Raw genomic sequence first — 57,671 nt, 5'->3', positions numbered from 1 at the left:
GCGGACAAGTGGGATGATCTTTCCAGTGAGGAGGGACAGAATTTCTGGTTGGAATACAAGCGTGTAAAAGAGGAAGTGTGGTGTTATTGATATGAGAAGTGTATTGTTTTTGTCGGACACAGTCAATCGAAGATTTCTGCAGATTTACAATGAGAGCGGCATGTTTCTGCCGAATTTGGACAGGCTGGTGCGAAGATCTGTTACGTTCTGCAACCACTTTACCGGATCGGCCCCCTGTATGCCCGCCCGGCGGGATATAATGACAGGGAGATTAAATTTTCTGGAGAGAAACTGGGGGCCTATAGAGGCGTTTGACCAGACCCTTCCGCAGATCCTCCGCGATAACGGCGTTTGCTCCCATATGGTGACAGATCATTATCATTATTTGGAAATAGGGGGAGAAAATTATTGCCAGATGTTTGATAGCTGGGAAATGGTACGGGGGCAGGAGTGGGATCCTGTTGTCTCAAGAATACAGAATAAAGAAATTCCGTGTCATTATGGGAAGATTGTTCCACAGTACTGGTATAACAGAGATCTGTTTAAGGACGATGAGAAAAAGTTCCCTAGTCCGACAACCATAGAGAAGGCGGCTTGTTGGCTGGAAGAAAATCACGATCAGGACGACTTCCTGTTATGGGTGGAGCCGTTTGATCCACACGAACCCTTTGAAGTACCAGAAGAGTACCTGAAAAAAGTGGGAGATACCTATGAGGGGAAACTGTATCTGTGGCCGGAATATAAAAAGGTGGAGGATGCGGAGCTAACGGAAGAGGCACTTCAGCATATCAGAAGGAGATATCTTGCCCTGCTCCTGATGACAGACGAGTGGCTTGGACACATCTTTGATGTAATGGATGCCCATGATATGTGGAAAGATACTCTGTTTATTTTTACTACAGATCATGGGTACATGCTGGGCGAACACGGATATATGGCGAAAAATTATATGCCTGCCTACAATGAAGTTTTTCACATCCCGCTTATTGTTCACCTTCCGGGAGATGAGGGGGCGGGAAAAAGGATAGATGCTATAACGCAGAATATAGATATACTTCCGACATTAATGGAATTTTATCAGATACCTGCCTGTGCATGCAGAAATAAGATCCATGGGAAATCATGGATGCCTCTGATCAGGGAAGAGGTGGACAAGCTGAGAGAATGTGCGCTCTACGGGTATTACGGAAAGCAGATAAACCTCACAGACGGCAGATATACATACTTTAAAGCGCCTAATGAAGAAAACAGACCATTGTATCTGTACACATCCGTTCCAACGGATATCAGAGCATATTTTGATGCTGACAGGCTGAATGATTTTTCGAGAATAGAGGCAGGGGCTTTTCTGAGCTGGACTGAGTATCCGGTTTACAGGATCCCGGCGGACATCATTAATGACAATAACGATGCTACTCTTAGGTTTATCTATCTCCAGGACTGGGAAAAGGAAAATCAGATTTATGATCTCCAGACAGATTACGAGCAAAAAAGTAACATATATGACGATGATCCAGAAATTACCAGAAGGCTGGACAAGATGATGGAGAGGGCGCTCAGAGAACATGATGCCCCGGAGGAGCAGCTGATCAGACTGAGGTTTCAATAGTATACTAAAGTGAGGAGGGGGGAGAATGCCAGGACTTTTCGTTTTGATCAAACCAGTTTCCGGACTTTGTGATCTGCAGTGTGACTATTGTTTCTACCGGGATGAAACAGAAAAAAGATCCTGCGCTTCATATGGCAAAATGAAGCTGGAGACACTGGAAAAGGTGATAGAAAAAGCGTTGGGATATGCGGAAGGAGTGTGTACCTTTGCCTTTCAGGGAGGAGAGCCGTTTCTTCGGGGGATAGATTTTTATAAACAGGTCCTTGAATTTCAGAAACGCTATAATAAAAACAATGTAAAGATTGAAAACGCCATACAAACCAATGGATGCAGCTTTGATACCGCCTGGGCCTGCTTTTTGGCTGAAAATAATTTCCTGGTTGGGATATCGCTGGATGGGATCAGGAGAACTAATGATAAATGCAGGAAAGATCAAAATGGAAACGGGAGCTTTGACCGGATCATGCAGGCATTATCGCTGTGTGACCGATGCGGGGTGGAATATAATCTTCTTACCGTGGTGAACCGGTATACGGCAGGACAGGTAAAAAAAATCTATCAGTTCTACAAAAAGCACTGCTTCGAATATCTACAGTTTATTCCCTGTCTGGATCCTCTGGGAGAGGTGCCTGGACAGCATGAGTATTCCTTGACGCCAGAGGCTTATGGAAATTTTCTGAATGAGCTGTTTGATCTGTGGTATTCTGATGTTAAAACAGGAGAGCAGCCTTACATCCGGCAGTTTGAAAACATCCTTGGGATGATGCTGGGGATTGCTCCTGAGGCATGTGACCAGAAAGGAATATGTGGGATGCAGTATGTGGTCGAAGCGGACGGGGCGGTGTATCCGTGTGACTTTTACGTGTTAGATGACTGGCGGCTGGGGAATCTTACAGAGAACAGCTTTGAAGAAATCGACCAAAAACGGAAAGAATCGGGCTTTATAGAAATGTCAAAGTGTTTTTCTGAAGTGTGCAGAGGCTGCGAGTTTTTTTGGATCTGTCGGGGGGGATGCAGACGGCATAGACAGTTAAATGATGCTGGAGAATTCCAAAATTATTTCTGTCAGGCTTACAGGGAATTCTTTAGAAGGACGTTGTCCAGATGGAAGCTTCTGGCGGAATACCTACAGGGAAATCATGTGAATGTGATCAAATAAAAGGTAAAGCTTCATCACCTCCAAAAACAGGAGAGCTGATGAAGCTCCTTTTTTATTTCTATTCCTTTTTCTTATACTTCTGAAATACCTTTTCAAACAGCACCAGCGTACAGTACACTACCACGGTCGGGCCGAAGAGGATAACCAGCAGCCGGGTGGCCAGGAACCGTAAGAACAGGAAAGCGGCGATGCCGTAGAACACAGCGGCGATCAGTGTCACCGGCGCATACATAAAGGCGAAGATAAATGAATTGAAAACGATTTCTGACAGCTTTCCGGAAAAATTGACCATCACAGGGTAGACCCACATGAGCACCAGGGCCATCGTCAGGAAGGCGATCCCTGCCATGATCATCAGTATGTTTTTGTAGGGCATGGAACCCAGCTCCAGCATGTAGCAGGCCATGCCAAAGGCGGTGCCAAGCACGGCGGAGCAGATCCAGATCACGGTACCCTTCTTCCAGTAAAGCCGGAGTCCTTCTTTGAAATTTCCTCCAATATGGATATCTCCTCTCATGAGACAGGCGGCGCAGTGGTGCTGAGCGGCTGTGGCGGCTCCGATCGTCACAAGGGGAATGCAGCACGCAAGCCAAAGCAGATTCAGCAGGGTGAGCCGGCTTAGAATTGTGGCAGTTCTCATGAAACCACCGTCATATTCAAAAAATTTCATTTTTTGTCCTCCTGCAGATGATAAATTAATCATACACTAAAAGAATGGCGGCCGCAAGATGAGAATTTTTTGTTAAATAAAAAATTAACAAAAAAATGAACAAAAAAATATTATTTTTATGCAAAAAGACAATAAAATTTTTGTGAATTTTTACAAATGTAACAATGCTTGACAAAAGTATAGGCTCGGATGTACAATGGATTTAAGAAATTTGCATAGAATATTCCGAAAGCTTCTGGCAGGTAAACAGAAGTCTGAATATTTTGTGCGGAGAGGGAAAGTTATTGAAAAAGGGAGGCAAGAAAGAATGAAGAAAAGACTTATCAGTGCTCTTCTGTGTACAGCTATGGTAGCGTCCATGCTGGCCGGATGCGGCGGAGAAACAGTCAGCAGCGGCGGCGGCGCGGACGAAGAGGAATACGAAGCTGGCAGTGCTGAGGATTTTGACTGGAAGAACTATGAGGGAACAACCATCAATGTTATGTTCAACGAGCATAACTATTCCAAGGCGGTAATCGAGAAGATCCCCGAGTTCGAAGAGCTGACAGGTATAACGGTTGAATACTCATCCACACCTGAGTCAAACTACTTCGACAAGCTGAACACATCACTGAGCAGCCGTTCCGGTACGCCCGATGTATACATGACCGGCGCTTATCAGGTTTGGGAGTACGCTCCTGCCGGATACATGGAGCCGCTGGATAACTACATCAACGACCCGGCCAAGACAGATCCGGATTACAACTTTGACGACTTTATCCCGGCCGTTGTTGACGGACTGAAATGGGATACGGTTCCCGGACATAAAGTAGGCGAGGGCTCACAGTGGGCACTTCCCATGGGCTGGGAGCTGAACTGTCTGGCTTACAACAAGAATGTATTTGCAGAGAAGGGACTTGAGGTTCCCACAACTACAGATGAGCTGCTTGAGACAGCAACCGCTCTGAATGAGTTTGCAGGCTCCGGCTCCTACGGTATTGCTGTACGCGGTACCCGTGAGTGGGCAACCATCCATCCCGGATATATGTCTCTGTTCTCAACATGGGGCGCTCAGGACTTTGCGATCGAGGACGGCAAGCTTGTATGTCAGCTCGATTCTGAGGAAGCCATTGCGATGACAGATTACTGGGTAAATCTGATCAAGGCAGCAGGTCCTCCGCAGTGGACAAACTACACATGGTATGAGGCCAGCGCTGACCTTGGAGCAGGAAAAGCATCTATGCTGTTTGACGCTACAAGTGCAGGCTACTTCCAGAACTTTGAGGGAGCTTCCCAGGAGTCCGGAAACATTGCATGGTCTACCATTCCGCTTCCGGAAGGAAAATCTGAGGAAGATATGAAGGCAAACATCTGGATCTGGTCACTGGCTATGAATGCAGACTCCAAGAATAAGGATGCTGCATGGTACTTCATCCAGTACTTTACAAGCCCTGATTACATGCTCTGGTCCGGAACAGAGGGAGCAAGCCCGGATACTCCGCGTACATCTGTAATGGAAAGCGACGAGTACAAGGCTATTGTTGGTTCTGCGGACAACTATCTGGAGTCCATTGCAGCTCTGACAGAAAATGCTTCTATCCAGTTTACACCGCAGCCCTACTTCTTCGAGTGTACAACTACATGGGCTGAGACACTTCAGGACCTTGTGACGAGCGATACCTACTCGTCCACTGAGGAGGCTATGAAGGCTCTGAAGGAGGAGCTGGACAGCATTGTATCTGATCTGGAGATATCAGAATAACTAAAAATCATACATTGCCCTGAACGGTACACATCACAGAATAATCTGTATGAGTCGATATATTCTTATTGAAAAGGGTTAGAGTCAAGGAGGGGTTACCTGACCCTCCTTGATTTTTTTGATAATAGATGTGTTTGTGAAGAGGCAGTGGCTGATCGTAATATATGAATGGAGGAACCAGGATGAAAGAGCAGAAAAAAAACAGCGCCGCGGTAAGTGAGCTGAATGTGCTCCCGTTTAAGACAAGGATGCTTCCGTATATGATCGTGGCGCCTGCGCTGATCATTACGATCGGTATCATGATACCGTTCATAATGGCTATATATTATTCATTGACAAACTATTCGTTCAGACTGCCTACATACAGCTTTGTCGGCCTGAAGAACTGGATTGAAATCCTGTCATCCACGGATTTCTGGAAGGCTGTGTGGGTTACTCTGAGGTACGCATTTTTCAGCACGGTGATCGAGATGGGACTTGGAATGGGCATTGCGATCCTGCTGAACAATCTGAACAACAAATTTTCCAAGATCATGCGTGTCGCGCTGATCTTCCCGCTTATGGTTGCGCCTGTTACAGCTACTATTGTGTGGCAGCTGATGCTGAACAACTCTGTGGGTATTCTGGAGAAATTCCTGAATATCTTCGGCGTGTATAATTTCCCGTGGGCGGCCAGCCCGTCGACGGCTATGCTGACAGCGGTCATGATCGATGTCTGGGTGAACACATCCTTCTGTATGCTGCTTGTGCTGGCTGGACTGCAGTCTCTTCCCAAGTCACCCTTTGAGTCTGCAAAGATTGATGGAGGAAGCGTGCTGTTCAACTTCTGGAACCTGACGCTTCCGATGCTGAAACCCAGCCTTTACATCGCTCTCCTGTTCCGCTTGATGGCGGCTCTGCAGGAATATGCGATCATCTTCGCTCTGACAAAGGGAGGCCCGGGCGACACCCTGATGAACCTGTCGCTGACCGCCTACCAGAACGGCTTCCAGTTCCAGAAATTCGGATATGCGCTTCCGTACATTCTGGTGCTGTGGGTATTTATCAACATTGTGGCAAAACAGATCGTAAAGAGACAGCGTGCGGCTCAGAAGCAGGCGGCAGGTCTGGAGGAATAGCGCGGTGTGCTCTAAACGGTAAATTTCAGATACAGAAAGGATGTTAAGCATGAATACAGCTTCAAAGAGACTTGGACGTATCGTCCAGAACGGACTGTTGATCATATATGCGATATTTGCTCTGTTCCCGCTGATCTGGATGCTGATCCTGTCCATTAAATCGGACGCTGAGATGTACACAACTACATTTATATTCAGCCCGACACTGGACAACTATAAGGCAGTACTGCTTGAGTCGGATTACCTGCAGTACATGCTGGACAGCCTGATCGTGGCGGGCGGCGCTGTTATCGTTTCAGTTGTAGCCGGTGTCCCGGCAGCCTATGCGCTGGCCAGATATAATTTTAAGAAGAAGGAAGACATTGCGTTCCAGATCCTCTCGTTCAAATTTGCACCTGAGATCCTGGTAGTGCTTCCGCTGTTCATGATCTATCAGATGCTGGGGATCTATGACAGCTATTTTGGACTGATCTGGGTATATCAGCTCATTTCCATGCCGCTGCTGATCTGGGTTGTGCGGGGATACTTTGAGGATATCTCTGTGGAAATCGAGTATGCGGCACAGGTGGACGGCTACAGCTGGTATCAGATCTTCTTTAAAAACCTTATTCCGCTCATCAAGCCGGGACTCGTGTCCGCGGCGCTGCTGGCCTTCATCTTCGCATGGAACTGCTTCACATTCCCGCTGATGCTGGGTGGAACAAATGTACAGCCGATCACTGTTGCTATTACAAAGTTCCTTGGAACAGACAGTGCCCATTACGGACAGCTTGCGGTTGCGGCAACGATTTCGGCTCTGCCGGCGATTATATTCGCCCTCTGTATACAGAAACATCTTGTACGCGGCCTGAGCTTCGGTGCAGTCAAGGGATAGGAGTGAGAATATGGCAAGAATACAATTGGAAAATGTTACGAAACGGTTTGGGAAAGTGACCGCCCTGGACGGGGTTTCACTGGATATTAAAGATAAAGAATTCTTTGTATTATTCGGGCCCGCCGGTGCAGGGAAGACGACGATCCTCAACTGTATTGCGGGGATCCAGCTTCCCGAGGAGGGTGTGGTAAAATTTGACGGTGAAGTTGTGAACCTGGTGGACGCGGCTCACAGGGATACGGCCATGGTCTTCGAGAACTACGCTCTGTATCCGCAGATGACGGTCTACGACAATATGGCGTCTCCATTGAGGAGCAAGCTCTACAAAAAGGACGAGGAGTTCATCAAGAAGAAAGTGCATGAGGTGGCGGAGATGATGAAGATGGAGAATCTTCTGGAGCGTCTCCCCAGCCAGCTGTCCAACGGACAGAAGCAGCGCGTGGCCATGGGCCGTGCCCTTGTGCGTTCTCCCAGGGTGTATCTGATGGATGAGCCTCTGGCCCATCTGGACGCAAAGCTTCGGAACTCCATGCGTACTGAGCTGAAATCCATACAGGCCAACTTTGGTACCACCAGTATCTATGTGACGCATGACTTTATGGAAGCGATGTCTCTTGGGGACAGGATCGCTATCGTTAATAAAGGAAAGATCGTGCAGATCGGCACGAGCGATGAGATTTACTACATGCCGTGCAACGAGTTTGTTGCTCAGCTTATGGGAGATCCCGAGATCAATATTGTGGGCGGCAGGCTGGAGAAGACAGGAGCCGGCTATGCGTTCTCGTTAAATGACGTGGAGGGAAGAACCTATCAGCTCCCGGAGGACAAGGATCTGTTTGCGGCTCTGGATGAGGCGGGGCTTACGGACGTGGAGCTTGGGATCAGACCGCAGAATGTGAAATATTCGTTCGATCCTGTTGAAGATTATACGAAATGTACTGTTTACAGCTATGAGAGTATCGGAAACAAATCTGTTATTGTCGCGGAGATCGGGGATCTGCAGCTGCGCATGATCGCGCCCAACGGACTGGCAGTAAAGATCGACCAGGATATCTACGTGAAGCTGGAGCTGGATCACGCCATCTTCTTTAACATGGAGACAAAGGAATATGTGAGCAGATACAATGAAGCGGCAGTGAAGGCTCTCGCGGCGGAACAGGAGGGATAAGTAAATGGCAGGATTAACCATAAAACATCTTTACAAGCGTTATGACAATAGCGGCAAGAAGAAAAAAGGCGCCAAACTGAATGATTACGCTGTACAGGATCTGAATCTTGAATGCGGGCAGGGAGAGTTTATCGCGCTGCTCGGACCTTCCGGATGCGGAAAGACGACTACTCTGCGCATGACTGCGGGGCTGGAGACGATCACAAAGGGTGAGATTTATATCGGTGATACACTGGTAAACGACCTGCACCCGAAGGACAGACATATCGGCCTGGCCTTTGAGGACTACGCTATGTATCCGCCTCTCACCGTGTATGACAATATTGCCTTTAATCTGAAGGCAAAAGGTGTTGACAAGGCGGAGATCGACAAGAGAGTGCGGGAGATCGCTCCTCTGATGCAGTGCGACGATCTGCTGGATAAGATGCCTGTGAAGCTCTCGGGTGGACAGAAGCAGCGTGTCAATATTGCCCGCGCTATTATCCGTCGCCCGGAGCTGCTCCTGATGGATGAGCCGCTGTCCCATCTGGACGGCAAGGCGCGCCAGGCTATGCGTACGGAGATCAAGCGCCTGATCAACGATATTAAATGTACAACTGTATATGTAACGCATGATCAGCTGGAGGCCATGTCTCTGGCGGATAAGATCGCCATCATCAATTTCGGCGTTCTGCAGCAGTTCGGCACTCCGGCGGAGGTGTACGATGATCCGGTCAATGAGTTCGTGGCTTCCTTTATCGGTGAGCCTCCCATGAATATTCTGGAGACAACGATCATTGGCGACGGGGATCACTTCCTCTTTACCTTTGAGGGCAGTGATCTTCAGATCAAGGTTCCGGAGCGCTACAACAATGTAGTCAGCAACGGGTTTAAGTGTAAGATGGGCGTTCGCCCAATGGATGTGCTTGTGGGCGGCCCTGACTCTCACGGCATGCCGGAGAAGGTGGATACCTTTGAGAACCTGGGAGATGAGAGAAGGATCGGTATCCGGGTAGGAAACACGCTTATGATGCTGATCACGGACGATGAGACAAGATATAAAGCGGGCGATATTATCAAGCTGGAGGTTCGGGGTGAGAAGACCCATCTGTTTGATATTGAGACAGGAAACCGTATCCGCGAGTAGGCGGTAAAGTATATAAAAATCAAGTAGGAGGGATAGAACTATGAGCAACTTACCAGAAAAAATGAAAGCGATCGTTGCGTACGCGCCTGGTGACTACCGGTTTGAGATGGTAGACACTCCCAGGGCCGGAGAGGGAGAGATGATCCTGAAGGTAGAAGCGTGCGGTATCTGCGCCGGCGATACAAAGGCGTTTGCAGGTGCGGCCAGCTTCTGGGGCTTTGACGGACAGCCCAAGTACATCAAGGAGCCCATGATCCCGGGCCATGAGTTTGTTGGAAAGGTAGTGGAGATCGGACCCAATGTGAAGGGTGGATGGAAGCTGGGCGACAGGATCTGTCCGGAGCAGATCGTTCCCTGCGGAGAGTGTATGTTCTGTAAGACAGGGCGCTACTGGATGTGCGAGAAGCATGACCTCTACGGCTTCCAGAACAATGTAAACGGCGGAATGGCTGAGTATGTCAGAGTCACCAAGGAGTCTGTGCCCTACTGTCACCTTGTTCCGGATGGCCTGCCTATTGAGCGAGCCGCTCTGATCGAGCCCTATGGGTGCTCCTTCCACTGTGTGCGCCGCGCGCAGGTTGCCAACACGGACGTTGTGGTACAGTCCGGTGTGGGCACACTGGGACTTGGCATGGTAGGTGCTCTGAAGCAGGCAAATCCGAAGCTCCTTGTAGTGCTGGATATGAATGATGCCCGCCTGGAGAAGGCAAAGGAATTCTGGGGCGACGGGGACAATATCCTGACCATGAACCCGGGCAAAGAGGATGTAGTGGCAAAGATCAAAGAGCTGACAGGCGGCTATGGCTGTGATATTTACATAGAGGCCAGCGGACATCCCTCCAGCGTTCAGCAGGGACTGGACTGCATCCGCAAGATGGGAAGATTTGTGGAGTTCTCTGTATTTGGCGCTCCGGTGACAGTTGACTGGAGTATCATCTCTGACAGAAAGGAGCTGGATCTTCTCGGTGTACATCTGAGCCCGTACTGCTTTGACACTGTGATCGACTGGATCGGAAACGGCAAGCTTCCGACAGACGGTGTTGTAACCCACAAATTCCCGCTTGAGAAGTGGGAGGAGGGCTTCCACATTGCGAAGACAGGTGAGAACGGCGCACTGAAGGTTGTTTTAGTGCCGGACATGGAGTAGGCCAGTAAGGAGGAGAAAAATATATGCAGCGTATAATGAATAACCCGGACAATATTGTTGACGAGATGCTGAAGGGTTTTCTGAAGGCACATTCTGATATTGTTGAAGCGACAGATAACGGCCGTGTTGTAAAGGCGAAGGATATACCTGAGGGAAAGGTAGGAGTTGTCACAGGAGGCGGCTCCGGACACAAGCCGGCCTTTATCGGATATGTGGGAAAAAATATGTGCGATGCAGCTGCAGTGGGGGAGATATGCTCCTCCCCCACCGCCGCAGCTTTTCTGGACGCCTGCAAGGTGGCGGACCAGGGCAAGGGAGTTGCGTGTCTGTACGGTAATTATTCAGGGGATAACATGAACGTGAAGATGGCGGTGAAGATGGCTAAAAAGGCCGGGATCACTGTCAAGACCGTGGTTGCCAATGACGATGTGGCATCAGCTCCCAAGGATCAGAGAGAGAAGCGCCGCGGCGTGGCCGGCGAGGTCCTGATGTGGAAGGTGGGCGGCGCCAAAGCGGCCCAGGGCGGAGACCTCGATGAGGTGATCGCGGCTGCCCAGAAGGCCATTGACAATACCAGGTCTGTGGGTATTGGCCTGACACCCTGCACGCTGCCGGCAGTGGGACATCCGAACTTTGAGATCAAGGATGGAACCATGGAGGTGGGGATCGGACATCACGGAGAGCCCGGGATCGAAGTATGCGAGCTTGAGACGGCTGACAAGATGGCTAAGAGAATGGTGGACATTGTAGTGCCGGATTATCCCTTTGTAGAGGGGGATGAAGTAGTAGTCCTCGTGTCCGGGCTGGGTGCTACGCCTGTCATGGAGCTTTATGTTCTCTATGATGAGATCGACAGGCTTCTTCAGGAGAAGGGCATTAAGACACACAAGGCATATGTGGGAAATTATTTCACATCTCTGGAAATGATGGGAGCAACGCTCACCATTATGAAGCTGGATGATGAGCTGAAGGAGCTGATCGATATGCCGGCATATTCTATGGGGCTGAAGCAGGTATAGGAGGCAGAAGTTATATGGGTACATTTAAAAATGAAGCAGGAAAACCGGTTCTGATGCGCATGGTGAAGGGAATACAGGACAACAAGGCGTATCTGGGAGAGGTGGACGGCCTGATCGGCGACGGCGACCACGGTATGAATATGAATAAAGGCTTTACTGTATTTGAGGACAGGTTTAAGGATGAGGATATATCCTTTACCGAGGGGCTGGATGAGCTTGGCATAATCCTTCTGAATGAGATTGGCGGGTCCATGGGGCCTATTTATGGCACGATATTCATGGATATGGCCGAAGCGGGAGAGGATCTGGACGAGATATCGGCGGCGGATTTTGCGGAAATGCTGGAAGCAGGCCTGAACGGCCTTTATGGCATTGTGGATGCCAGAGTGGGAGACAAGACTCTGGTGGATACGCTGTCGCCTGCAGTGGACGTCATGAAAAAGGCGGGAGAGACCGGACAGGACTTTAAGGAGGCCCTGGCGGAGATGAAAGCGGCCGCGGAGGCGGGCCGGGATTCCACGAAGGATATGGTGGCCAGGTACGGGCGCTCCAGCCGGCTTGGCGAGCGCTCCAGAGGCGTGCTCGATGCGGGGGCTACTTCCTGCTGTATCATTCTGACCGCCATGGCGGACGGGATCATGGAGCTGTTGTAAGGACAGGGAGGAGGAGACGGCGTATGTCCGTCTCCTTTTTTGTTTTCTGAGAATTTTGTGTGAAAAGTAATTGACAAAAAGGGATAAGATGCTATACTGAAATTACAAATGTAAATTTTTGTTACAATTGTAATTTGGAGGACACCTATGAGAGAAGATGTATATATAAAGATCGCGTACTGGTATCACACACTGGGGATGACGCAGGATGAGATTGCCAAGCGACTTTCCTTTACGCGTCAGAAGGTGAACCAGATCATCAATTCTCTTGTGGACCTGGGGATCGTCAATATAAGTATTCAGGGATACGAGAGAGATAACATAGAGCTGGAATGTCGGCTGGAAGACAGATTTGGCCTGAAGCAGGCTGTCATCGCCACGGATTACGGAGAGAGGGATACGGTTCTCTACAAGGTTGCAAACGTGGCTGCTCAGTATCTCAACGATACCATCCGCCAGGGAGATGTCATCGGCGTTTCCTGGGGGCGGACCCTGTCTGAGGTGGTCAATCAGATGGTGTACCACAAGAGGAGCGACTGCCGGGTGGTGCAGCTCATGGGCGCCCAGAACATTGAGCAGAAGGTGGAGAAGTCGGATGAGATTGCCCGGAACCTTGCCAACAAGCTGGACTGTCCAAGCAATATGCTGTATGCGCCGGTGGTGGTGGAGCATGAGATGACAAAGCAGATGCTGATGAAGGAGCGGAGCATACGGGCGTCCTTTGAGCTGATGCGGAAATGCAATGTGGCAGTCATCGGCGTAGGTGAGCTGACGGAGCGGTCCACCATGTGCACGAGAGGCCATATCACGAAGGAGGACATCGGGGTGCTCAGGGCAGCCGGATTTGTGGGAGATATCGCTATGAATCCTATAAGGGCGGACGGCTCCTGGGACAGCTGCCCGCTGACGGACCGGCTTCTCAACGCCAGCATGGAGGTCCTGAAGAATATAAACAACGTGATCCTGGTGGCCTGCGGGGATTCAAAGATAGATGCGATTCATGCAGCCATGCAGACAGGATGCATCGATATTTTGATCACGGATGAGACGACAGCCAGAAAGGTTCTATACAAAAATACAGAAGAATAAAAAGATTGGAGGGAGTCTGTATGGATTATATTCTGGGAATTGACGCCGGCACGTCCAATGTAAAGGCGGTTCTCTTTGACGAGGGCGGCAGAGAGGTCCGGGTGGCCAGCCGGGAGGCCGAGACGGTCAACAATGGCGGCAACTGGGAGGAGCAGGATATGCTTCTCGTCTGGGAGAAGGTAAAGGACTGTGTGAAGGAGCTGACAGCCTCCGGGGCGGCGGATGTCAGCCGGATCCGGGGGATCGGCGTGACTGGCCAGGGAGAGGGCTGCTGGCTTATCGATGAGGAAGGCCGCCCGGTACAGAACGCTATTTTATGGTGCGATGGCCGGGCTGTTTCGGAGGTGAGAAAGATCACCCGGGATCACCCCGAGGTGGGACAGCTCTATCACACGACCACAGGCACGCCGCCGCTCCTCGGCAATCAGATGGTGCTGCTGCGCTGGATGAAGACCAACCGGAAGGAGGTCCTGGACCGGGCCAGCAAGCTGCTGTTCTGCAAGGACTGGATCCGCTATAAGATGACCGGACTCATCGGCACGGAGATCACCGACAGTTTTACATCCCTGATGGATGCCCAGACAGGAAAGATCGCGGATGAGCTGATGAAGGCCATGGATATCTACGAGTACCGGAGCTATCTGCCGGACCCGGTGAGCTCTGACACGGTGGTGGGGACGATCACGAAGGAGTTCGCACAGGAGACGGGGCTGCCGGAGGGAATTCCCGTGATCGCAGGGGCGCTGGACACATCGGCCACGGCTGTGGGTCTTGGGGCGATCCACGAGAAGGACGCCTGCGTGATCCTGGGAACTACCTGCGCCAGCGAGATCGTCATGCGGAAGGAGGACTGCCGCTTCGGGGCAGAGAATTCCCGCTATGAAAAGCATCCCATCGAGGAACTGTACGTGGAGCTGCAGCCCACCCTGAACGGGACTCCCAACATTGACTGGATGCTGGAAAATATCGCGAAGACAAAGGATTTTGACGAGATCGACAGGATCGTGGACAGCGTGCCCGTGGGATGCGGAGGAGTGGTCTATCACCCCTACATCAGCGTGGCGGGAGAGAGGGCGCCCTTCTATCACCCCTACGCCAGAGCCAGCTTCTTTGGCATCAGTCAGGTGACTACGAGGAACCAGCTCATCCGGGCCGTGTACGAGGGCATCAGCCTCTCCATACGGGACTGCCTTCAGAACATAGACAAGGACGCCAATATCCACCTGGCAGGGGGCGGCGCCAAGAGCCCGGTCTGGGCTCAGATGATCGCGGACGTCATGGGGAAAAAGGTGATGATCCCGGAGGGCAAGGAGCTGGGAGCCAAGGGCGTGGCCATCATCGCGGGCGTGAAGCTTGGCATTTACAGCTCCTATGAGGAGGCGGTGAAAAAGGCCTGCACCTTCCGCAGGACATATGAGCCAAACCTGCAGAGGACAAAGAAGTACGATCTGCTATATGAGCTGTTCCGCCAGGTGCGGGTGCACAACCAGCAGATCTGGGATTACCGTCATCAGATGAACAAGAAAATTCAGGCCATCAGTGAGGAGGAATAAGAATGAAGATATTTTTTACTGCCGAGTACAATGAAGAGGAGCTGAAGCCCTTATACGAGATGGGCGAAGTGGTGAAGGACGGATGGGCGCTTGGACTTCCCAAAATGGAGGAGGACGAGCTGGCCGAGAAGACAAAGGACGCGGATATCATCATCACAAGCTACGACGATATCACGAGAAAGGTCATTGAGGGAGCGCCGAACCTGAAGCTGATCGCCTGCACCAGAGCCACGCCGGTGAATGTGGACATGGCGGCGGCAAAGGAGAGGGGGATCCCTGTTCTCTACACCCCGGGCAGGAACTCCGACTCCACCGCCGAGATGACCATCGGTCTCATGCTCTCCATCGCCAGGAAGATCCCCATGGCCTACAAGGCCCTCAAGGAGGGGAAATATACCGGGAACCCGGACGCCCACAAGGAGACGAAGGAAGGTCTGAAGGCGGATGTGATCTGGGATATGAAGATGGACGCCCCCTACATGGTGTTCAAGGGGACGCAGCTCAAGGGCAAGAGCCTGGGGATCCTTGGCTATGGAAGTATCGGGAAGCGTGTGGGGCGGATCGCCAGGGCCTTTGGGATGCAGCTCCTCATCTACGATCCCTACCAGGGCGAGGTGGACATCGAGGAGATCGGCATACGCAAGGTCAACACACTGGCGGAGCTGATGAGAGAGTCGGATTTTGTGACCTGCCACATGAAGGTGACACCGGAGACGACAGGAATCGTCAGCCGGGAGATGATCTCTCTTATGAAGCCCACTGCATACTTTATCAACGCGTCCAGAGGGGCGATCCTGGACGAGCAGGCGCTTATCGACGCACTGCGGGAGAAGAGGATCGCGGGAGCAGCCTTTGACGTGTATGCGAGCGAGCCTATTGCCAGCAATCATCCCTACGTAACGGAGCTGGACAATGTGGTGATCACGCCCCACATCGCCGGGGCCACGGACGATGTGCTTGTGAACCATACAAAACAGATCGTGGCGGATATCAGGAGATTTTTAAATGGAGAGCATCTGCTGTATCAGTACAGATATTAATGCAGATACCAATACAGATAAAAGCTGTCAAGCAGGAAAAGGAGGAAACAAGATGAACAGAGACAAAGTGAAGGTGGCACAGATCGAGGTATGTGAGACTGCAAAGAAGATGTCCAGCAGCGGGCTGGTGGCAGGCACATGGGGCAATATCTCCGCCCGCGTGGACGATGAGTACATGGTGATTACTCCCTCCGGCATGGACTACGACCGGCTCTTCCCGGAGGACATGGTCCTTGTCAACATGAAGACCTTCGAGTACGAGGGAAAGCTGAAGCCCTCTGTGGAGGTGCCGGTGCATGCGGCGGTCTATCTTGACAGGGAGACGGTAAACGGCATCGTACATACTCATTCCACCTATGCCCTGACTATGGCCACGGCCAGAAAGCCGATTCCCCCGATCTGTGATGACCAGGTGCAGATCCTGGGCGGGGATGTCCGCCTGGCGGACTACACCATGCCCGGTTCCAGGGAGATGGCCGCATCTGTTGTGGAGGCGCTGAAGGACAGAGGCGGAGCGCTGATCGCCAACCACGGCGCCATCACGGTGGGACGGACTTTGCCGGAGGCATTTACAGCGTCCCAGGTGCTTGAGAAGACGGCCCTGATCTATATCAATACCCAGAGCATCGGCGGGCCGGTGGAGATTTCCCGGGCTGACGTGGAATTTTTCCATGATTTCTTTATGACAAAATACGGACAGAAATAGGAGGCTGTGGAAGATGAAAACACTGATCACTGCCAGGTTTGACAGGAATTATACAGATCTGCTGGAGACGATCACGACAGATTACGAGTTCGCAGGGTACGGAGTGACAGGCGAAAAGATGTCTGTTCCCCAGATGAAGGAGAAGATCAAAGGGGTAGAGCTGCTGATCTCCGAGTTTGAGGACATTAACAGGGAGGTCATCGAGGCGGCGGACTGCCTGAAGATCATTGTGTGCTGCAGGAACGAGGCCTTTGCCAGTGTGGACATTGAAGCGGCGACAGAGAAGGGGATCCCTGTTCTGCGGGCCGGAGGAAGGAACGCCATCGCGGTGGCGGAGCACACCATCGCCCTGCTCATGTGCGTGTCCAAAAATATCAGCCTTACGGACCATCTCCTGAAGTATACAGACCAGCTCACCAATGTCCAGTACAACGACAATGAAGGGAAGCGGGCGGAGACCATGTCCGAGTGGTCTATGGATCCCACGGCTCCCTTTGCCCTCTACGGAGGGGGGCCGGAGATGTACGGAAAGACCTTCGGGCAGATCGGCTTTGGCATGATCGGACGGGAAGTGGCAAAGCGGGCCCGGGGGCTGGATATGGAGCTCCTTGTCTATGATCCCTACGTGTCCCAGGAGCAGATGGACTATCTGGGGGCGAAAAAGACGGATCTGGATACCCTCATGAAGACGGCGGATTTCATTAGCATCAACTGCAATGTGGTGCCGGAGACAGTGGGGCTGATCAGCCGGGAGAAAATCGCACTCATGAAGCCCACGGCGTATCTTGTGAATACAGCCAGGGCAAAGATCCTGGACTATGACGCCCTCTACGACGCACTGGCGGAGAAGAGGATAGCGGGGGCCGGGCTGGATGTGTATCCGGTGGAGCCGATCCCTGCAGGAAATAAATTCCTTTCCCTTAGAAATGTGGTCCTGACGCCTCATCTGGCTGGATCGGCGAGAGATATCGTGGGACACCAGACCAATATTGTGCTGACAGACGTGAAGAAGATACTGGCAGGCGAGAAGCCAAGATTTATCTGTAATCCGGAGGTACTCGCCTGAAGGATGGAGGGATAGAAGTTGAGTTATTCCATTGGAATTGACATTGGTACCACCACGGTGAAGTGCATCCTCTTCGGTGAGAAGGCAAAGGTGGTGGCTGAGGCCGGGAAGGAGTACGGGACGCTCCTCCCGGAGCCCTCCTGGGCGCAGCAGAACCCGGATGACTGGTGGAGAGCTGTGGTGGAATGCATCCGCGTGATCCTGGCCAAAAGCTGGGTGAATGCGGAGGACATCAGAGTTATCTCCGTCAGCAGCCAGGCCCCTGCTGTCCTGCCTGTCACGAAGGAGGGAAAGCCCCTCCACGACGCTCTCATCTGGATGGACAGGAGAAGCGTGGAGGAGTACGAGATCATAAAAGAGACGGTGGGGGCAAGGCGAGTGTTCGAGATTACGGGAAACCGTCTGGACACGTATTTTACTCTCACGGAGCTGATGTGGTTTATCAGAAATCACCCGGAGATCATGGAGAAATGCTTCAAGGTGCTCCAGGTAAACGGGTATGTCAATTATAAGCTGACAGGAGAGTTTACCATCGATGACACCCACGCCTCCCTCACCCAGCTCTATGATGTCCACAGGGACTGCTGGAGCCGGGAGCTTCTGGACGCCATAGGGGCAGATGTGGATCTGATGCCGCAGGTGTACGACTGCATGGCCCCTATCGGTCACGTGTCTGCGGAGGCGGCGGAGCTGACTGGTCTTTCCACCGGTACGGTTGTCCTTGCTGGAGCTGTGGACGCGACGGCGGCGGGGCTTGAGATGGGGGTATACTCCGGCGGCCGGGTGGCGGAGATGACGGGGACCAGCTCTGTGGTGCTTATAGGCTTTGATGAGCTTGTCACCGGGGAGGAGCTCTCCTATCTGAAGGGGCGGGCAAAAAACAGTACTCTTTTGTACGGCGCTATGAACTCTGCCGGAGGCTCTCTGCGTTGGTTCAGAGATGCTCTCTACGGCGGGGAGACCATGAAGAAGGACGCCTACCCCCGGATGAACCGGGAGGTGGAGGAGAGGGCAAAGAGACCTTCCAGGATCATTTTCCTCCCCTATATGGCGGGGGAGAGAGCCCCTATATGGGATCCGGATGCCCGTGGCACATTTATCGGACTGAACCTGAATACCAGCAGGGCGGAGCTGATCCGGGCAATTATGGAGGGAGCCTGCTTTGCGCTGCAGGATAACCTGGACCAGGCGGCCAAAATGGGGCTGCCCATCGAGGATATCATCTGCTGCGGCGGATGCAGCAGGAGCGATATATGGCTGAAGATCAAGGCCTCTGTGATCGGGAAGGAGATCAAGCTGCCGGAGGTCAATCTGGGGGCTCCCGCCGGTCTTGCCTACATGAATGCGGCCTACATGGGCGAGTACAGCACCCCGGAGGAGGCGTCGGATGCCAATCTCCGTATCAAAAAGGTGGTGGAGCCTGTGCGGGAGTGGATTCCCATGTACAGAGAGCTGTATCAGGTCTATCTGGAATCCTATCAGTCTTTGAAACGGCAGTTTAAAAACCTTGCCAGGATCCGTTGAGGATCAACTACTTTTAATGGAGAAGAAAAATGGACAGACAAGGCATAGAACTCTTGATTTTTGACATGGACGGCGTGGTGCTGGACAGCGAGCCGCTCCATGAAAACGCCAGGCAGTGGATGTTCCGGGAGATGGGGATCAGCCCTGATGACAGGCTGCCGGACCCTGTGGGCAAGTCCTCCAGCGGCTTCTGGAGAAGGGTGCTGGAGGTATATCATATGGAGGGAGATCCGTATGAGCTGGAAAAACGGCAGTACAGCCTGGTGGCGCGGCAGATAGAGGAAAATCACCTGCAGCCGTCAGACGGCTTTTTGGATGTCGTAAAGAGAGCGAAGGAGCGTGGGATAAGGATAGGACTTGCGTCCTCCTCCACCCGTGTGCTGGTGGATGACGCTCTGCGCCTGCTTGACGTGGACCGGTATTTTGACATCACTGTCTCGGGAGATGAGGTAGCCCACAAGAAGCCGGAGCCGGATGTGTATCTGAAGGTGCTGGAGCTTGCGGGAGGAGAGCCTGGCAGGTCAGCGGCAGTGGAGGACTCGGAGGCGGGCGTCAGGGCGGCGCGGCGGGCCGGGATATTCTGCTACGGCTACGTGAACGAGACGTCAGGCGGACAGGATGTGTCCGGGGCGGACAAGGTGATCCGGCATCTGGGGGAGATCGAGGTCTGAATTACAGCTGTGAAACAAGGATCCCATCTTGCTATTCCTGTCGGCAGACTTTATAATGAAGAGAGATAAAATTAGCAAAGGCAGGAGTATGAAATGAAGATTGGAATAGGAAACGATCATTCAGCAGTTGAAATGAAGCGGGAAGTCATGAAATTTCTGCAGGATCTGGGATATGAGGTGGTCAATTACGGCACAGATTCTACAGAGAGCTGCAACTACCCCGTGTACGGGGAAAAGGTGGCCCGCGCTGTGGTGGCCAAGGAGGTAGATCTGGGGATCGTGATCTGCGGTACAGGCGTGGGGATTTCCCTTGCCGCTAATAAAGTGAAGGGGATACGCGCCGTGGTCTGCAGTGAGCCGTATTCCGCCCGTCTTTCCAGGCAGCACAACAACACCAACATCCTGGCATTTGGAGCCCGGGTTGTGGGGATTGAGCTTGCAAAGATGATCATAGAGGAGTGGCTCAATGCGGAATTTGAGGGTGGAAGGCATCAGGAGAGAGTCAATATGATCATGGATATTGAAAACAGAGAAAAATAGTCGAAACGAAAGCAATCGAAAGTAGACAAAAGAAGAACGAAATGATAAAATAAAAGAAACGAAAATAAAAATGATAGGAGGAAAGACAAATGAAAATTGCAATTGGCTGTGATCCCAATGCGCAGGATGCAAAGGTAGCGCTGATCAAGTACATTGAGGCGAAGGGCTACGGTGAGGTGACGGACTTTGGAAGCGAAGATCCTATTTACGGACATACTGCATTTGCAGTTGCAGAGGCGGTAGCTGCAAAGAAGTATGACAGAGGCATCCTGCTGTGCGGAACAGGAATCGGTGTCTCCATTGCGGCTAACAAGGTAAAGGGAGCCTATGCGGCACTTATTTCAGACGTATACTCAGCGCAGAGAGCACGTCTGAGCAATGATGCCAACATTGCATGTATGGGAGCGTTTACAACAGGAAACAAAGTGAGAGAGCTTCTTGTGGATGCCTTTCTGGGCAATGAATTTGAACCTGGCTGTGCTTCACAGCCCAAGGTTGATGCCTATGTAAAATACGACCAGGAGAGATAAGACAGGAGCGGGAAAGGCTGTAAAACGGTGCAAAGAAAAAAGCGATGCGGGTTCGTCCGGCATCGCTTTTTTTGTCCTGGTGCGCCTTAAAGCCCGGCCAGGTGCAGGACCACCCCCGCGATCACCCCGCAGGCGTACAGAAGGCCGGTGAATTTGACACACTCCAGTTTGTCCGGATCGACCTTAAAAAGGACGATCAGTCCAACGCCTGCATTGGTGCACAGGCCGGCGATGACGGAGGCGAAGGAGAGGGCACCCCCAAGATAGAGCTCTGTGAGCAGCACGGAGGCGGCGCAGTTGGGGATGAACCCGAGGAGGGCCGCCAGGAAGGGCTGCAGGATACTCCCGCTTAAAAGGAAGGTGGAGACAGATTCAAGCCCTGCGCCCTCGATCACGGCGTTCAGGATGAGGGTGCAGATGAAAATGTAGCCGAAGAGCCGGACTGTGTGGTTCAGAGCCGGACGCAGGATGCCGTGATGGTCATGGCAGCCGCAGTGATGGCAGAGATCCTCGATCTCCTTTTTGGTAGAGATGAACCTTGCGAAGAACAGGTCGGCCAGGTATCCGGCCAGGATGGCTATGACAGCCTTGGCCACAAGGAGGGCGGCAATCTCGGCGCCGTTTCCGGGGTGGCCGATGAGGATCAGCACTGCCTCGTCGGAGGTGGCCAGAAAGACAGCCAGAAGCGTGCCCACAGAGATCACCCCTCCGGCGTACAGGTTGGCGGCCATGACAGAGAAGCCGCACTGTGGGATGCAGCCAAAGAGCGCACCTACCACGGGTCCCGCCTTCTCAAGCTTCGTCAGAGTCCTGCGGATCCAGGCGCTGGAATAGTGCTCCAGTCCCTCCAGGAGCAGGAAGGCGGCAAAAAGGAAGGGGAGCATGCGCACGCTGTCTTCTGCTGTATGAGATAAAATGTGTTCCAGAAATTCCATGTCCAGATCTTCTTTCTTTGTGCAAAATGAAAACGATTATCATGTTATCTTGAAAATAGTACCAATTTCCGGGCGGAATGTCAAGTAAAAGGAGCCCTGCCGCGGCAGAGCTCCCCGATCAAAATGTCCAGGCCGTTTCCGGGCCGGGCTGTGTGCGGAGAAAATCATTCCTCCACAGCAAACATATCCTTGCCTACTCCGCAGATGGGGCAAACCCAGTCCTCCGGGAGATCCTCAAACGCTGTGCCCGGTGCGATGCCGTTGTCTGGATCGCCGATCTCCGGGTCATACACATAGCCACAGGGCTCACATACATATTTCTGCATATTTTTTTCCTCCTGATATAGTAGTTGTAATGTCTGTTGCGATTACAAGGTTATTATAAGAGGTGCGGAGTGTTTATGCAAGGCATAGGAGAAAGATTATCCTGACTCCTTGAAATTTGTCCCGGGCTGTGACAAAATAGTTCTGGATATGCACAGATATCCTGAAAAATCGATCAGACAGAACAGGAGTGGATAAAATGACAAAGATAGATATTATCTCCGGCTTTCTGGGAGCCGGCAAGACAACGCTCATCCAGAAGCTTCTCAGGGAGGCGTCTAAGGGCGAACAGGTGGTCCTCATTGAAAATGAGTTCGGCGAGATCGGCATTGACAGCGGCTTTCTCAGGGAGGCGGGCGTAGAGATACGGGAGATGAATTCCGGATGCATCTGCTGCTCCCTCGTGGGAGATTTCGGCGCTTCCTTAAAGGAAGTCATTGAGACCTATCACCCGGACCGTATCCTCATCGAGCCGTCCGGCGTGGGCAAGCTCTCTGATGTGAAGCGGGCCGTGGAGAATGTGAAGACAGACGCGGATGTGGTGCTGAACAGTGCCACTACAGTGGTGGATGTAAAGAAGTGCAAAATGTATCTGAAGAATTTCGGCGAATTCTACAAGAACCAGGTGGAGTCAGCGGGTGCCATTATCCTGAGCCGCACGGATATCGCGGACGAGGACAAGGTGGAGCAGGCTGTGGCCCAGATGCGGGCCCTCAACCCGGACGCCCCCATCATCACCACCCCGGAGGGGCAGATCGACGGAGCCAAGCTCTTTGAGATCATGGAGAAGCACGCTCCCTCCCTTGAGGAGGAGCTGATGGAGGAGGCAAGGTGTGACGTGTGCGGCGGCCACCACGGGCCCGGCGAGGAGCATCACCATCACGACCATGACGGGTGCGGCCACGAGCACCATCATGACCACCATCATCACCATGCGGACGAGGTGTTTGGAAGCTGGGGGATGGAGACGGTGAAAAAGTACAACGCCCGGGATCTGAAGGTGCGCCTGGATGCCCTTGGGGACGCGGACACATACGGCATGGTGCTCCGCGCCAAGGGAATGGTGGAAGGCGACAAGGGAACGTGGATCTACTTTGATATGGTGCCCGGCGAGGTGGAGCTCCGGGAGGGGCAGCCGGATTATACGGGACGCATCTGCGTGATCGGCTCCAGGCTGAAAGAGAGCGCCCTGAAGGACCTTTTTGCGGGCGCGTCAGAATAGAAAGGGCGGTGACAGAAGCTTATGCAGATGGTAGACAATGCCAGAGTGGTGGTGTACCTCATGGCGGGCTTCCTGGAGAGCGGGAAGACCAGCTTCCTTCGGTACACCCTGGGGCAGGAATATTTTGAAATCGACGGGAACACCCTGCTGATCCTCTGCGAGGAGGGAGAGGAGGAGTACGGTGAGGAGCTGCTGGAGCGGACTAACACAACGCTCCTCACTGTGGACGACCCGGAGGAGCTGACGCTGGAGTGGCTCCGGGAGGCGGACCGGAAATATCATCCGGAGAGGGTCATCATCGAGTGCAACGGCATGTATCCGGTGAGCCGGATCGAGGCTATGGACGTGCCCCCGGGATGGGGGCTTGTGCAGAAGCTGGTGACAGTGGACGCTTCCACCTTCGGGACTTATATTGCCAACATGAAGCCTCTTTTTATGGATATGGTGAGAAACGCGGAGCTGGTCATGTTCAACCGGTGCACAAAGGATATGCCTCTCGCCTCCTACCGACGGAATGTGAAGGTGGTCAACCAGAGCGCCCAGATCATTTTCGAGGGGGAGGACGGGGAGATCGACAACATCTTTGAGGACACCATGCCCTATGACCTGGACGCCCCTGTGGTGCAGATCGATGACATGGACTACGGCATCTGGTATGTGGACATGATGGACCACCCGGAGAGATATCTGAAAAAGACTGTGGAATATAAGGCGAAGGTGCTGAAACCGAGAGGGTTTGCGGCGAAGGAGTTCGTGGCGGGCCGGATGGCAATGACCTGCTGCGCCGATGACACTACCTTCCTGGGCTATATATGCCGAAGCCCCTACGCCCCCAAGCTGACACCCGGACAGTGGGTGAAGGTCCGGGGCACCGTAGGCTATGAATTTACCCGCGCCTACGGGCGGAAGGGCCCGGTGATCCGGGCGGAGTATGTGGAGGAGGCGAAGGCTCCTCAGGACGAGATGGTCTATTTTAACTAGGGGGACATGAGGAGGACTGTATGAGCAATGTAATGATCGGTATCCTGATACCATTTTTCGGGACCACGCTGGGAGCGGCCTGTGTCTTCCTGATGCGCGGGGAGACCATGCCGCCACTGGTCCAGAAGCTGCTGCTGGGGTTTGCCTCGGGCGTCATGGTGGCGGCGTCGGTCTGGTCCCTTCTTATCCCGGCCATGGATATGTCGGCGGATATGGGAAGGCTGGCCTTTATCCCTGCCGCCGCGGGCGTGGCGGTGGGCATGCTCTTTCTGCTCCTGCTGGATAAGAGGGTGCCTCACCAGCACATGGACCACAGGGAGCCGGAGGGGCCAAAGAGCAGCTGGCGCCGCTCTACCATGCTGGTCATGGCAGTGACCCTCCACAATATCCCGGAGGGAATGGCGGTGGGAGTGGTGTTTGCCGGGCTTCTGGCGGACAACGCCCAGATTTCTCTCATGGGGGCCTTTGCGCTCTCCATCGGCATCGCCATCCAGAATTTTCCCGAGGGGGCCATTATCTCCATGCCCCTGAGAAGTGAGGGCGGGGCAGGCAGAGGCAGAGCCTTTCTGTACGGCACTCTGTCCGGCGTCGTGGAGCCGGCAGCGGCTCTTGTCACCATCCTGCTCTCGGAGCTCCTTACCCCGGTGCTTCCCCTTCTCCTGGCCTTTGCGGCGGGAGCCATGCTGTACGTGGTGGTGGAGGAGCTCATCCCGGAGGCAAATGAGGGAGAGCACAGCAACATCGGCACGATGGGGTTTGCGGTGGGATTTATCCTCATGATGATCCTGGACGTGGCCCTGGGCTGATGCGGGAACGGAACGCGGCAACGAGTGAAAAGACAAGCAGCAAAGGAGGAACAAGGACATGAAAGAGACACTGAAGGACTTAAAGGAGAGAAGGAGCGTCCGGGCCTATAAGGCGGAGCAGATCAAAGACGAGGAGCTTGAGCAGGTCCTGGAGGCCGGGCTGTGGGCGCCCAGCGGCATGGGACAGCAGCCGGTTGTCTTTGTGGCTGTGCAGGACCCGGAGACGAGAGAGCAGCTCCGGAAAATGAACGCCTCCATCATGGGCGATCCGGATATGGACCCCTTCTATGGAGCGCCAACCATCTTGGTGGTGCTGGCGGACACAGGGCGTCCCACCTATGTGGAGGACGGAAGCCTGGCCATGGGCAACCTGATGAACGCGGCCCAGGCGGTGGGACTTGGCTCCTGCTGGATCCACAGGGCAAAGGAAGAGTTTGAGAGCGAGGAGGGCAAAAAGCTCCTCGAAAAATGGGGGCTTGGAGAGAACTATGCCGGCGTCGGACACTGCGCGCTGGGCTATGCGGACGGGGAGAAGCCGGCCGCCAAAGAGCGCAGGGAGGGCCGCATCATCCGGGTCTGAGCTGCCTGAGAAAAACAGCACCGGGGCGGGGCATCCAGCAGGAGGAGGGCTCCCGCCCCGGTGCTGTTCTGCGCGGCCGGGCAGGCTGGCAGAGCCGGAGCAGGGGACGCAGGCTTAAGAGAATTTTTAGAGAACCTTTATAGAAATCTTAAGGGGAGAGGTATATAATAGGATAGATATAGAGGAGACGTAAATATACATGAAGAAAAGACAGAGAAATGTTAAGAAAAGAGTAGAGGAACAGAGTGAGAGAAGGAGCAGACGGATCCCCACGACCCGCTACGACCCGGACCCGGAAGCCGGGCTTACCTCCCAGCAGGTGCAGGAGCACCGGATGCACGGGTGGACCAATATCGCGGTAGACCCGCCGGCAAAGACCACGAAGGAAATCGTACATGAAAATGTGTTTACCTACTTCAACCTGATCTTTATCGTGCTGGGCATCCTGCTCTGCCTGGTGGGGTCCTTTCGGAATCTGACCTTTCTGCCGGTAGTCATCATCAACACCCTCATCGGTATCGTGCAGGAAGTGCGTTCCAAGAATGTCCTGGAAAAGATGAGCATGCTGAATGCGCCTCACGCCAGGGTGGTGCGGGACGGCAAAATAAAAAAGGTCAATTCGGAGGAGCTGGTGCTGGATGACATTGTCATTTTCGGCGCAGGAAACCAGATCTGTGCGGATGCTGTCGTCTCTTCCGGGGAGGTGCAGGTCAATGAGTCCCTGCTGACAGGAGAGTCTGATGAGATCACCAAGCGAAGAGGGGACAAGCTCATGTCCGGCAGTTTTGTGGTGTCCGGGGAATGCCGGGCCCGGCTGGACAAGGTGGGGGAGGATTCCTACATCTCCCGGCTGACCATAGAGGCCAAGGCCATGGACGATCAGGAACAGTCGGAGATGATCCGGTCTCTGGACAAGCTGGTCAAATGGGTGGGTATCATCATCATTCCCATCGGCCTGATCCTGTTTTCCCAGAGCTTCTTTTTCAACCATGAAGGATTTGCCCAGAGCGTCACCTCCATGGTGGCAGCAGTCATCGGCATGATCCCCGAGGGGCTGTACCTGCTTGCCAGCGTGGCCCTGGCAGTGAGCGCCATGCGGCTTGCCAGCCAGAAGGTGCTGCTCCACGATATGAAGAGTATCGAGACGCTGGCCAGGGTCAATGTGCTCTGTGTGGATAAGACGGGAACGATCACGGAAAATACCATGACAGTGAACCGGGTGGAGCCCACCTTGGATTACCGGGAGAAAGAGGAGGAGTATCCCCCTCTTGAGAAAATGCTGGGAGACTTTGCGGCGGCCATGAGCGAGGACAATATCACAATGGCTGCCCTGAAAGAGTATTTCCAGGAGAACACCGGGAAAAAGCCGGTGAGCCTCACCTCTTTTTCGTCGGCGGTAAAATACAGCAGCGTCACCTACAAAGACGGGGCCTATGTGCTGGGTGCGCCTGAGATGGTGCTGCGGGATGACTACGTGCTCTACGAGGCGGAGATCGAGCAGTTTACCAGGAAGGGATACCGAGTTCTCGTCTTTGGAAAATATGCGGGGGAGATCGACGGCAAACCCCTCACAGAAAAGGTTACGCCGCTGGGTTACGTGATGCTGTCCAACCCCATCCGGCAGAATGCGCCGGAGACTTTTGCCTACTTTGCAGAGCAGGGCGTGGACATCAAGGTGATCTCCGGGGACAACCCGGTCACTGTGTCGGAAGTGGCTTCCCAGGCCGGCATAGCGGGGGCAGAGAACTATGTGGACGCCAGCACGCTGAAGACGGACCAGGATGTGGCGGCAGCCATGAAAAAGTACACGGTCTTCGGGCGGGTGACGCCCAATCAGAAGCGGCAGTTTGTGAATGTGCTGAAAAGCCAGGGCAACACGGTAGCCATGACAGGGGACGGTGTCAACGACATTCTGGCCCTGAAGGATGCGGACTGCAGCATCGCCATGGCGTCGGGAAGCGAGGCCGCCTCCCAGGCAGCCCAGGTCGTGCTGCTGGAGTCAGACTTCTCCTGCATGCCCTCGGTGGTGCTGGAAGGGCGCAGGGTAGTCAACAACATTCAGCGGTCCGCCAGCCTGTTCCTTGTGAAAAATATATTTTCCCTCCTTCTGTCCGTGTTCTCGGCGGTGTTTATGATCACTTACCCGCTGGAGCCCTCCCAGATCTCGCTGATCAGTATGTTCACCATCGGCGTGCCGGCCTTCTTCCTGGCGCTGGAGCCCAATAAGAACCGGATACAGGGACATTTCCTGCCCAATGTATTTCTGAAGGCCCTGCCCGGCGGACTGACAGATGTGCTGATCGTGGGAGCATTGGTGATCTTCGGACAGACCTTTGAGGTGGGACAGAAGGACATTGCCACGGCGGCTACTATCCTGCTTGCCATTGTGGGATTTATGGTGCTGTGGAAGATCAGCCAGCCTATGAACCCCATCCGGATCGCTGTTCTGGTGGGCTGCGGCATTGCGCTTGTGTTCTCCAGCATCTACCTGGGAGATTTGTTTGCCATCACAGCCATGTCCACTAAGTGCATCATGCTCTTCATCGTCTTTTCCATAGCGGCGGAGCCCGTGTTCCGCTACCTGAGCTTTCTTGTGGAGGCCATCGGAAAATTCGGGAAGCGGCTGTTCCAGTGGCATGAGAAAAATAAAGGAAAGACAGCTTAGACATAAAAAAGAGTTCCACAGTGGAACTCTTTTTGCTTTGTGGAAAGTCCTGCATGCAGGATGCGCAGGCGGGAATGAACCTCAGCTGCGCCGCATAAATGTATTGATCACATGCAGAACGCCGTCCTCATCGTTGGACTTTGTGATGTAGTCCGCGCTGTCCAGCACAGGAGGCTGGGCGTTGGCCATGGCGACTCCCAGGCCGGCGGTCTCGATCATGGTGATGTCATTGTAACCGTCCCCGCAGCAGATCATCTGCTCTGTGGACAGGCCGATGCTGCCAAGAAGCTTCACCAGCGCGTGGGCTTTGTCCACACCTCTTGGCATGATCTCCAGGAAGAAGGGGTCGGAACAGTAGATGCTCAGATAGGACCGGAAATGCTGTGCCATGGCATCTTTCATCCGGCTGATCACCTCCGGCTCCCCGGTGGCCAGAAGTTTGTTGGCCTGCGGGGGAATGGCAGACAGGAAATCCGAACGCTCCAGGACAGGCATGTGGTTGATCCTGGATTCTAACTGTGTATAGCGGTTGGGATGTATCCCGGAGATGATGTGGTCTTCCGTGTAGGTCAGGATGTCCGCGCCGTCCCGGGCAAAGGCGGAGGCCAGGCGGAAGACATCCGGAAGCGCATCCTTTGGCAGACAGCGGTTGTACATCACCTCCCCGCTGCGGCAGTCTGTGATGCGGGCTCCGTTGAAGGAGAGGATGTAGCTGCCGTAGTCAGAAAGATGCAGCTGTCGGGCCAGGGGAACTACGCCTCTTGTGGGGCGCCCGCTTGCCAGGACTACCTTTTTCCCCATCTTCTGTATGTCGATCAGCGCCTCCAGCGTGGCCGGCGTGATCTCCTTTTTTGAGTTGGTCAGTGTGCCGTCCAGATCAAGGACGAGAACCTGATAATCCATGGTCTGTTCTCCTTTGTGGAATTTCCTACAGCTCCTGCAGCGCCTGTACGATCCCGCTGAAGCCAAGGCTGTTGGAGGCTTTTACAAGGACATTGTCCCCCTCCTTTATCAGTTCCCCGAGATGAGGGATGAGATCGTCCTTTGTGGCGAACCAGTGCGTCTCTATCCGGGAACCGGCATCCTCTATGCCCCGGATGATCTCTTTTGCCAGTTCATCCACGGCGATCACCATGTCTGTCCCGGATGCGGCCAGGTAAGTGCCTACCTCATAGTGGAGCTCTTTCTCGTTATGACCCAGCTCGCCCATTTTTCCAAGGACAGCCACTCTGCGGCCGATCCCAAGACCCAGCACATCGATGGCAGCCTTCATGGAAACCGGGTTGGCGTTGTAGCAGTCGTCCAGGATAATGACTTTGTCTGTCTGGATGATGTTGTTCCTGCCCGGCAGGAAGGGAAGGTGCTCAATGCCGTATTTGATCTGTTCGCTGCTAAGACCCAGCACGTATCCCACTGCCGCCCCTGCAAGAGCGTTGGATACCATGTGGGATCCGGGGGTGGGGACCAGACAGGAAAACTGTCCGCCGGGTGTGTGGATAATGCAGGAAGAGCCCTTCAGGCCCTGGGACTGTATGTCTGTGGCATACACATCGCAGTCCGGCGATGTGCCGTAGAAGAGGGGGGTTACGCCCTTCACAGGTCCGACGGTGGACAGGAGAGGGTCATCTCCGTTGAGGACGATGGAGCCGCCCGGCTTCATGTCCTGGAACATCTGTGTCTTTTCCTGCATGATGCCCTCCTGGGTCTTGAGGAATTCCAGGTGGGCCACACCGATGTTGGTGATCACGCACACATCAGGCTGGGCCACGGTGGAGAGTTTGCGCATCTCACCGAAATGGTTGATGCCCATCTCCAGGACAGACACCTCATTTTCCTCCTTCAGGTCAAAGACAGTCAGGGGAAGGCCGGACTCGCTGTTCAGGTTCCCCTGGGTCTTGTGTACATTGAACTTCTGCGCCAGGACGGATGCGATCATCTCCTTTGTGCTGGTCTTTCCCACACTGCCGGAGATGCCCACTACTTTGAGGTCAAAAGAGTCCCGGTACAGCTTTGCAATGTCCAGAAGGGCCTGGGCGGTGGACTCTACCCGGATATAGGGGAAGGGGACTTCGCCCAGATCCTGCTCAGACACGGCGCACAGAGCGCCTGCGTCCATGACAGAGGGGATGAAAGAATGTCCGTCCACCCGCTCTCCTTTGATGGCTACAAACACATCCTCCGGGCCGGCTTTCCGGCTGTCGATGACCACGTGGGCGGCCTCCCGGGAGAGGAGGCTGTCGCTGCCGTGGTATGTGCCGCGGCAGGCCCTGGTTATATTTTCTATTGTGAGATTTTTCATGTTTCTCTCCTATCTGTATCTGGCGTCCATGGATTTTTCAATGATCTGCTCACAGAACTCGCCGTATTCGTATCCGGCTGCCTTTGCCGCTTTGGGCAGGAGGCTGGCGTTTGTCATGCCGGGCAGTGAATTGACTTCCAGGCAGTAGAAACGGCCTGTGTGATTGTCCACGATGAAATCTGCTCTGCAGTATACGTTCAGGCGGAGAGCCTCTGCGGCCAGCACGCCGGTCTTCTGTATGGCCTCTGTAGTCTCTTTGTCCACGGAGGTAGCGGGGCAGATCTCGGAAGCACCGCCGCTCTGGTACTTGTGCACATAGTCAAACACGCCTCCGTCGGGAATGATCTCCACAAGGGGAAGTGCCTTGCCGTCAAAAATGCCGCAGGCATATTCCCGGCCATCGATGAAGGGCTCAATGACTACTTCGTCCTCCTTTTCAAAAGACAGACGCATGGCCTCCCGGAATTCCTCCTCCGTGTGGGCAAAGTGCACACCGATGCTGGATCCCCCGGAGCAGGGTTTGACTACCAGGGGAAGGGGGATCTGGAGCGCTTCCAGGGAAATGTCCTTATCCCTGCGGGAAATGTGTGTGCCGTAGGGAGTGGGGACGCCGGCAGAGTGGAAGAGATCTTTCGTGACGCCCTTATCCATGGAGAGCGCGCATCCCAGTGAGTCGGGACCTGTGTAGCGGATCCCCAGAGTGTCAAAAGCAGCCTGCAGCTTGCCGTTCTCACCCAGTCCTCCGTGAAGGGCCAGGAAGGTGATGTCGGCCAGACTGCACAGCTCCAGCACGTTGGGGCCCAGGTAGCTGGGGGAATCCCCGGGGCGGGATGCCCAGAGGGCGTCGAGGTCCGGCTCGGACACCTGGATACCGGTGGCGATCTCAAGGCCGCCTCCCGGCAGGGTGAACACATCCTCCAGGTTCTCGGGCGCATCCTCAAGTCCGAGGAAGGCATCCAGAAGGTAGGCGTTATGTCCTCGCTCCCGGAGCGCACGGCAGATACTGCCTCCGGAGCTCAGGGATACATCCCGCTCGTTGCTGTAGCCGCCTGCCAGTACAATAATATTCATAGAAATAAATCCTCCTTAAAAATAAAACCTGTTAATCCATATCCATCTGATCCAGCAGGGATTTCTTCACCTCGTAGAGGCTGTCAGACAGGTCCACGTAGACCTGATGGGGGTAGAAGAGACGCTTTGTCTCCTCCCACAGGGTCTTTTTTTCCTGTCTGCAGTATTCCGCTATCTCCATGACAGAGGGTGACTGGTACACGCACTCTCCATTCCGGAAAATGGGTACAAGGATCTCCCGCATGGTGTAGGAGCCACCCGGCAGCTTTGTCTTCTTCCACGTGTCGATGGGGTCAAATATGAGTAGGTCCTTCTCGGTGTCGTAGGTCTCATCCGCAAAGCAGATGAGGTCCGCTCTGACCTTCCCCGTGGGCTTGTCGTAGATGCGGAAGACAGTCTTGTTCCCCGGGTTCGTGATCTTCTCCGTATTCTCGGAAATCTTGATCTTGGGCACAAACTGTCCCGACTCATCCTGGATGGCCGCCAGCTTGTAGACGCCGCCGAAGGATGGGCAGTCCTTTGAGGTGATCAGGTTGGTGCCCACACCCCAGGAGGTGATAGCCGCCTGCTGCATCTTCAGGTCGTGGAGCAGGTACTCATCCAGATCGTTTGACGCGGAGATCACCGCGTCTGTAAAGCCCGCCTCGTCCAGCATGGTCCTGGCCTTCTTGGACAGGTAGGCCAGATCGCCGCTGTCCAGGCGGATACCGTACTTTTTCATGGAAACCCCTGCGGCCCGCATCTCACTGAAGACGCGGATGGCGTTGGGAACTCCGGATTTCAGTGTGTCGTAGGTGTCCACAAGGAGGATGCAGTTGTCCGGGTAGAGCTGGGCGTAGGCCTTGAAGGCGGTGTACTCATCCGGGAAGCTCATGATCCAGCTGTGGGCGTGAGTGCCGAGAACAGGCACGTCAAAGCGCTGGCCGGCCAGCACGTTGGAGGTGCCGATACAGCCGCCGATGATGGCGGCCCGGGCGCCGTAGAGCCCTGCGTCAGGGCCCTGGGCCCGGCGCAGGCCGAACTCCATGATACCGTCGCCGCCCGCCGCAAACACGACCCGGGAGGCCTTTGTGGCGATGAGGCACTGGTGGTTGATGATGTTGAGGATGGCAGTCTCCACAAGCTGGGCCTCCATGATGGGCGCGATCACTTTCAGGATCGGCTCTTTGGGGAAGATGACCGTCCCCTCGGGGATGGCGTAGATATCTCCGGTAAAGTGGAACCCGCTCAGGTAGTGGAGGAAATCTTCGCTGAACATACCCAGGCTGCGCAGGTAGTCCACGTCCTCGTATGTGAAATTCAGATTTTTTACGTACTCAATGACCTGCTCCAGGCCCGCACAGATGGAGTAGCCTCCATTGCTGGGGTTCTGGCGGAAGAATACATCGAAGATGACGGTCTCGTTCTGCCCTTTTTCATAGTATCCCTGCATCATGGTAAGCTCGTAGAAGTCCGTCAGCAGGGTCAAATCATGTCTGCTCATTGTTCTCTTTTTTAAACTCCTTTGTATTTGTTGTAGCTGAAAAAGTTATCCCAATTATAGCACCATAAGAGGGAAAAGTAAAAACAAAGTAAAAATTATACAAGGGACTGATTCCTGATGATGGTCTCCTGGATGATATTGTGGCAGTAGTCTCCCAGGTGCTGCCGGGTCTGCTTGTCAAGCTGGTCGGGATAAATGGGTTTTCCGTACTCCAGCACCACGTGGGTCTTGCGCACAAAGGGGAGATGACCCTCAAAGATGGCCTGGGTGTTGTTCATGGACATGGGGATGATGGCGCAGCCGGTCTTCTCGGCGATCTTCAGAGCCCCGTCCTTAAAGGGGAGCATGGAAAGCTCCTCCCCTGTGTTTCTCGTACCCTCGGGGAAAATGCAGATGGAGATACCGCTTTTTACATATTCTATGGCCTGCAGGATGGTCTTAAGCCCCTCTTTTGGAGTGCTCCGGTCAAGGAACAGGCAGTACAGATTTTTCATCCAGTCCCGCAGCAGAGGATAGCGGAGCATCTCTTTTTTCGCCACATACCCGGTCAGCCGCCGACATCTGGAATAGGTCAGAAGGATATCAAAATAACTCCTGTGATTTCCTATATAAAGGACCGGCTCATCGGGCACATTCTCCTCCCCGATGACGGTTACTTTCACACCTGCTATTTTCAGCATCAGGCGGAACGTCCACTGCACCATCCGAAGGCAGGAGTAATCTTTGGCTCTCCGGTTCACAAGCCCCACAAAGTATTCCACGATGAGAACCGGTATGCCGACTATGAGATAAATAAAAAGTACGATCGCAATAGCAATAAATCTTATCATGATTTCGAAAACCTTTCTTCTGTTTCTTTTGTGTACATCATAAGCATCTTACCATAAAACTGTCATTTTTCAAAGGGGTGGCGTGTATGATAATAGAGAGAATATCCATAGGGTGAAGCCATGAAAAGACGCAGGATACTGTGTGTGTTTTCTGCGCTGGTCCTGCTCCTGTCCGGGTGCAGCGTCCGCCGCATAGACGGGGAGAAAAAGCAGGATCTGGATTATAAGACGCTGGATCGCCTGGGGATTCCGGAGAAACTCTGGAAGGAAGTGGAGGAGAAAAAAGAGGAGCCCTTTCTCCTGGCATACGGGGACGGCGAGCAGCTGTACATAGCTATGGGTTATGGGGAGCAGGAGAGCGGCGGGTACAGTATCCAGATAGAAGAGGTCTGTGAGACGGAAGACGCAGTCTGCATCCGCACCTGCCTGACAGGGCCGGATGAGGGGGAGAAGGTGTCGCAGGAGCCGGATTGTCCATATGCGGCCGTGGCGACAGAGTATACGGAAAAAAGAATTCTGTGGGAGAGGTAAGGAGGAGTAAAAATGGAGCAGATCAAAAAGACGGTCCGGGCAGGCCGGATCGGACCTGGTGTGACAGATCAGTTTTATGTAGATGAAGACATCAATATTCCGGAGGCGAAGTACGATGCCGCCAGAGTTGTGTACAGCAGTGGAAGAATCCATGTGGAGGATATACGTCCGGCTGAACACTATGCCAGAGTGACAGGGAGGCTATCCTATCAGATCCTCTATGAGACGGAGGATGGCGGGGGACAGCTGTCCTCACTTGCCGGCAGGCTGCCTTTTGAGGAGATGGTATACATGGAGGAGGAGCCAAAGGACCAGCTGTTTGTCCGGGGGGCTACGGCAGAGGTCAGCGTAACCCTGATCAATTCCCGGAAGATGAATCTGAAGGCTTCTGTGGATCTGACCATCGGGTCTGAGGGGGCGGAGGAAGAACAGATCACGGCGGACATGGAGGAAGAGTCCACCATCTACAAGAAATTTTCCGAGAGGGAGATCCTGGAACTGTGCACGGTACAGAAAGATGTGTACCGCATCAAGGAGGAGATCCATCTGCCGGCAGCCAGGGAAAATATCGGCACCCTCCTTCTGGGGGAGAGCGCCCTTCGGAAACTGGATACCAGGCTGGAAGATGGGGGACTGGTGCTGCGGGGCGAGCTGCAGGTCTTCTGTCTCTATGAGTCCCAGAATATGAAGACAGAGTGGGTGGAGCAGAGCGTGCCCTTTGAGGGCCGCCTGTCCTGCGAGGGGGCAGGAGAGGAGATGTACCACTGTGTGTACGCTTCCCTGGGAGATGACAGCATAGAGGCCCGGCTGGACGAAGACGGGGAGGTGCGCATCTTTGGCGTGGAGGCGTCCCTGGAAGTGCGCTGCACGGTCTACAGAGAGGAGAAGATCCGCATCCTGGAAGATCTGTATGCGCCCGGGAGAAAGCTGACACCTGAGAGGGAGGAAGTGATCCTGGAAAGCCTTGTCATGCAGAACCACTCGAAGTGCAGGCTGACAGAGCAGCTGAGCCTGCCGGAGATCCGGGAGGGAACTTTACAGATCTGCCACAGCAGCGGCTTCCTGCAGATGGAGCCGGCCCAGATCCAGGACGGGGAGATCCGGGCGGAAGGCGTCCTGAATGTAATGTTCCTGTATGTGAGGGCGGACGATGAACAGCCCTTCGGCATCTGGCAGGGAATGGTACCTTTCTCCCACTCCATTGAGTGCAGCGGCGCCTCTGAGGAGATGCGCTGTGATATCGAGGGCAGCCTGGAGCAGCTCTCTGTCAGCCTCCTGGGAAACGGGGAGGCTGAGGTAAAGGCGGCTCTCTCCTTCCAGGTATTTTTGAGGAAGCCGGAGAGGGTGGATAACATCCTGGATGTAAGCGAGCAGCCGGTGGACGCAAAAGAACTGGAAAATGCGCCCGGCATTGTGGGCTACATTGTAAAAGAGGGAGATACGCTGTGGGATCTGGCCCGGCGGTACAATACCACGGAGGAGGGGATCAGAGAAGTCAACGATATAAAAGAAGGAACATTGAGGCCGGGAGACAGGTTATTGATTTTTAAAGAAAACATGGGTATACTGTAAGTACACTGTATACAAGATACAAGGAGAGTACAATGGATAAACTGGAGTTGAAAGCACTGGGTAAGATCAATCTGGGACTTGATATCCTGGGCCGGAGGGAAAACGGCTACCACGATGTCAGGATGGTCATGCAGACGGTCTATCTCTACGACCGCGTGACCCTGGAAAAGACGCGGGAGCCGGGCATCGAAATATCCACAAATCTGTCCTATCTTCCGGTCAATGAAAACAATATTGCCTACAAAGCGGCAGATCTTCTGCAGCGGGAGTTTGGGATCAGAGAGGGCATTCGGATCACGCTGGAGAAGCACATCCCGGTGGCAGCCGGGATGGCGGGGGGAAGTTCCAACGCGGCAGCTGTGCTCTTCGGCATGAATCGAATGTTTGATCTGGGACTGTCTGAGCAGGGACTGAAGGACAGAGGCGTGACGCTGGGCGCGGATGTGCCCTACTGCATCATGCGGGGGACGGTCCTGGCAGAGGGGATCGGCGAGATCCTGACGCCTCTTCCTCCGCTGCCAAAGTGCTATGTGCTGATCGCAAAGCCGCCCCTTTCTGCGTCCACAAAGACCGTGTATGAGAAGATCGACAAGGAGGGCGTGGGGAGCCATCCGGACATCGACGGTATCCTTGCGGGACTTCAGGAGGGAGATCTGCAGCAGGTGGCAGACAGCATGGGAAACGTGCTGGAGCAGGTTATGCTGGAGGAGTATCCGGTGCTTCGAAAGATCAAGGACGTGATGATAGGAGCCGGCGCCCTGAATGCCATGATGAGCGGAAGCGGCCCGACTGTGTTCGGGATCTTTACATCCCGGGGTAAGGCCAAGGCGGCGGCAGCCAGGCTGAAGAGACAGACGCCTGTGAAGCAGGCCTATGTCACGAATGTACACAATGTCAGGAGGAAATAAATGAAGGAACCGAATTTTGAAGTCAGTATGAATGAGTACCTGCCTCTGCGGGATGTGGTATTCAACACACTGCGGCAGGCCATTTTGAGGGGGGAACTCAAACCTGGAGAGCGGCTCATGGAGATCCAGCTGGCCAACAGGCTGGGGGTCAGCCGGACGCCTATCCGGGAGGCCATCCGGAAGCTGGAACTGGAGGGACTTGTGCTGATGATCCCCCGCAAGGGCGCTGAGGTGGCGGAGATCACGGAGAAGAGCCTGCGGGATGTGCTGGAGGTGCGCCGGGCGCTGGAAGAGCTGGCGGTGGAGCTGGTGTGTGAGAAGATCACAGATGAGCAGATCCAGGATCTGAAGGGCGCTGCTGAGGACTTTAAAGCCTCCCTGAAAGAGGGAGATATCACCCGCATTGCGGAGGCGGATGTAAAGTTCCACGATGTCATCTACATGGCCACAGATAACCAGAAGCTGATCCAGCTGCTCAACAATCTGAGAGAGCAGATGTACCGTTACAGGGTGGAATATCTGAAGCGGTCAGATTTTCACCAGCAGCTCATTGATGAGCACGAGGAGATCATAGAGACTATCGAGAACGGACAGAAGGAGAGGGCTGTGCAGGTGGTGTGCCAGCACGTGGACAATCAGGTGGAAGCGGTGATGGACACCATCCGGACAAAAAAGTAGGAACTGCGGCAGGCTGCAGAGAAAAATGGCAGCAGCCTTGTATAAAAGCCTGAAAAAATGTGAAGACTCCTGATAGATCCCAAATGGGAGCAGTCAGGAGGTACATAGCATGAAGAATAACCGTTATTATATAGGAAAGAGAAAGAAGGAAGCCATCTGTCTTGGCATTGCCCTCCTGTGCGGAGAGCTGCTGACGGGGTTCCTTCTTGTGCAGAGAGGGATGCTGGTGGAAGCCAGGGCCAGGAGAGCCGGCCAGGAGCTGAGCCGGGAGGTGCTCCGCTTTCACGTGCTGGCGGACAGCGACGGGGAAGCAGATCAGCAGAGGAAGATGGAAGTGAAGGAGGCCCTTCTGGATTACATGGAAGGGGAGCTCCCGCAGGAGGCGAACCTGGAGGAGACATGCTCCTGGGTGCGGGACAACCTGGACGAACTGGAGAGGACCGCGGAGGAGACACTCCGGGAGGCGGGCTGCTCGGATGAGGCCAGGGCGGAGCTTGTGCGGGACTATTTCCCGGAGAAGACCTACGGGGATGTGACCTTCCCGGAGGGAGAGTACACAGCCCTCCGAGTCCGCATCGGAGAGGGACAGGGACACAACTGGTGGTGCTGCCTCTACCCTTCTCTTTGCTTTACAGACGCGGTGACCGCCCATGTGCCTGAGGAGGAGAAAGAGCAGCTGGGACGTGTCCTTGGGGAAGACGAATACGAGATGATCACAGCTTACTCAGACTTTAAGGTCAAATGGTTTTTCTTCGGCGGAGACAGATAGATCATACTTGAGAGGAAAAAAGGAACATGACAGAATTTTTGATCAGACATTTCGTGAAGGACTATGAGCAGACAGAGAAGGTGTCCGTCCGCACCCAGTATGGAACGCTGGCGTCGGTGGTGGGCATCTTCTGCAATGTGCTGCTCTTTGCGGCCAAGGCGGTGATCGGACTTCTGATGCACAGCATCTCCGTCACAGCGGACGCGTTCAACAACCTGTCCGACGCCGCATCCTCCGTCATCGGGCTGATCGGGGTGAAGATGGCGGGAAAACCGGCGGACAGTGAGCACCCCTTCGGACACGGAAGGATGGAGTACATAACAGCCCTGGTGGTCTCCTTCCTTGTGATCGAGGTGGGATTTACTTTCTTCAAGGACGCCATCGGCAGGATCAGAGAACCCCAGCCCATGGAATTTGGCATGGTCTCTGTGCTGATTCTCCTGCTGTCCATCTGCGTCAAGCTGTGGATGAGTATTTTCAACAGGAAGCTGGGAAAAAGGATCGACTCCAAAGTCCTGCTGGCCACAGCGGCGGACGCCATCGGGGATGTCATCACCACGGCAGCCACGGTGTTCTCCCTTCTGTTTTTCGGCTTCACGGGCCGGAACATTGACGGCTTCATCGGACTGTGCGTGTCCCTGGTTGTCATGTGGGCGGGTATCGGCATTGCCCGGGATACATTGAAGCCGCTTTTGGGAGAGGCCATCGATCCGGCAGATTACAAAAAGATATCCGGTTTCGTGGAGAGCTATGAGGGGATCGTGGGGAGCCACGACCTGATCGTACATAACTACGGCCCCGGCCGGAATATGGCGTCCATCCACGCCGAGGTGCCCAACGATGTGGACATAGAGACATCCCATGAGATCATCGACCGGATCGAGAGGGACGCGGTGAGGCAGCTGGGCGTCTTCCTCGTCATCCACATGGATCCGGTGGAGACAAAGGACGAAAAGATCCTGGCCGTCATGAGCCAGGTGCAGGAGACGGTGAGCGGGATCGACCCGGATGTTTCCATCCATGACCTGCGGGTGGTGGAGGGAAAGGAGCGGATCAATGTGATCTTTGACATGGTCATCCCCTACCGCTACACGGAGGAAGAAGAGAGAGAACTGACAAAAAAAGTGAGAAAACAGCTCCAGCAGATCGATCACAGATACCAGTGTGTGATCACGACTGAGAAGAGCTACATAGCACAGGGAGAGGAAGAGTAACATGTATGCATTTGACAGCAGGGTAAGGTTCAGCGAGGCAGACCACCACGAGACCATCACCCTTCCGGGGATCATCAACTATTTCCAGGACTGCAGCATTTTTCACTCGGAGGATATCGGCCTTGGGATCGATTATCTGAAAGAAAAGAAGCGGGCGTGGGTGCTGACTTCCTGGCAGATCATCGTGGACAGGTATCCCAGGATCGGGGAGAAGATCAAAGTGGGCACCTGGGCCACCGAGTTCAACGGCCTTTACGGCCACAGAAATTTCTGTATGTGGGATGAAAAAGGAGAGCGAGCGGCCTGTGCCAATTCTATCTGGGCCTTTATGGACCTGGAGAGAGGACGCCCGGCAAAGCCCCTGCCGGAGGACATCGAAAAGTACGGTACGGAGGCGCCCCTTGAGATGGAGTACGCATCCAGAAAGATCAGGCTTCCGGAGGAGCTGGAGGAAGGCACCGCCTTTCCGGTGCGCAAATATCATATTGACACCAACGAGCATGTGAACAATTGCCAGTATGTGCAGATGGCCCTGGAGACACTCGGAGAAGAGCTGCTTGTGAGAAAGGTAAGGGTAGAGTACAAAAGATCCGCTGTGCTGGGAGACATGATCTGTCCCAGGACGGCAAGAGAAGAAGAAAGGACAGTTGTGGAGCTGTGCAATGCGGAGGGAAAACCGTACGCAGTTGTGGAACTGACAGGAGAAAAGAGATGTTAGAAGAAGGATTAGGGAAAAAACAGACGCTGGCCGTTGTGAAAAAGACGGAGTTCGGCGTGTATCTGGGGACAGAGGAAGAGAGGGTGCTGCTTCCGAGAAAGCAGGTGCCGGAGGGCACGCAGGTGGGAGATGAGATAGAAGTTTTCCTGTACCGGGATTCAAAAGACCGTCTGATCGCCACCACCAATGAGCCCAAAATACAGCTTGGGGAAGTGAAGCTTCTCCGGGTGAAGGACACAGGAGCTATTGGCGCATTTCTGGACTGGGGGCTGGAGAAGGATCTCTTCCTCCCCTTCAAGCAGCAGACGGCGAAAGTGAAAAAGGGAGACCAGTGTCTTGTCAGCCTCTACGTGGACAAGAGCGGGAGACTGTGCGCCACCATGAAGGTGTACGACAAGCTGGAGAAAAAGTCCCCCTACAAAAAAGATGACAGAGTCACAGGCATTATTTATGAGAAGAGCCTGAATTTCGGCCTTTTTGTGGCAGTGGACGACCGGTACTGCGCGCTCATCCCCAAGAGGGAGGCCTCGGGCAGGTACAAAGTGGGCGACCGGATAGAAGCGCGGGTGACAGATGTGAAGCCGGATGGAAAGCTGGACTTAAGTCTGCGTGAGAAAGCTTTCATCCAGATGGACAGAGATGCGGAGGCTGTGATGGAAAAGCTTATAGCGAACGGCGGGGAGCTGCCTTTCACGGACAAGGCTGACCCGGAGCTGATCCGCGCGGAGTTCGGTTTTGGAAAGAACGCTTTTAAGCGTGCGGTGGGTCGTCTTCTCAAAGAGGGCAAGATCGAGATCCGGGAAAAAAGCATTGCAATCCGGTAAAATATGGTTATAATGATGGGTAGATGGGGAAAACCTCATCGCTGAGCAAATTTGCAGAAAGGAATGTAGAACTATGAAAGTACAGAACATTACAGATATCGACAAGTTTTTTAAAGTGATTGACGACTGCAAAGGAAAAGTGGAGCTGGTGACAGGCGAGGGAGACAGACTGAACCTGAAGTCCAAGCTGTCCCAGTATGTGTCCATGGCCAACATCTTCTCAGGCGGCGAGATCCCGGAGCTGGAGATCATCGCATACGAGAAAGAGGATATTGACAGACTGGTCAATTTTATGATCAACGGCTAGAAATGATTTTGCGGACGGTTCTCCCGGAAGAGAGGACCGTCTTTTTTGTACTCATTTATCGCATCTGTCCGAAGGACGACTGCCTTAAATGAGCTTCTTGCGCCTCCCTTTTATTCGTAGTACAATGTTTCCAGGTTCACCACCTGCCGGGTGGGATGAATGGAAAGGATATACGGTGAAAATATGAGTTTTGCACATCTGCACGTCCACACAGAGTACAGTCTGCTGGACGGATCCAATAAAATAAAGGAATGTATTTCCCGGGTGAAGGAGCTGGGCATGGACAGCGTGGCCATCACCGACCACGGAGTCATGTACGGCGTCATTGACTTCTACAAGGCGGCAAAGGCCGCGGGGATCAAGCCGGTCCTTGGCTGTGAAGTCTACGTGGCCCCGGGCTCCCGGTTTGACAAGGAGGCCAGGGGAAACAGCGAGAGCAGATACTATCATCTTGTGCTGCTGGCAGAGAACGATACAGGATACCACAATCTGATGAAGCTGGTCTCCCGGGGATTTACGGAGGGCTACTACTACAAGCCCAGGGTGGACATGGAGCTCCTGGAGGAATTCCACGAGGGGATCATAGCCCTCAGCGCCTGCCTGGCGGGAGAAGTGGCGAGAAATATCGGCCAGGGCCTCTACGAGGAGGCAAAGGAGGCGGCCCTGCGTTATGAGAAGATTTTCGGGAAGGGAAACTTCTTCCTGGAGCTCCAGGACCACGGCATGTCCCAGCAGCAGATGGTGAACCAGGCTCTCGTGCGAATGAGCCGGGAGACGGGCATCGAGCTGGTGGCCACCAACGACGTCCACTACACCTACGAGGACGACGTGAAGCCCCACGACATCCTCCTCTGCCTCCAGACAGGGAAAAAGTTGGCAGATGAGGACCGGATGCGCTACGAGGGCGGCCAGTACTACATCAAGTCCGAGGAGGAGATGCGGGAGCTCTTCCCCTATGCCCTGGAGGCGCTGGAAAATACCCAGAAGATCGCTGACCGGTGCAATGTGGAGATCGAGTTCGGCGTGACCAAGCTGCCCAAATACGATGTGCCGGAAGGATACACGTCCTGGGAGTACCTGAATGAGCTCTGCTACAGTGGGCTGGAGCAGAGATACAGCCCTGTCACGGAGGAGCTGAAAGAACGGCTGAAGTACGAGCTGTCTGTTATTCACGACATGGGGTATGTGGACTACTTCCTGATCGTGTGGGATTTTATCAAATACGCCAGGGACAACAACATCATGGTGGGCCCCGGCCGTGGATCCGCCGCCGGAAGCATTGTGGCCTACTGCCTGGGCATTACCAGCATCGACCCCATCCGGTACCAGCTCCTCTTTGAGCGGTTCCTCAACCCGGAGCGTGTGTCCATGCCGGATATTGACGTGGATTTCTGTTTTGAGAGAAGGCAGGAAGTCATAGACTATGTGGTGCGCAAGTACGGCTCTGACCGGGTGGTGCAGATCGTCACCTTCGGTACCCTGGCAGCAAGGGGCGTCCTCAGGGATGTGGGCAGGGTCATGGATCTGCCCTACGCCTTTGTGGACACCATCGCGAAAATGGTTCCCACGGAGCTGAACATTACCCTGGACAAGGCCCTGGCCATGAACCCGGAACTGAAAAAGCTGTACCAGGAAGACGACCAGGTGCGGGAGCTCATTGACATGTCCAAGAGGCTGGAGGGACTGCCCAGGCACACCTCCATGCACGCCGCCGGCGTGGTGATCAGCCAGAAGGCGGTGGACGAGTATGTGCCGCTCTCCCTTGGCTCGGATGGCTCCGTGACTACCCAGTTCACTATGACCACGCTGGAGGAGCTGGGGCTTCTGAAAATGGATTTCCTGGGCCTTCGGACTCTGACTGTGATCCAGAACGCGGTGGAGCTGGCCCGCAGGAGCACGGGAAAAGACATCGACATACACCGCATTGATTACAATGACAAAGCGGTGCTGGATTCCATCGGAACCGGAAAGACGGACGGCGTCTTCCAGCTTGAGAGTTCCGGGATGAAGAGCTTCATGAAGGAGCTGAAGCCTCAGAGCCTGGAGGACATCATTGCCGGGATCTCCTTGTACCGGCCCGGCCCCATGGACTTCATTCCCCAGTATATCAAGGGGAAAAACAACCCGGAGCTGATCACCTACGACTGCCCCCAGCTTGAGCCCATCCTGGCGCCCACCTACGGGTGTATCGTCTACCAGGAGCAGGTCATGCAGATCGTCCGGGACCTGGCCGGCTACACCCTGGGCCGCAGCGACCTTCTGCGTCGCGCCATGTCCAAGAAAAAGGGCGATGTCATGCAGAAAGAGCGGCAGAACTTTGTCTACGGCAATCCGGAGGAGGGAGTGCCCGGCTGCGTTAACAACGGCATAGACGAGAAGACGGCCAACAAGATCTACGACGAGATGATCGATTTTGCAAAATATGCCTTTAATAAATCCCACGCAGCGGCCTACGCGGTGGTGTCCTACCAGACAGCTTATCTGAAATACTACTATCCGGTGGAATTTATGGCAGCCCTTATGACATCCGTGATTGAAAATCCGTCAAAAGTGGCGGAATACATTTACAGCTGCCGTCAGATGGGGATCGCTATCCTGCCCCCGGACATCAACAAAGGAGAGGGGAATTTCTCCGTGGACGGAGGCAGCATCCGGTACGGTCTTGCGGCTATTAAGAGCATCGGCAGGCCGGTGATCCAGTCCATCATCACGGAGAGGGAGACAAGCGGCCTGTTCCGCAGCCTGAAAGATTTCATTGAGAGAATGTCCGGAAAGGATGTGAACCGGCGCACCATCGAGAACTTTATCAAGGCGGGAGCCTTTGATGGCCTGGGCGGCACGAGAAGGCAGTTCATGGCCATCTATGTGCAGATCCTGGACCAGGTGAACCAGGAGAAAAAGTACTCCATGACCGGACAGATGTCCCTGTTTGACCTGGTGGATGAGGAGCAGAAGAAGGAGTTTGATATTCCCTTGCCGGATGTGGGAGAGTACGACAAGGAGACGAAGCTGGCCTTTGAAAAAGAGGTCATCGGCGTGTACCTGACAGGCCATCCCCTGGAAGACTACGAGGAGAAGTGGAAGAAAAATATCACAAGGACCACCCTTGACTTCCAGATCGACGATGAGACCGGGCGCTCCAAGGTGCGGGACGGCGTCAAGGAGACGGTGGGAGGCATGATCACGGCCAAGACTATCAAGCACACGAAAAACAACAAGATGATGGCGTTCCTGACGTTGGAAGATCTGGCCGGCACGGTGGAGATCGTGGTGTTCCCCAGGGATTACGAGAAATACCAGCGGATGCTGGGGCAGGATGACAAGGTGTTTATCCGGGGCAGGGTCTCGGAGGAGGACGACGCTCCCAGCAAGTTGATCTGCGAGAATGTGGTGCCCTTTGAGCAGACGAAGAAGGAACTCTGGATCCAGTACAAGGACAAAGCGGCATACATGGAAGACGAGGAGCATCTCTTTGATATGCTCCGGGCTTCCGACGGCGACGATTCCGTGGTTATCTACTGCCGGGCAGAGAAAGCAGTGAAAAGACTCCCGCCAGGGAAGAATATTTATATCGAACCAGGTATACTGAGCAGATTGACGAATTATTTCGGGGAAAGTTGTGTAAAAGTTGTAGAAAAACCCATTGAAAGCCTAAAGTAGATAATGTAGAATGATAAAGAATAAGAGAAAGAAAAATCCCAAACTATGAATACACGACAAATGGAGGAAAAGTCATGGCAGAGAATAAGGTAATTCGTACGATTGGAGTTTTGACTAGCGGCGGAGATGCGCCGGGAATGAATGCTGCCATTCGTGCGGTGGTAAGAACGGCATTAGGGAAAGGTGTCAAGGTGAGAGGTATCCGCAGAGGTTACCAGGGACTCCTTGATGAAGAGATCATAGATCTGACAGCAAGAGATGTATCTGATACGATCCAGAGAGGCGGTACGATCCTGCAGACAGCCCGCTGCGAGGAGATGCGTACAGAAGAAGGACAGCAGAAAGCAGCAGCGATCTGTAAGAAATACGGCATCGACGGCCTGGTAGTCATCGGCGGAGACGGATCCTTCGCAGGTGCACAGAAGCTGGCTAACCTGGGTGTAAACACAGTGGGTATTCCGGGAACCATCGACCTGGATATCGCCTGTACAGAGTACACCATCGGATTTGACACTGCGGTAAACACAGCTATGGAAGCGATCGACAAAGTAAGAGACACATCTACTTCCCACGAGAGATGTTCCATCATCGAGGTTATGGGAAGAGACGCCGGATGGCTGGCACTTTGGTGCGGTATTGCCAACGGCGCAGAGAGGATCCTTCTTCCTGAGGAACACGACTTTGATGAGAAAGCGATCATCGAGGATATCAAGGAGTGCCGGAAACGCGGCAAGAAGAACTACATCATCATCAATGCGGAAGGTATCGGCGGATCCATCGAGCTGGCCAAGAGGATCGAGGCAGCTACAGGCATGGAGGCAAGAGCGACCATCCTGGGACACATGCAGAGAGGCGGAAGCCCCACATGTAAGGACCGCGTGTATGCTTCCATCATGGGCGCAAAGGCAGTGGATCTTCTTCTGGAAGGCAAAAGCAACCGCGTAGTCGGATACCGGGGAGGCGAGTATGTGGACTTCGATATCAACGAAGCCCTGAACATGCAGAAAGGTATCCCGGCTTATCAGTATGAAATTGCAAGAGAGCTGGCACTGTAAATGACAAAGGATGTATTGATCAGTATTTCCGGACTCCACTTCGGCACAGAGGAGGAGAACGGAGAGGGTGAACCGGTGGAGATCATCACGCCGGCAGTCTATTACCTGAAAAATGACAGGCACTACGTGCTCTACGACGAGGTTGTGGAGGGCGTGCCCGGTACGGTCAAAAATACGATCAAGATCAACGGGGACAGTCTGTTTGAGCTTCGCAAGAGCGGGCTGGCCAATGCCCGCATGGTGTTTGAGAAGGGAAGGATGAATATGACTTCCTACCAGACGCCCTTTGGCGAAATGATGGTGGGGATCCACACGAGGGACATCACCACAGAAGTCGCCGAAGACAGAATCGATGTGCATATCAGTTATGCCCTGGATATCAACAGCGAGCCCCTGTCTGACTGTGAGATTGATGTGCATATCAGACCGGTGCACAGCGCTGAGGCGCCGGAGATGCCCGGGATCTTGAAAAGCTGAAACGAACAGCAGAAAAATGAAAAAGAAAAACTCCAGGTTCCAAAACCTGGAGTTTTTTTGTGTCCTTCCTATGTGATGTGTGACGCAGTCTATATTTTGTCCCGAAGTCTGGCGATCAGGCCTTTCTTCTTCGGCGGTGCTTCCAGAGGACCGCGCAGGCCTCTGACTGCTGTGATATAGATGCCGCTCACGGTAGCCTTGACTTCCTTTTTTACAGGAATAAGGGGATACACCTTGGAGTCGCACATCAGTGTCATGATCTTCGGCCCTACCTTTGCCTTTACAACCGGAACCTTGGAGCGGCGGAGATACTTGGGTGTGTTTTCCAGTACAATAGACGGAAAGCCGGCATCTCTCAGGCGCATTGTGCGCTTGTCAATGATAAGCATGGTAAGTGTCTGCGCTGCAGCCTCCAGCTGTTCCTGCTGCTCAGCCTGTCTTTTTTCAGCCTTTTTGCCGAGGAAGTACAGCACAATACACGCAATGATCAAAACGATCAGAATGACTAATAAAACAATCGTAAATGTAGACACGGGAAACCTCCTCACTATGTAATAATGCACAGTATATTTTAACATTGTTTAGGGGGATGCGCAATGTTTTTCTTGCGCGGATTTTGTGTTTTCTGGCTTCCTGCACTCCTGCTTTTCGGAGAGAAGGAAATGAAAAAAGTATAAAGCCACTTTTATTCAAAAGCGGGATGTGCTATACTGATACGAGTATCCGGCTAAGGATGAAGGATACAGAAGAAAGAATCAAGGATTAAGAGGTGTAGACATGAAAAGGAAAGCAGCGCTTTTACTGGCTGGCATACTGACATGCTCCGCGGCACTGGCAGGATGCTCCGGCGGCAACCAGGCGTCCAATGAGTATGTGACGGTCGGCGGGTACAAAGGGATAGAAGTAGATAAGGTGGCCGATAAAGAGGAAGTAACAGATGAAGATATAGACAGCTATATTGCCTCCGTACAGCAGCAGAATGCCCAGCAGGTGACAGATCGTCCCGTACAGAAAGGTGATATTGCCAACATCGATTTCGTGGGAAAAATGGACGGCCAGGAGTTTGACGGAGGTTCCGGCCAGGGATATGACCTGACCATTGGCTCCGGTCAGTTTATCGATGGATTTGAGGACAGCATTATCGGGCACAATGCAGGGGAGACTTTTGACTGGAATGGCCAGTTCCCGGACCCCTACACAGGAAACCCGGAATTCTCCGGCAAACCGGTGACCTTTACCATCACAGTCAACTCCATCAGCACTCTCCCGGAAGTGAACGATGACTTTGTAAAGACGGTGTCTGAAGAGTCCAGCACTGTGGACGAGTACCGGGAGGAAGTAAAGAAGACGCTGGAGGAGTCCGCAGAGGAAAATTACAATTATAGTCTGGAGTCAGAGGCCTGGAATGCTGTGCTTGAGAAGGCAGAGGTGGAGAAGTATCCCGAGGATGAAGTGAATGAGATCAAGGATCAGCTGGTCCAGCAGTACAAGGATGCAGCAGAGACCTATGGCATGAGCTATGAGGACTTTATCTCAAGCCAGATGAACATGGATGTGTCCGGCTTTGAGAGCCAGGCTGAGGAAGCTGCGCAGCAGTCCGTCAAGCAGAAGTATGTTGCCAGGGCTATTGCGGATGAAGAGAACCTGACACCGACAGATGAGGAGTATGAAGAGCATTTCAAAGACCTGGCCGAGACCTATGGCTTTGAGGATGTGGATGCGCTGAAGGAGGCGGCCACTGAGGAGGAGCTGAAGGATATGGTGATTCAGCAGATCGTGCAGGAGTGGCTGGCTGACAACTGCATACAGGTAGTCAGTGACTCGGCAGAGTAGGACAGGGACCGGGATCTACTTCCAACTAAAGAGAGCTTCAGGCAGGGCGTGTGCCCTGCCTTTTTATGCAGTGAGAGCATGTGAAAAGTCGGAAAACAGACTGGTTGAGGAGCATTCCTCTAGATGAAATATTGGATAAGTAAATCCAACGAGCAGGTTTTGCGAAGGAGGAAAGAAAATGATGAAGATAATACAAAAGATAGGTGCAAAAAGAATAGCGGTGGTATTGGTGCTTTTTGTAGTGGCGTTTCTGTCAATAAATGTATTTTCAAAGGCGGCAAGCAATCCGGAAAATCATACGAAAACAATAGAGTCTTTAGATGAAAAGAAAGCAGATGTTTTGAAACTGACAGCGGCCTCAGCGGCGGCATCTGCTGCAATTGCGGCAATCCCTGGAGATGCTACAACACCTGTGGCAAATAAACTGGCAGACCTGACCTCATATTTTATGATCATTCTAATGGTTGTTTTCCTGGAAAAATATCTAGTTACACTTACTGGGTATGCGGCGTTTACTATATTGATTCCAGCAGCCTGTATCCTTTTGGGAATAGGAATATGTCTGAATAGAACATTTTTTAAAATGCTGGCAATAAAAATGGCGGCTTTTGCGTTGGTTATATTTATGATTATCCCGATAAGTATGAAGGCTTCGGCAATAATAGAGCAAACGTACGATGCATCTGTGGAAATGGTCATGGAAGAGGCTGATGAGATAACAAATGAAATAGACGAAAACACAGATTCGGAAGGTAATATAATCGATAAAGCATTGTCAAAGATTAAAGATGGGGCAGCGGGTTTATTGGAAAAAGGTGAAAAGGTTTTAAACCATTTTATTGAAATGATTGCTGTAATGTTGGTCACATCCTGTTTAATTCCCATTGTTGTATTATTATTTATGGTTTGGTTTGTTCGAATATTATTTGGAATACAGATAAATTTGCCCCAAAACATGCCAAAACGGGTTGCGTCCAATCTTCCCGGCCATAAAAATGTGTCTGAAAAGCAGTAGATGAAGCAAACTGCCACATAATATCGAGGTGGGAAGACGAGGCTAATATTTCCTGATTAGGAGAATAGACAGGAATTGTAATGAGCTGGTTTTGAAAGAAAAGCATGACTTTTTATTCCCCTGCATACATTGTAAAAAGAATGTATGCAGGGGTTTTTATGAAAGAGTATATTGAGGAGAGGGCAGTAGAGATCGCATGTTATATCATTGAACATAAGGCTACAGTGAGGCAGACGGCTAAACAGTTTGGGGTCAGTAAGTCGACCATACATATAGAAGTAATAATATAGAACGGTTTGTGTGGGTGATGAGATGATGAGAGGCGGAATATTCATATTACGAGATTAGATTGCATATATGATAAAATTAAGATAATAAGAATGTGAAGAAAGAAGAGATCACTATGATACAGATCAGACCATGAAGATGTGTTCCGGAATGTAAAGAGTGTGATCTATGACAAATAAAAATACAGATTTCAATATCTGCCGCTTTTTGAGCAGGATCTGGTACAGACAGTGAGTTACATTACGAATGTACAGAAAAATCCAAAATCTGGATGCTGCGGAAAAACTTGTGAACGATGCAGACTTTATGGAGCGCGGGATAAGGATAGATTTTTATAAAAATAAGGTTTTTAGAAGACAGGAGAGCAGTTTTAGAACTCCATAAAACGGAACAGGGATATCATGCTATTGTAGAGGGGACAGATGACTATGAAGTAGATCTTGAAATAGAAGAGGGAGAGGTTTGTGAAATGTATTGTTCCTGTCCCTATGCGGAAGATGGAAATAACTGCAAGCATATGGCGGCAGTTCTTTATGAGATTGAGGAACAAAGTGACGGAAGGATCTTGACAGAAGAAAAATTCCCGGGTTGTCAGAAAGAAGAGTTAGAAGAAATTATTGAAAATGTTCCGGAAAAGGAATTGCGTTCATTCATAAAGGGTATTGCCGCACATAACAATGAGATCCGGGATCTGCTCATGACCAGATATGCGTCGAAGATAGATGAGAAACAGATGAACCGTCTCAAACAGGGAGTAGATGATCTTGTATGGAAGTACGGAGACAGAAGCGGTTATATTGATTACCGGAACGCCCTGGATTTCATCTGGGCTCTGGAAAGGTATCTGGAAGAACTGGCGGTTTTCGGTTGTGAGAGGATTGGAGATACAGGAGAATCTTGAGCGGGGGAATATGTCCGAAGCAATCCGGGTCCTGCAGGAAAGTAAAATCCTGGACAAAGAGTATCCGGGTCTGGCTGCCGGGTACAGCGAGCAATTGATCTCAATCTATGAAAAGCCGTAAAAATTATATGATTCTGTATCCATTTATGGAGGCGGAAGGAATGTATAAACGTATGCTTGAATGTCTGAAAAAAGACGGTTTTATCTATAATCTGGACAAATATGAAAAAGTACTCAATGACCGGTTATTTCCATCAGTGAGGAGGATGAGACAGCTTGTAAAAAGAGGGTAAACTGAATTCTAACCGGAGGAGGTTAATCATAGTCTGTAAAAAACGGACAAGGAGGTGGGACCGCCGTGAAATAGCAAAACCTGAAGTATCGTTTTCATGATCCGGCGGTTGCTGCTGAGTACATAATGAAGGTATTTGTTGAGGCAAATGAGAAGAAAGTAGAAGAGACAATCAGAGAAGCTGCCAGGGGAAGAAAGTTTGCCAGCGCCACATAGCAGCAAAATGTTTTAGCTGCTATGCAGGCGCGAGGGATTAAGAGTTAGCGACTATGATCTGTTATGATTCAACAATGGGAATACTCATGTTTTCAAAGGCATTCCGCATCTTTGGATGGCGGATAAGGAAATGGATAGAAGGCGTTTTATTTTTTGATACGGTGACACACTTCCCTTCGTGGATACAGATCTGTATGTTTCGGAAGGGGGATCCCGGATTTTCTGTCATACGATAATGAGGGTGCTGTTTCGGATAGTCCTGTATCAGGCGCAGATGTTTCTGATAGTCCTCCCAGGAGTACAGAATATCTTTTTCATAAAACATACCGGAAAGCGGCAGAACAATTGGATATTTCCCGAATTCTTCTCTGGTCAAAACGGGAATCTCCTCTGTTATAAAGCTGTGCCGCATAATCTTATCTGCCAGTCCGCGCTGTGATATCACGTGCTGTCGGATCTGCAGGGCGTCTGTTTCCGGAATATTATTACGGCTTAAAATCTGATGCAGCAGCTCGTCGGTTATGGTGTGCAGGGATAAAGAGGACAGGATATAATATCTGTTTCCCGCTGTTTCGGCGTTGTCCTGCAAAAATTTGTTATATGTCTGCGCCTGTTCTGAACGGAAGATTTCCATCAGGGGGTATGCCTTTGATAAAAGCTGTTTTGCACGTTTTTTATAATAGGCAACCTCCTCTTTGTTTTTTGTCAGATAATATTTCCCGTCGGTATGGTATCCGCTGATGGCTTCTCCTGTTAATGCTACGCTACCGGAGACTTTCAGAAAATGAGAAAATATATTTCCCTGCACGTTCTTCAGGTAATAAGGAGAAACCTGACCTGTCATATACATGGGGATCCAGCTTTCAAGTCCCAGCATCATTTCTTCAAAAGAACGGTCTATGTTATGGATGTGATTCAGATGCAGTCCCTTTTTCAGCATCATTGCCATACCGAACATCCATTTTTTAGGGAAATCAGGATCTTTTGCCATTTCACCCATCGGCATGTCACTGTACATAATCACAGGCTCTTTCGATTTTGAAAGAACGGTTGCCTTTAAAAAGGCCAGTTCGCTGTCCATAAATTCCTTTAGTCCGAAGTAGGTTTTTGAAGTCGGAAGCTGGAACGGAACAGACGGTACTTTCCATTCATCGAAATGGATTGCTCGAATATATTCGTTCAGATCAAACTCATCCAGCTTTTCCAGAAAACCGGACATATAATCTCTGGATTTTCCGGTTCCGTTTAACAGCCATTCAGCAAGCATGGACTGAAAAGAAGAATAATCAGATAACTCTTCCGGTTTGCAGCAGATCAATTCTGAGACGATGTTCCGCTGTGTTTCATTTGTATAACGGCGGGCGATAAAACTGCTGACGCCTGCGGCAAATTCATGCGGATTGGCAGGCTGCCTTTGTCCGTTTCGTATGCGGGAAACATAGGAAGCATCATAATTTAAAAAGCGGGAAAGTTCAGAAATGCTTACAGGCAGAGCTGTAAGGAGGGTATTAAAGTTTTCCTGCAGATTGGCAACGTTAATCGTGCCGCTTCTGACGCAGGGAGCAAAAGAGTCCGATACGGAGCGGATTGTCAGATCTGTCCTGTTTTTCTTTTCCGCAATCCGGACGATGCCATGCACAAGGTTTTTGAGGTTTTCCGTTTCTGCTTCGGGGACGCGTTCGCCGGAACGGTACCGGCTTATGGTGGCAGCAGAAATTCCGGAGGCTTCCGACAATTCTTTTGCGGTACATCCGAGCATTTCAATATATTCTGAAAGTTTATCTTTAAAATCCAATGTTCTTTCCTCCTGTAGTACGGCTGTATTTATTATACAGTACAAACCTTCCATTATGATGCTGAAATTTCCGAAAAGGCATTGCCTGTTTGGAAACAATAAGGAAATCTCCGGAAATACCGCTTATAATCAGGCTTATGTGAATGAATGAACTTACTATGTCCTGTATCAATCAGTACATACATAATATTCATTTCAGACAGGGGGTTATTTATGAAAAAAACAAATGGAAAGAAAAGATGGGTGGCGGTTTTACTCATGTTATGTATGGTACTGTCCATGCTTCCGACGACTGCCTTTGCAGTCACAACGGACCGTACCATGTCCGCATCCATTTACACAGGTCAGGACAGCAGTACCGGCGGATTTACCGGACAGACCGACACGTTCTCCACAGACCAGGAGGGGCTGATCCTGCATCTGAGCGGTTTTAAGGACGCGCTTCCGGAGGGATCGGTGGTAGAGAGCCTTGCCTTCTACCCCGCAGACGGATCCGATGAGTGGGGAACCGTGTTCTGGTTCAACGGGACAGAGGACTATCCCTGCAACAATGGGACCGCTAATGACAAGATCTTTGTGGATGGGGTGTATAACGGCGTGTTCCAGCTACTGAATTTTACGCCTGGCGGAAATATGTCTCTGACTCCGGGGACATACAAGGTGATGGCCTATGTGGGAAACGGGAAGACGGGGGACGCCTATGAGGAATTATACTATCTGTCCACCGACACCTTCACCATCACTGAAGGAGATGAAGGCCCTGCCGAAAGCAATCCCATCGTGGACAGCTACACCTTCCCGGATGGTACGGTAGATGCAGCCTATGAGGCAAATCTGCCCGCTGTGCCGGGAACTGACGGGCATACCCTGACCTGGGAGGTGGCAAGCGGCAGGCTGCCCGACGGGCTCAGCCTTACGACGGTGAGTAAAAGCGCCGTGGTTTCCGGAACGCCCACCACTGAAGGTACTTATAATTTTACGTTAAAGGTTACCGAACGGGATGCTGAAAACAATATTACCGGCAGCACCAGCAGGAGCTACTCCATCACCATAAGGAAAGCGGCGAAAATCAGCAGCGGCTACGCCTACTTTACCACAGACAATAGCGGCAACCCCATTGCGGAAGGCTGGGGCACCTATACGATGACCCTTTCCGGCCAGGTGGATGCCGATACGGCTGCCGCTACGCTGTACTATAACGGAAGCAGTACACAGGAAATAGAATTATCCAGAAGAGGGGGCAGCAATGCGTTTGACGGAAGTCTTAATATACCGGAAGACGCCACGGTACTGAACAAGGTGGTTTTCACCGCGGACGGTGTGGAGAAGCCCTATGAATATGAAGTGAAAAAGGGCGACGTCCAGCCCTGCGTGGAGGCAACGGTGAGCGGTGTCCCAGACGGCGGCAGCCGTGTCCTTGTGCTGCAGAAGAAGGCCGGCAATACCTGGGAGTATGAAAAAACAGTGGATTCCCGGGCAGGAAGCGGCGATGTAGATGTCGTCTCCGGGCTGGAGAGCGGCGAGACCTACCGCCTGGCGCTGGTCAGCAGCCAGTCCGGAAGATTGATCGAATACGGGACAAGTGAAGAGCTGACCGGTATTACCGGGAGAAAGCGTGTAGAGGTTGCCTATGTGGAGAGAACAGTGACCACGGTAATGCCCCAGGTTTATGCCGGTGAAAATCAAGTATACAGCAGCTGTACGCTGAACTGGTATGACGCAGAAAGCGGCGGCAGTCTGGTGGCCACCGGCTTCAGTCATGCCTTTGTGGACGGGGACGCCCCCCTGTGGGTGGAGGCTGTGCCCACGCGCAGCTATGCCCTCCACTACCTGCCCTCTGCGCGGGTACAGGCGGACGGCACGGACAGTGAGCCGGTGCTGACGATGCCCTCTGCGCCCACAAGCACGGTCACCGGTACGGTGACATTAGAGGGCGAGCCTGTCTCGGGAGCCAGGGTCACCGTGTCCGTGACCACGGGGGACGGCTACGCCGCTACTTATCGCGCTTATGCGGATAAAAACGGAGCATTTACGATCAAAGACGTGCCGTTGTCAGCGCCGGACAATGAGTTTTTGCTCACCGCCACCGATGCTTCCATCAACGACTGGACTTACGACGGACTTACGGCAGAAAACTGTGAGAATATAGAAATCAAAGCCAAGCGGCGGACCGGCATGATCCAGATGCCCGGACTTTACGGAACGGTAACGGTAACCGACGCAGAGGGGAAAGAAGTACCCATACGCAGCAAGAGCAGCGATGCTGTCTATCTGGAGGCGGACAAGGCTGCGGCAGGCCAGACCGTTACCATCCATGTAGATAGAACATCCAATTATGCTGATTTTACCGTTACATTGGACGATAACAAATGCGCTGCTGTGACAGAGACCGGCACATGGATGTATTGGGATCGTGCAATATTCAAAATAGCCAGTAATCAGATGAATACAACCGTCCTGTGCTATGATGCGGGCGGAAAGCTGTGCTATGAATCCAAAATAGGAAATACTGCTACAAGATGCAGCGGTCCATATCAGAATGGCGGAACCTACACCTGGGTATTCGCGTCCACTGCCGCCCTGGGTGCTGTAAGCTATACAGAAAAAAGCACCTTTGACGGCCTGAAAAAAGCGGTGGACGCCGGCTGCTATCAGACCGTTGACGTCACATTGGAGGAGCCCCAGGCCGGCAGCGCCCCAAAGGCCAAAACCACGGATGTGGAGCTGAATTTTTCATATCCGATTAATAAAATGACGGATGTGGACGCCAGCGGGCTGACGATGTCCGCAGACGTGGAGACCATCGACTTCCGTGTGACGGCCGCTGCAAAAGAAGAAGGACTGAAGCAGAAGAAAGCCATCATCTGTGTGGACATTAACAACATAAGCGACAGTATTTCGGGCATCGGGACTCCGGATGTGGTCAATGGCAGCGTGTATATCAACGGTCACAAAGCCGGGACGGACGTGATTATATATCCCAATAATGATGATCATATAACTAGCTTTAGGGGCGACTATTCCATCACCATCCCGGATGTGGACGCTTATGACGGCTGGCCGCTGGTGGTACAGTTCCAGGCAAAGAGGATTAATATGGGCAACCTGACTGCCACTGCGTCATTAAAAGATAGTTATGGCGATAAGGTTACTTTAGGCCAGGCAGATCTGAGCAGTCCCGCCATCAGCCTTTATGCTCCTGCCGGGGTGAATCAGGACCGCTTTTCGGTGTACGGGCTGGCGCCCGGCGGCAAAGAGGTTTCCCTCTATTTGGACGGGAAGCTTGCCGCCACCGTGACAGCACAGAATACCGGCTACTACACGGCGGAGCTGGATCTGGGCGAGCCCTATATCTATGAGGAATACACCCTTTCCGCCATGGTTGAAACAGACGGCCAGACCATCTCCTCCCGCACGGTGGATCTCTGCTACAACTCCACCCTGCCCAGCCTGTATGAGATCCGGGCGGAAAATTATAATTGGAATTGGTTCACTCTGTGGACGGACGGTCAGGCGGAGATCGGTTACTATTATTATATGCCGAATATTCCAATGCGCTTTTCCGCTTCCTTTACGGACAGCAACGGCAACCGGATCACCGACGCGAACGCCATGGAGGAGGTCTATGTCCATGTGCCAAGGGCGGACGGCGTGGTTACCCTGAAGGCGGAGTATGACAGCAGCCTGAACGCCTGGGTAACAGAAAAGTATAAGTGCGGCAACAACCCGCCGCAGAATACCTGGGTGAGCTACACCCCGGCCACCCCGGGCCTGGCGGCTACGGCGCAGGATCTGGAGCGGGCGGATGCCGCACAGGCGAATGTGGACCCTGTCACAGAGAGCGATGTGGCGGACTACAAAGAGGATTTCAAAAATATGGGCGTGTCTGTCAAATGGGACGAGGACGGAACGCCGGAGTCCATGACCATCCCCGCAAACGGCAATACCTATACTATCACCAGCTCGACCACCCAGGGCGGGGCAGCCGCCGGGATCGCGGAACTGCCCAGGTGGGAGGAAGAGCCGGTGACGGCAGACCATGACAAAACCGGCGCCACTTACATCGTGCCCTCCGGCAATGTGGTCTACGCCCGTGTCAGCGGTCCGGATGAGGCCGAATTGAAATACGATTACATCGAAAGCTATGACCTGCCGGACGGGGACCAGTTCGTGGTGCGCACCACCGTGACCGCAGATCAATATACGCAGGTTTACTATGACACGGCTGCCGACGATATTACCACAGTGACCTACAAAGCCAAAAACAAAAATACCCTTCCCAAGGGAGATTATAAGCTGAACAGCGACCGGATTGTGGATCTTGCATACCACTGGGCTACGGTTGCCTATGATATGGACAACCTGCAGACTGCGCAGACCCGGACCCTCAGCAAGGCGGCACGCTCTGAATCTGCTTAC

Annotated in this window: 52 protein-coding genes and 1 pseudogene (2 of these 53 cut by a window edge); 43 read left to right on the top strand and 10 right to left on the bottom strand. The window is 52.8% G+C overall.

Annotated features, from left to right (window positions below; all coding sequences use genetic code 11):
* The 3 genes in view from Q5911_RS03795 to Q5911_RS03785 are tightly spaced (at most 25 nt apart) and all read left to right on the top strand, a layout consistent with a single transcriptional unit that may run on beyond the window.
* On the top strand, nt 1-90 hold the 3' end of the coding sequence (locus tag Q5911_RS03795; protein WP_303181102.1) for a sulfatase-like hydrolase/transferase. 1,332 nt of this gene lie to the left of the window's left edge; 90 of the gene's 1,422 nt are visible here — the last part of the coding sequence; the start codon falls outside the window, past its left edge; its stop codon occupies nt 88-90.
* A gap of 1 nt (nt 91) precedes the next feature.
* Complete coding sequence (locus Q5911_RS03790) at nt 92-1,609, top strand: sulfatase (protein ID WP_303181101.1); 1,518 nt, start codon at nt 92-94, stop codon at nt 1,607-1,609.
* A 25-nt stretch (nt 1,610-1,634) separates the two neighbouring features.
* Nucleotides 1,635-2,768, top strand: coding sequence for an anaerobic sulfatase maturase (locus Q5911_RS03785; protein WP_303181099.1), 1,134 nt, complete (start codon nt 1,635-1,637; stop codon nt 2,766-2,768).
* A 58-nt stretch (nt 2,769-2,826) separates the two neighbouring features.
* On the opposite strand, the gene Q5911_RS03780 is transcribed toward Q5911_RS03785, so the two are convergent.
* The gene (locus tag Q5911_RS03780; RefSeq protein WP_303181097.1) at nt 2,827-3,438 is read right to left on the bottom strand and encodes a DUF624 domain-containing protein; all 612 of its coding nucleotides are present in this window, start codon (nt 3,436-3,438) and stop codon (nt 2,827-2,829) included.
* A 307-nt stretch (nt 3,439-3,745) separates the two neighbouring features.
* Here Q5911_RS03780 and Q5911_RS03775 point away from each other — a divergent pair, with 307 nt between their 5' ends.
* From Q5911_RS03775 to Q5911_RS03695, 17 genes are all read left to right on the top strand, one after another.
* Nucleotides 3,746-5,179, top strand: a complete 1,434-nt coding sequence (locus tag Q5911_RS03775; protein WP_303181095.1) for an ABC transporter substrate-binding protein — start codon at nt 3,746-3,748, stop codon at nt 5,177-5,179.
* A gap of 182 nt (nt 5,180-5,361) precedes the next feature.
* Nucleotides 5,362-6,297, top strand: a complete 936-nt coding sequence (locus Q5911_RS03770; RefSeq protein WP_087174489.1) for a carbohydrate ABC transporter permease — start codon at nt 5,362-5,364, stop codon at nt 6,295-6,297.
* A gap of 49 nt (nt 6,298-6,346) precedes the next feature.
* Nucleotides 6,347-7,171: a carbohydrate ABC transporter permease gene (locus tag Q5911_RS03765; RefSeq protein ID WP_303181093.1), complete on the top strand. Its 825-nt coding sequence runs from the start codon at nt 6,347-6,349 to the stop codon at nt 7,169-7,171.
* A gap of 10 nt (nt 7,172-7,181) precedes the next feature.
* A complete protein-coding gene (locus Q5911_RS03760) occupies nt 7,182-8,339 on the top strand; it encodes an ABC transporter ATP-binding protein (RefSeq protein ID WP_303181091.1) in 1,158 nt (385 codons plus the stop codon).
* A gap of 4 nt (nt 8,340-8,343) precedes the next feature.
* Nucleotides 8,344-9,465, top strand: a complete 1,122-nt coding sequence (locus Q5911_RS03755) for an ABC transporter ATP-binding protein (RefSeq protein WP_087174492.1) — start codon at nt 8,344-8,346, stop codon at nt 9,463-9,465.
* 40 nt (nt 9,466-9,505) lie between these two features.
* A complete protein-coding gene (locus Q5911_RS03750; RefSeq protein ID WP_303181090.1) occupies nt 9,506-10,612 on the top strand; it encodes an alcohol dehydrogenase catalytic domain-containing protein in 1,107 nt (368 codons plus the stop codon).
* Between the two features lie 23 nt (nt 10,613-10,635).
* Nucleotides 10,636-11,631, top strand: a complete 996-nt coding sequence (locus tag Q5911_RS03745) for a dihydroxyacetone kinase subunit DhaK (RefSeq protein ID WP_087174494.1) — start codon at nt 10,636-10,638, stop codon at nt 11,629-11,631.
* Nucleotides 11,632-11,645: 14 nt separating this feature from the next.
* Nucleotides 11,646-12,284 (top strand): dihydroxyacetone kinase subunit DhaL, encoded by a 639-nt coding sequence (dhaL, locus tag Q5911_RS03740; RefSeq protein WP_303181087.1) that lies wholly within the window; start codon nt 11,646-11,648, stop codon nt 12,282-12,284.
* 147 nt (nt 12,285-12,431) lie between these two features.
* On the top strand, nt 12,432-13,373 hold the full coding sequence (locus tag Q5911_RS03735; protein WP_303181086.1) for a sugar-binding transcriptional regulator: 942 nt from the start codon (nt 12,432-12,434) through the stop codon (nt 13,371-13,373).
* Between the two features lie 20 nt (nt 13,374-13,393).
* The gene (locus tag Q5911_RS03730) at nt 13,394-14,926 is read left to right on the top strand and encodes an FGGY-family carbohydrate kinase (protein ID WP_303181084.1); all 1,533 of its coding nucleotides are present in this window, start codon (nt 13,394-13,396) and stop codon (nt 14,924-14,926) included.
* A 2-nt stretch (nt 14,927-14,928) separates the two neighbouring features.
* The gene (locus Q5911_RS03725) at nt 14,929-15,966 is read left to right on the top strand and encodes a 2-hydroxyacid dehydrogenase (protein ID WP_303181082.1); all 1,038 of its coding nucleotides are present in this window, start codon (nt 14,929-14,931) and stop codon (nt 15,964-15,966) included.
* Nucleotides 15,967-16,018: 52 nt separating this feature from the next.
* Complete coding sequence (locus tag Q5911_RS03720) at nt 16,019-16,672, top strand: class II aldolase/adducin family protein (protein WP_303181080.1); 654 nt, start codon at nt 16,019-16,021, stop codon at nt 16,670-16,672.
* Nucleotides 16,673-16,685: 13 nt separating this feature from the next.
* The gene (locus tag Q5911_RS03715) at nt 16,686-17,738 is read left to right on the top strand and encodes a 2-hydroxyacid dehydrogenase (RefSeq protein ID WP_303181079.1); all 1,053 of its coding nucleotides are present in this window, start codon (nt 16,686-16,688) and stop codon (nt 17,736-17,738) included.
* Nucleotides 17,739-17,756: 18 nt separating this feature from the next.
* A complete protein-coding gene (locus tag Q5911_RS03710; RefSeq protein WP_303181077.1) occupies nt 17,757-19,262 on the top strand; it encodes a xylulokinase in 1,506 nt (501 codons plus the stop codon).
* 29 nt (nt 19,263-19,291) lie between these two features.
* Nucleotides 19,292-19,933, top strand: coding sequence for an HAD family hydrolase (locus Q5911_RS03705; protein ID WP_303181075.1), 642 nt, complete (start codon nt 19,292-19,294; stop codon nt 19,931-19,933).
* A 93-nt stretch (nt 19,934-20,026) separates the two neighbouring features.
* Nucleotides 20,027-20,473, top strand: coding sequence for a ribose 5-phosphate isomerase B (rpiB, locus tag Q5911_RS03700; protein ID WP_087174502.1), 447 nt, complete (start codon nt 20,027-20,029; stop codon nt 20,471-20,473).
* An 89-nt stretch (nt 20,474-20,562) separates the two neighbouring features.
* A complete protein-coding gene (locus Q5911_RS03695; RefSeq protein WP_087174503.1) occupies nt 20,563-21,003 on the top strand; it encodes an RpiB/LacA/LacB family sugar-phosphate isomerase in 441 nt (146 codons plus the stop codon).
* A gap of 86 nt (nt 21,004-21,089) precedes the next feature.
* Here Q5911_RS03695 and Q5911_RS03690 read toward each other — a convergent pair whose 3' ends face one another.
* Nucleotides 21,090-21,938, bottom strand: coding sequence for a putative manganese transporter (locus Q5911_RS03690; RefSeq protein WP_087174504.1), 849 nt, complete (start codon nt 21,936-21,938; stop codon nt 21,090-21,092).
* Nucleotides 21,939-22,102: 164 nt separating this feature from the next.
* Nucleotides 22,103-22,264 (bottom strand): rubredoxin, encoded by a 162-nt coding sequence (rd, locus tag Q5911_RS03685; protein ID WP_087174505.1) that lies wholly within the window; start codon nt 22,262-22,264, stop codon nt 22,103-22,105.
* Nucleotides 22,265-22,461: 197 nt separating this feature from the next.
* Between rd and Q5911_RS03680 the strand changes: the two genes are divergently transcribed.
* The 5 genes from Q5911_RS03680 to Q5911_RS03660 all read left to right on the top strand — a co-directional run bounded on the left by Q5911_RS03680 (nt 22,462) and on the right by Q5911_RS03660 (nt 28,516).
* The gene (locus Q5911_RS03680) at nt 22,462-23,484 is read left to right on the top strand and encodes a GTP-binding protein (RefSeq protein WP_303181068.1); all 1,023 of its coding nucleotides are present in this window, start codon (nt 22,462-22,464) and stop codon (nt 23,482-23,484) included.
* A gap of 21 nt (nt 23,485-23,505) precedes the next feature.
* Complete coding sequence (locus Q5911_RS03675) at nt 23,506-24,465, top strand: TIGR03943 family putative permease subunit (RefSeq protein ID WP_303181066.1); 960 nt, start codon at nt 23,506-23,508, stop codon at nt 24,463-24,465.
* Nucleotides 24,466-24,485: 20 nt separating this feature from the next.
* The gene (locus Q5911_RS03670; protein ID WP_087174507.1) at nt 24,486-25,271 is read left to right on the top strand and encodes a ZIP family metal transporter; all 786 of its coding nucleotides are present in this window, start codon (nt 24,486-24,488) and stop codon (nt 25,269-25,271) included.
* 58 nt (nt 25,272-25,329) lie between these two features.
* Nucleotides 25,330-25,851 (top strand): nitroreductase family protein, encoded by a 522-nt coding sequence (locus Q5911_RS03665; protein ID WP_303181062.1) that lies wholly within the window; start codon nt 25,330-25,332, stop codon nt 25,849-25,851.
* Between the two features lie 199 nt (nt 25,852-26,050).
* Nucleotides 26,051-28,516, top strand: coding sequence for a cation-translocating P-type ATPase (locus Q5911_RS03660; protein ID WP_303181060.1), 2,466 nt, complete (start codon nt 26,051-26,053; stop codon nt 28,514-28,516).
* Between the two features lie 81 nt (nt 28,517-28,597).
* Here the strand turns inward: Q5911_RS03660 and Q5911_RS03655 are convergent, their stop codons facing one another.
* From Q5911_RS03655 to Q5911_RS03635, 5 genes are all read right to left on the bottom strand, one after another.
* Nucleotides 28,598-29,419 carry a Cof-type HAD-IIB family hydrolase gene (locus Q5911_RS03655; RefSeq protein ID WP_076779440.1) on the bottom strand — a complete coding sequence of 274 codons (822 nt, stop codon included), beginning with the start codon at nt 29,417-29,419 and terminating at the stop codon, nt 28,598-28,600.
* Nucleotides 29,420-29,444: 25 nt separating this feature from the next.
* Nucleotides 29,445-30,815, bottom strand: coding sequence for a UDP-N-acetylmuramoyl-tripeptide--D-alanyl-D-alanine ligase (locus Q5911_RS03650; RefSeq protein ID WP_076779439.1), 1,371 nt, complete (start codon nt 30,813-30,815; stop codon nt 29,445-29,447).
* A 9-nt stretch (nt 30,816-30,824) separates the two neighbouring features.
* Complete coding sequence (locus Q5911_RS03645) at nt 30,825-31,886, bottom strand: D-alanine--D-alanine ligase family protein (RefSeq protein ID WP_303181055.1); 1,062 nt, start codon at nt 31,884-31,886, stop codon at nt 30,825-30,827.
* A gap of 31 nt (nt 31,887-31,917) precedes the next feature.
* Nucleotides 31,918-33,369 (bottom strand): nicotinate phosphoribosyltransferase, encoded by a 1,452-nt coding sequence (locus tag Q5911_RS03640; RefSeq protein ID WP_303181053.1) that lies wholly within the window; start codon nt 33,367-33,369, stop codon nt 31,918-31,920.
* A 95-nt stretch (nt 33,370-33,464) separates the two neighbouring features.
* Nucleotides 33,465-34,199 carry a lysophospholipid acyltransferase family protein gene (locus Q5911_RS03635; protein ID WP_303181051.1) on the bottom strand — a complete coding sequence of 245 codons (735 nt, stop codon included), beginning with the start codon at nt 34,197-34,199 and terminating at the stop codon, nt 33,465-33,467.
* A 120-nt stretch (nt 34,200-34,319) separates the two neighbouring features.
* On the opposite strand from Q5911_RS03635, the gene Q5911_RS03630 reads away from it, so the two are divergent.
* The 12 genes from Q5911_RS03630 to Q5911_RS03575 all read left to right on the top strand — a co-directional run bounded on the left by Q5911_RS03630 (nt 34,320) and on the right by Q5911_RS03575 (nt 46,912).
* Entirely contained in the window at nt 34,320-34,730 is a 411-nt protein-coding gene (locus tag Q5911_RS03630) for a protease complex subunit PrcB family protein (RefSeq protein WP_303181049.1), read from the top strand.
* 12 nt (nt 34,731-34,742) lie between these two features.
* Complete coding sequence (locus Q5911_RS03625) at nt 34,743-36,302, top strand: DUF3794 and LysM peptidoglycan-binding domain-containing protein (protein WP_303181047.1); 1,560 nt, start codon at nt 34,743-34,745, stop codon at nt 36,300-36,302.
* A 32-nt stretch (nt 36,303-36,334) separates the two neighbouring features.
* Nucleotides 36,335-37,210, top strand: a complete 876-nt coding sequence (gene ispE, locus Q5911_RS03620) for a 4-(cytidine 5'-diphospho)-2-C-methyl-D-erythritol kinase (RefSeq protein WP_303181045.1) — start codon at nt 36,335-36,337, stop codon at nt 37,208-37,210.
* Nucleotides 37,211-37,888, top strand: coding sequence for a GntR family transcriptional regulator (locus Q5911_RS03615; protein ID WP_303181043.1), 678 nt, complete (start codon nt 37,211-37,213; stop codon nt 37,886-37,888).
* Nucleotides 37,889-37,997: 109 nt separating this feature from the next.
* Complete coding sequence (locus Q5911_RS03610; protein WP_303181042.1) at nt 37,998-38,657, top strand: stage II sporulation protein R; 660 nt, start codon at nt 37,998-38,000, stop codon at nt 38,655-38,657.
* Nucleotides 38,658-38,683: 26 nt separating this feature from the next.
* On the top strand, nt 38,684-39,871 hold the full coding sequence (locus tag Q5911_RS03605; protein ID WP_226394954.1) for a cation diffusion facilitator family transporter: 1,188 nt from the start codon (nt 38,684-38,686) through the stop codon (nt 39,869-39,871).
* Nucleotide 39,872: 1 nt separating this feature from the next.
* Nucleotides 39,873-40,589 carry an acyl-[acyl-carrier-protein] thioesterase gene (locus Q5911_RS03600; protein WP_303181040.1) on the top strand — a complete coding sequence of 239 codons (717 nt, stop codon included), beginning with the start codon at nt 39,873-39,875 and terminating at the stop codon, nt 40,587-40,589.
* On the top strand, nt 40,583-41,413 hold the full coding sequence (locus Q5911_RS03595; RefSeq protein ID WP_303181038.1) for a CvfB family protein: 831 nt from the start codon (nt 40,583-40,585) through the stop codon (nt 41,411-41,413). Before Q5911_RS03600 ends, Q5911_RS03595 begins: the two co-directional genes overlap by 7 nt.
* A gap of 73 nt (nt 41,414-41,486) precedes the next feature.
* Nucleotides 41,487-41,720, top strand: a complete 234-nt coding sequence (locus Q5911_RS03590; RefSeq protein WP_076779419.1) for a polya polymerase — start codon at nt 41,487-41,489, stop codon at nt 41,718-41,720.
* A gap of 183 nt (nt 41,721-41,903) precedes the next feature.
* A complete protein-coding gene (locus Q5911_RS03585) occupies nt 41,904-45,380 on the top strand; it encodes a DNA polymerase III subunit alpha (protein ID WP_303181036.1) in 3,477 nt (1,158 codons plus the stop codon).
* Between the two features lie 74 nt (nt 45,381-45,454).
* Nucleotides 45,455-46,435, top strand: coding sequence for a 6-phosphofructokinase (gene pfkA, locus Q5911_RS03580; RefSeq protein WP_281724748.1), 981 nt, complete (start codon nt 45,455-45,457; stop codon nt 46,433-46,435).
* The gene (locus tag Q5911_RS03575; RefSeq protein WP_076779414.1) at nt 46,436-46,912 is read left to right on the top strand and encodes a DUF1934 domain-containing protein; all 477 of its coding nucleotides are present in this window, start codon (nt 46,436-46,438) and stop codon (nt 46,910-46,912) included.
* Between the two features lie 89 nt (nt 46,913-47,001).
* Here the strand turns inward: Q5911_RS03575 and Q5911_RS03570 are convergent, their stop codons facing one another.
* On the bottom strand, nt 47,002-47,445 hold the full coding sequence (locus tag Q5911_RS03570; protein WP_076779412.1) for a hypothetical protein: 444 nt from the start codon (nt 47,443-47,445) through the stop codon (nt 47,002-47,004).
* 244 nt (nt 47,446-47,689) lie between these two features.
* Here Q5911_RS03570 and tig point away from each other — a divergent pair, with 244 nt between their 5' ends.
* From tig to Q5911_RS03545, 5 genes and pseudogenes are all read left to right on the top strand, one after another.
* Nucleotides 47,690-48,745: a trigger factor gene (tig, locus tag Q5911_RS03565; protein WP_226394949.1), complete on the top strand. Its 1,056-nt coding sequence runs from the start codon at nt 47,690-47,692 to the stop codon at nt 48,743-48,745.
* Nucleotides 48,746-48,923: 178 nt separating this feature from the next.
* Nucleotides 48,924-49,760 carry a hypothetical protein gene (locus Q5911_RS03560; RefSeq protein ID WP_226394948.1) on the top strand — a complete coding sequence of 279 codons (837 nt, stop codon included), beginning with the start codon at nt 48,924-48,926 and terminating at the stop codon, nt 49,758-49,760.
* Between the two features lie 158 nt (nt 49,761-49,918).
* Nucleotides 49,919-50,041, top strand: a pseudogene (locus tag Q5911_RS03555) (sporulation transcriptional regulator SpoIIID); the annotation flags it as partial.
* Between the two features lie 335 nt (nt 50,042-50,376).
* Nucleotides 50,377-50,949, top strand: a complete 573-nt coding sequence (locus tag Q5911_RS03550; protein WP_331591668.1) for an SWIM zinc finger family protein — start codon at nt 50,377-50,379, stop codon at nt 50,947-50,949.
* A 161-nt stretch (nt 50,950-51,110) separates the two neighbouring features.
* Nucleotides 51,111-51,242: a hypothetical protein gene (locus Q5911_RS03545; protein WP_303181028.1), complete on the top strand. Its 132-nt coding sequence runs from the start codon at nt 51,111-51,113 to the stop codon at nt 51,240-51,242.
* A 276-nt stretch (nt 51,243-51,518) separates the two neighbouring features.
* Here the strand turns inward: Q5911_RS03545 and Q5911_RS03540 are convergent, their stop codons facing one another.
* Entirely contained in the window at nt 51,519-53,252 is a 1,734-nt protein-coding gene (locus Q5911_RS03540) for a helix-turn-helix domain-containing protein (protein ID WP_303181025.1), read from the bottom strand.
* 213 nt (nt 53,253-53,465) lie between these two features.
* Here Q5911_RS03540 and Q5911_RS03535 point away from each other — a divergent pair, with 213 nt between their 5' ends.
* Nucleotides 53,466-57,671, top strand: partial view of a chitobiase/beta-hexosaminidase C-terminal domain-containing protein gene (locus Q5911_RS03535; RefSeq protein WP_303181023.1) — the 5' portion only. Its footprint extends 1,890 nt past the window's final position; 4,206 of the gene's 6,096 nt are visible here — the first part of the coding sequence; it begins with the start codon at nt 53,466-53,468; its stop codon lies off the right edge, out of view.

It is taken from the genome of Lachnoclostridium phocaeense, from assembly GCF_959599685.1.
In the GTDB taxonomy this organism is placed as follows: domain Bacteria; phylum Bacillota; class Clostridia; order Lachnospirales; family Lachnospiraceae; genus Claveliimonas; species Claveliimonas monacensis.
The sequence above is the reverse complement of the archived record's forward strand: the minus strand, read 5'-3'. Positions and strand labels throughout refer to the sequence as shown.

Coding starts and splice junctions, on each gene's coding strand:
- Q5911_RS03790 (WP_303181101.1), top strand. CDS start 92: ATGAGAAGTGTATTGTTTTTGTCGGACACAGTCAATCGAAGATTTCTG.
- Q5911_RS03785 (WP_303181099.1), top strand. CDS start 1,635: ATGCCAGGACTTTTCGTTTTGATCAAACCAGTTTCCGGACTTTGTGAT.
- Q5911_RS03780 (WP_303181097.1), bottom strand. CDS start 3,438: ATGAAATTTTTTGAATATGACGGTGGTTTCATGAGAACTGCCACAATT.
- Q5911_RS03775 (WP_303181095.1), top strand. CDS start 3,746: ATGAAGAAAAGACTTATCAGTGCTCTTCTGTGTACAGCTATGGTAGCG.
- Q5911_RS03770 (WP_087174489.1), top strand. CDS start 5,362: ATGAAAGAGCAGAAAAAAAACAGCGCCGCGGTAAGTGAGCTGAATGTG.
- Q5911_RS03765 (WP_303181093.1), top strand. CDS start 6,347: ATGAATACAGCTTCAAAGAGACTTGGACGTATCGTCCAGAACGGACTG.
- Q5911_RS03760 (WP_303181091.1), top strand. CDS start 7,182: ATGGCAAGAATACAATTGGAAAATGTTACGAAACGGTTTGGGAAAGTG.
- Q5911_RS03755 (WP_087174492.1), top strand. CDS start 8,344: ATGGCAGGATTAACCATAAAACATCTTTACAAGCGTTATGACAATAGC.
- Q5911_RS03750 (WP_303181090.1), top strand. CDS start 9,506: ATGAGCAACTTACCAGAAAAAATGAAAGCGATCGTTGCGTACGCGCCT.
- Q5911_RS03745 (WP_087174494.1), top strand. CDS start 10,636: ATGCAGCGTATAATGAATAACCCGGACAATATTGTTGACGAGATGCTG.
- dhaL (WP_303181087.1), top strand. CDS start 11,646: ATGGGTACATTTAAAAATGAAGCAGGAAAACCGGTTCTGATGCGCATG.
- Q5911_RS03735 (WP_303181086.1), top strand. CDS start 12,432: ATGAGAGAAGATGTATATATAAAGATCGCGTACTGGTATCACACACTG.
- Q5911_RS03730 (WP_303181084.1), top strand. CDS start 13,394: ATGGATTATATTCTGGGAATTGACGCCGGCACGTCCAATGTAAAGGCG.
- Q5911_RS03725 (WP_303181082.1), top strand. CDS start 14,929: ATGAAGATATTTTTTACTGCCGAGTACAATGAAGAGGAGCTGAAGCCC.
- Q5911_RS03720 (WP_303181080.1), top strand. CDS start 16,019: ATGAACAGAGACAAAGTGAAGGTGGCACAGATCGAGGTATGTGAGACT.
- Q5911_RS03715 (WP_303181079.1), top strand. CDS start 16,686: ATGAAAACACTGATCACTGCCAGGTTTGACAGGAATTATACAGATCTG.
- Q5911_RS03705 (WP_303181075.1), top strand. CDS start 19,292: ATGGACAGACAAGGCATAGAACTCTTGATTTTTGACATGGACGGCGTG.
- rpiB (WP_087174502.1), top strand. CDS start 20,027: ATGAAGATTGGAATAGGAAACGATCATTCAGCAGTTGAAATGAAGCGG.
- Q5911_RS03695 (WP_087174503.1), top strand. CDS start 20,563: ATGAAAATTGCAATTGGCTGTGATCCCAATGCGCAGGATGCAAAGGTA.
- Q5911_RS03690 (WP_087174504.1), bottom strand. CDS start 21,938: ATGGAATTTCTGGAACACATTTTATCTCATACAGCAGAAGACAGCGTG.
- rd (WP_087174505.1), bottom strand. CDS start 22,264: ATGCAGAAATATGTATGTGAGCCCTGTGGCTATGTGTATGACCCGGAG.
- Q5911_RS03680 (WP_303181068.1), top strand. CDS start 22,462: ATGACAAAGATAGATATTATCTCCGGCTTTCTGGGAGCCGGCAAGACA.
- Q5911_RS03675 (WP_303181066.1), top strand. CDS start 23,506: ATGCAGATGGTAGACAATGCCAGAGTGGTGGTGTACCTCATGGCGGGC.
- Q5911_RS03670 (WP_087174507.1), top strand. CDS start 24,486: ATGAGCAATGTAATGATCGGTATCCTGATACCATTTTTCGGGACCACG.
- Q5911_RS03665 (WP_303181062.1), top strand. CDS start 25,330: ATGAAAGAGACACTGAAGGACTTAAAGGAGAGAAGGAGCGTCCGGGCC.
- Q5911_RS03660 (WP_303181060.1), top strand. CDS start 26,051: ATGAAGAAAAGACAGAGAAATGTTAAGAAAAGAGTAGAGGAACAGAGT.
- Q5911_RS03655 (WP_076779440.1), bottom strand. CDS start 29,419: ATGGATTATCAGGTTCTCGTCCTTGATCTGGACGGCACACTGACCAAC.
- Q5911_RS03650 (WP_076779439.1), bottom strand. CDS start 30,815: ATGAAAAATCTCACAATAGAAAATATAACCAGGGCCTGCCGCGGCACA.
- Q5911_RS03645 (WP_303181055.1), bottom strand. CDS start 31,886: ATGAATATTATTGTACTGGCAGGCGGCTACAGCAACGAGCGGGATGTA.
- Q5911_RS03640 (WP_303181053.1), bottom strand. CDS start 33,369: ATGAGCAGACATGATTTGACCCTGCTGACGGACTTCTACGAGCTTACC.
- Q5911_RS03635 (WP_303181051.1), bottom strand. CDS start 34,199: ATGATAAGATTTATTGCTATTGCGATCGTACTTTTTATTTATCTCATA.
- Q5911_RS03630 (WP_303181049.1), top strand. CDS start 34,320: ATGAAAAGACGCAGGATACTGTGTGTGTTTTCTGCGCTGGTCCTGCTC.
- Q5911_RS03625 (WP_303181047.1), top strand. CDS start 34,743: ATGGAGCAGATCAAAAAGACGGTCCGGGCAGGCCGGATCGGACCTGGT.
- ispE (WP_303181045.1), top strand. CDS start 36,335: ATGGATAAACTGGAGTTGAAAGCACTGGGTAAGATCAATCTGGGACTT.
- Q5911_RS03615 (WP_303181043.1), top strand. CDS start 37,211: ATGAAGGAACCGAATTTTGAAGTCAGTATGAATGAGTACCTGCCTCTG.
- Q5911_RS03610 (WP_303181042.1), top strand. CDS start 37,998: ATGAAGAATAACCGTTATTATATAGGAAAGAGAAAGAAGGAAGCCATC.
- Q5911_RS03605 (WP_226394954.1), top strand. CDS start 38,684: ATGACAGAATTTTTGATCAGACATTTCGTGAAGGACTATGAGCAGACA.
- Q5911_RS03600 (WP_303181040.1), top strand. CDS start 39,873: ATGTATGCATTTGACAGCAGGGTAAGGTTCAGCGAGGCAGACCACCAC.
- Q5911_RS03595 (WP_303181038.1), top strand. CDS start 40,583: ATGTTAGAAGAAGGATTAGGGAAAAAACAGACGCTGGCCGTTGTGAAA.
- Q5911_RS03590 (WP_076779419.1), top strand. CDS start 41,487: ATGAAAGTACAGAACATTACAGATATCGACAAGTTTTTTAAAGTGATT.
- Q5911_RS03585 (WP_303181036.1), top strand. CDS start 41,904: ATGAGTTTTGCACATCTGCACGTCCACACAGAGTACAGTCTGCTGGAC.
- pfkA (WP_281724748.1), top strand. CDS start 45,455: ATGGCAGAGAATAAGGTAATTCGTACGATTGGAGTTTTGACTAGCGGC.
- Q5911_RS03575 (WP_076779414.1), top strand. CDS start 46,436: ATGACAAAGGATGTATTGATCAGTATTTCCGGACTCCACTTCGGCACA.
- tig (WP_226394949.1), top strand. CDS start 47,690: ATGAAAAGGAAAGCAGCGCTTTTACTGGCTGGCATACTGACATGCTCC.
- Q5911_RS03560 (WP_226394948.1), top strand. CDS start 48,924: ATGATGAAGATAATACAAAAGATAGGTGCAAAAAGAATAGCGGTGGTA.
- Q5911_RS03545 (WP_303181028.1), top strand. CDS start 51,111: ATGTATAAACGTATGCTTGAATGTCTGAAAAAAGACGGTTTTATCTAT.